The following is a 57,671-nucleotide window of genomic DNA, read 5'->3' as shown; positions in this document are numbered from 1 at the left end:
GGCTGAATGCATTCTCATAATTATGGGGCTTGCCGATTGGTTTTTCTTTAAAAACGGCACTTTGATCTGAGGCAATAATGATGGCATTTTGCACTGTGCTTGCTACTTCATTCGCTTTTGCCAAAGAAAGGCGGTTGACCATTTCTTCAACCGACTCCTGTGCGAGTGGGGTTTCATCAATGTCCGGTTTTGCCGTTGTAAAAGGCAAGCCGAGTTTCTCAAGTAATTGTTTGCGAAAAATCGAAGTGGACGCAAGGATGATGGATGGTAGTTCGGATAGTGGTTGCATGCTCATGGTGTTATGGCTGTTTAGTTGTTGTTTTAATTGAAATTTAACGCAAATTCGCAATTAAAAAAATATGTGATATTAATTTTGACTTTGCGATTCAATAAGAGTATGATTCGCGCCATGTTTGACAAGCTTCCAGATTTGATTGATCCGATTTACTCTGCACAACATCATAAACGATTTGTTGCTAGAGTCAATCAGGGGAAACTTCCCCGCTTGGCAGAGCATTTGGTAGAGGCCAATCATGATGTTGTTGTGGATGTTCAGTTTTATAAGCATCCGGAGCATAAGATGATTGCGTTTGATATGCATCTTGAAACGGTTTTGAACTTAAGATGTCAGCGCTCATTAGAGGCGTTTGACTATCCTGTTAAATCCGATGTTACGGGTGTTTTTGTAGAGTCACTGTCGCTTGCCGATGACCTGCCAAATGATATTGAAGTGTATGAGCTTCCTGAAGACAAGTTATCGTTGATCGAATTGATTGAAGATGAAGTGATATTAAATGTGCCATTGTCACCTATTGATGAGACAAGGGAAATGGCATATGAGAACCCTCCGGAAATCCAAGATGAGATTTCCGAAGAAACGGAACCCAAAGAGAATCCGTTTGCAGTTTTGAAAAGTTTGCAGAAAGATTCGGATTAGATTGATTTTAGGAGAACTATAATGGCTGTTCAGCAAAATCGTAAAACCCCTTCAAGACGTGGAATGCGTCGTTCTCATGATTCTTTGAGCGCGCCAACGTTGACTGTTGATCAAACAACAGGTGAAATTCATCGTCGTCACCATGTGACTGCTGATGGTTACTACAAAGGTAAAAAAGTTATTCAAGACAAATAATTGTCTTTAACGTCTTAAGACCCTGCTTTCAGCAGGGTCTCCTTTCCAATTTCTTCCTGTTTTAAATTGTCTTAACGTGTTTAGGAACCTATCTTGAGTATTTCAATTGCAGTAGATGCGATGGGTGGCGATCATGGTGTATCAGTAACCGTACCCGCTTCTTTAAAAGCCCTATCCAAATTTTCAGATATCTCTATTGTGCTAGTGGGTCAGCAAGCGCTGATTGAAAAAGAACTGGCCAAGCATCAATATGATGCAAGTCGTATCAAAGTCCATCATGCTGAGCAAGTTGTTGAGATGGATGAGTTGCCATCTAAAGCACTAAGAAATAAGCGTCAATCGTCAATGCGTTTGGCTCTAAATCTTGTCAAAGATGACGAGGCAAACGCTTGTGTAAGTGCCGGAAATACTGGTGCTTTGATGGCGGTTTCTAAGTTTGTACTAAAGACTTTGCCGGGGATTGATCGTCCTGCTATTTGTACCTCAATGCCTACCATGAAGGGACATGTTCATGTTTTAGACTTGGGGGCTAACGTTGGTGCGGATGGTGAGAGTTTGGCGCAATTTGCCATTATGGGCTCTGTTTTGGCAAAAGCGGTCGATAACAACGCTAACCCACGAGTTGGTTTGTTGAATATAGGTGAGGAAGAGATTAAAGGCCATCAGCGTATCAAAGATGCGAATGAAATCCTTAAGAATAGTAAAATCAATTATATCGGCTATGTGGAAGGTGATGAAATCTATAAGGGGGATGTTGATATTGTCTCCTGTGATGGTTTTGATGGGAATGTTGCATTGAAAGCCAGTGAAGGGGTTGCCAAAATGATCTCCTTCTACTTGAAAGAAGCATTCAATAAAAATCTGCTCACTAAGTTGGTCGCTCTAATTTCTTACCCTGTACTTAAAGCTTTTAAAGAAAAAGTCGATCCAAGACGTTATAATGGGGCATCATTTTTGGGGTTGCGCAAGATTGTCATTAAAAGTCATGGCGGTGCGGATGCGTTTTCTTTTTATCATGCCATAGCTGAAGCTCGGCTTGAAGTAATTAAGAATGTTCCAGATTTGATTGCCCATGAAGTGAAAGCACTTCTGGATACGCAGTCGGTTGTGGAAAAAGCTTCTCAAGCCAATACGGAGCAACAGGCGTAAATTATAATAATTCAGCGGGCTAAAAAGCCAAAGCAGGTATCAATGAGTCAAAGAATCTATAGTCGTATTATTGGAACGGGGGGCTACCTTCCTGAAAAAGTAATGACGAATGCAGATTTGGAGAAGATCGTTGATACCAGTGATGAGTGGATTAGAGAGCGCACAGGAATTGAACAAAGACGCATTGCTGCCGATGGTCAAACAACTTGCGATTTAGCCTATGAAGCTTCTATTCAGGCATTGGAAATGGCAGGTGTTCAAGCTTCTGATCTTGACTTGATCATTGTCGCAACCACAACCCCAGATAAAATCTTTCCTAGCACCGCAACGCTACTTCAGCAACGTTTAAACAATCATGGTGCGCCGGCATTTGATATCCAGGCAGTTTGTACTGGGTTCGTTTATGCATTAAGCGTTGCAGATCAGTTCATGCAAACCGGCATGTCTAAAAAAGCATTGGTAGTCGGTGCTGAAACCTTATCTCGTATCACTAACTGGGAAGACCGTAATACCTGTGTGTTGTTTGGAGATGGCGCTGGTGCAGTTGTGCTTGAAGCCTCCAGTGAGCCAGGCATTCTTTCTACTCATATTTATGCTGACGGTCAATATGAAGAGTTGCTTCATGTCCCATCTGGGCCTTCTAAGAAGCCTGTTACGGACGATATTTCCGAGCGCACGATGCATATGAAGGGTAATGAAGTCTTTAAGATTGCAGTCAATACTTTAAGTAGCATTGCTAAAGAGACTTTAGAAGCCAATAATATTTCAAAAGCCGATTTGGATTGGTTGGTTCCGCATCAAGCGAACCTACGCATCATTAAAGCAACAGCGAAAAAGCTAAATCTGAGTGATGACCAAACGGTGATTACAGTCAACAAACATGCAAATACCTCAGGTGCTTCCATTCCGCTTGCATTAAACGAAGCGGTCAGAGATGGAAGGATTCAACGTGGGCAAACACTTTTGTTAGAAGCGTTTGGCGGTGGGTTTACCTGGGGCTCTGCACTAATCAAGTATTAATATCCCAAATATAATTCGCGCGAAACTAATTTAACGTTTAAAGGTTCAATTCATTATGTCATATGCATTTGTGTTTCCTGGACAAGGATCCCAATCGATTGGAATGATGGCTGATATGGCTGCTCACTACCCAATTGTTAAGTCAACATTTGAGGAAGCGTCAGATGCGCTTGGTTATGACTTGTGGCAAGTAACGCAAGATGGTCCGGAAGAAAAGTTGAATCAGACGGATGTTACTCAGCCAGCTATGTTGACGGCAGGGATTGCGACTTATCGTGTATTAGAAGCAGTCAAAAACGTTGCACCGGCTTATATGGCGGGGCACTCTTTGGGTGAATATACGGCTTTGGTAGCCGCGGGAGTGTTAGATATTGCTCAGGGCGTAAAGCTGGTTGAAACTCGTGGTCGCCTGATGCAGGCTGCAGTGCCTGCCGGTGAAGGTGCGATGGCAGCTATATTGGGCTTGGAAGACCAGCAGATTATTGATATCTGCGCCAAAGTTGATGGAGTGGTTGAAGCAGTTAACTTTAATTCTCCAGGTCAAGTGGTGATTGCAGGTGCTAAGGCCGCTGTTGATACTGCTTTGCCTCTTTTTGAAGAAGCTGGGGCAAAGCGTGTTGTTCCATTGGCGGTTAGTGTGCCTTCTCATTGTTCTTTGATGAAGCCCGCCGCAGATGCGTTGAGTGAAACCTTGGCGGCAATGGAATTTAACGCGCCATCGGTTCCTGTTATTCACAATGCTAGTGTCCAGTCTTTTTCAGATGCTGCAGCTATTAAGCAAGCATTGGTTGAGCAGTTGTATCGTCCGGTTCAGTGGGTTAAAACTGTGGAGGTGATGAAAGCCAATGGTGTTGAAAAGCTATTCGAATTAGGGCCAGGCAAAGTTTTGATGGGGTTGAATCGTCGTATTGATAAGGGCATGGGAATCATGGCTGTTTACGATGCGGATTCAGTTGCCAAAGCATTGGAAGCGCTGTAACAAGACGTTTAATTTTTAAGAGAATAGATAAAATTAAAAAATTTGATTCATTTCAATTTCAATACATTAAAATTGCGATATCAAATTTGAACTGAGGAAAGGGTATGTTAACTGGAAAGATTGCTTTTGTAACGGGTGCAAGCAGAGGGATTGGAAAAGCCATTGCATTGGACTTAGCAGCAAATGGTGCAACTGTTATCGGAACAGCAACTTCTGAATCTGGTGCAAACGCTATTTCGGAATATCTGAAAGAGGCGGGTGCAGCGGGTGCAGGTATGTGTTTGAACGTTACTCAACCGGAAATGATTAATTCGGTTTTGACTGAAGTAGCCGAGAAGTTCGGTGTCCCAACCATTTTGGTGAATAATGCGGGGATCACAAGAGACAACTTGTTGATGCGCATGAAAGATGAAGAGTGGGATGATATTATCCAAACAAACCTGAACTCAGTTTATCGTATGTCTAAAGCGTGTCTTCGTGGCATGATGAAGGCAAAAGGTGGTGCTATCATCAACATCGCCTCTGTTGTCGGTGTGATGGGGAATGCAGGACAAACCAACTATGCAGCTGCGAAAGCTGGGATTATCGGCTTCAGCAAATCTCTCGCACGAGAAGTTGGTTCTAAAAATATTACAGTTAATACGATTGCGCCAGGGTTTATCGATACAGATATGACTCGAGCTTTGTCAGAAGAGCAACGTGAATCTTTAACTCAACAAATTCCTTTGAAACGTTTAGGCTCACCAGAAGATATCGCTAAATCAGTAACTTTCCTAGCGTCTGAAGGTGGAAGTTATATTACCGGCCAAACATTAAATGTGAATGGCGGTATGTACATGATTTAATTAGCCTTTGATTTTTCTCGTTTTTTCAAAATAGATGCAATAAAAAGCTTGAAAATTGAGAGGGTTAAGGCGAAAATGACCGCATTTAATTTAACTTAAACAAAAACCGGAGAATATTCCATGAGCAGTATTGAAGAGCGCGTAAAGAAAATCGTTGTTGAACAACTAGGTGTTGAAGAAGATCAAGTTACTCCTGATGCTTCTTTCATCGATGATTTGGGCGCAGACTCTCTAGACACAGTTGAGTTAGTAATGGCTCTTGAAGAAGAGTTTGATTGCGAAATTCCTGACGAAGAAGCAGAGAAAATTGCTACTTTGGCACAAGCTACAGCTTACATCGAAGCTAACCTAGACTAAGTAATAGCTTTTCTATTCAAAAAAGGCCGTTTTTACGGCTTTTTTTGTTTTTATGAAGCTAATTTGAACATAAGGATAATACATTAGATGCGCAGAGTCGTGATTACAGGTGTTGGTTGTGTAACACCAATGGGAAATAATACTGCGGATTCATGGGCTGCTGTTCTAGCAGGAAAAAGCGGAATTGACTATCTAAAATCATTCAATACTGAAGGGTTTGCGGTTACGTTCGGTGGTGAAGTAAAAGACTTTGATGTCACGCAGGTTATTTCAGCCAAAGATGCTAAAAAAATGGATCCTTTTATCCATTACGGCATGGTAGCCGGAACAGAAGCACTAAAAGACTCTGGTTTAGAAGTTACCGAAGAAAATGCTCATAGAATTGGTGTTTCTATCGGTTCTGGTATTGGTGGTATCGGGTCTATTGAAAAACAACATGAGACCCTGTCTGCTTCTGGTCCGCGTCGTGTATCTCCATTCTTTGTACCTAGCGCAATCGTAAACATGGTTTCCGGTAACTTTTCGATCATGCACGGTTTGAAAGGACCAAATATGGCTATCGCGACTGCGTGTGCTACAGGAACGCATTCTATTGGCGATTCTTTCCGTATGATTCAAATGGGGGATGCAGACGTTATGCTAGCAGGTGGTGCCGAGCATGCTGCAACCCCTTTAGGGCTTGCAGGATTTGCAGCGGCTAAAGCGCTTTCAACTCGAAACGATGATCCTAAAACGGCGAGTCGTCCTTGGGATAAAGACCGTGATGGCTTTGTACTGAGCGATGGTGCTGGTGTTGTGGTGCTTGAAGAGTATGAGCATGCCAAAGCTCGTGGTGCAAAAATCTACTGTGAAGTCATTGGTTTCGGTATGAGTGGTGACGCCTATCACATGACAAAACCGGCAGAAGGTGGAGCAGGCGGTGCGCGCGCCATTCAAAACGCTATCAACAACGCTAAGCTAAACCCTGAGCAAGTGGATTACATCAATGCGCATGGTACATCCACACCAGCGGGTGACGTTTGTGAAGTTGGAGCGGTTAAGTCTGTATTTGGGCAACACGCTTATAACCTGGCAATGAGCTCGACTAAATCTGTGACTGGTCATGCGCTAGGGGCGGCAGGTGCGATGGAAGCTGTTTTTGTTGCTAAGGCAATCGAAGAACAAGTCTTGCCTCCTACCATGAACTTAGAGAACCCTGATGAAGGTTGTGATTTGGACTTTGTTGCTGGGGAAGCTAGACAATCCAAGCTTAACTATGCGGTTTCAAATTCTCTAGGTTTTGGTGGAACCAACGCAACGCTGGTCTTTGCCAAAATCTAGGATTGGCTTTGATGGCGGTCGGGTCGGCAAATGAGTCGGCATCAAACACGACAACGGACAGCAACACTCTTGTAGAAAAGCTGTTCGTTGGAGAGTTTGATTTATTAAAACTTCATCAGCTTGATCCGATTGCGTTCCCATTTTTACTTGAAAGCGTCGCACAATCGCAGCATGTGCAAGGCATTGCATCAAACGTTGATGCTTCAAATGATTCCGCACGATTCGATATTCTTTTTGCATTTCCACAAAAAACCACACACTTAAACAGTGAGCACGAAGCAGAGCAATTTGTACAGAGCTTTGAGCGTGATTTTGCATCGCAATCTGTGAGTTTGACGAACCACTTTTTACCTTTTACGGGTGGCTGGTTTGCCTACTTTAGTTACGACTACGCACAAGTTGTTGAACCTACTTTGAAACTACCTGTTCAGCAGACCTCAAGTTTGCCATTGGCGACTGTTGTTAGAGTGCCGTCCGCTTTTGTTTTCGACAAGGCTGACAAAGCACTTTATATGGTTACTGAAGCGGGGTTTGAACAGCACTTTACGGCTATGAAAGAAGCTTTTGAGCAATGCAAAGCTAAAGAGCTATCACTCACGTCATTCCACATAGTTTCTCAGTCTGAAGAACCTGAAAATAAGTATCTGGACGGCATTGCAGATATTAAAGAATACATTCTGTCGGGTGATATCTTTCAGGTCAATTTATCTCGACAATGGGATGTTGAGCTTTCCAACGACGATGCTGTTGCGGTTTACGCTTCACTAAGAAAGAACAATCCGGCGCCTTTTGCGGCATTGGTTGATTTTGGTGATTGGCAAGTAATTAGTTCGTCGCCTGAGCGCCTTGTCCGTTATCGAGCGCCTTGGGTTGAGACGCGCCCGATTGCCGGCACCCGAAAACGCAGTGATGATGTGGAGCAGGACCGTGCTTTGATTGAAGAGCTACGTGAGCACCCCAAAGAAATCGCTGAGCACATTATGCTGATTGACTTGGAACGAAATGACCTGGGTAGAATTTGTCAGCCAGGCACCGTAGAAGTCAATGAGTTGATGGTGATAGAAACTTATGAACATGTGCATCATATCGTTTCCAATGTGCGAGGTCATTTGAAGTCGGGTATTTCTCCTTTGGAGGTGATTCACGCCACCTTCCCAGGGGGGACGATTACGGGCTGTCCAAAAGTTCGTTGTATGGAAATCATCGGTGAGCTTGAGCAAATGCCTCGTTTGGCCTATACCGGTTCTTTGGGCTATATCAACCGAGATGGAAGCTTGGACTTCAATATTTTGATACGTACCATGCTAAAGCAAGGCTCCAACATACAATTTCGCGCTGGAGCGGGGATTGTGGCAGACTCGATTGCCGAGCGGGAGCTGATGGAATCACGGCATAAAGCGAAAGGATTGATTCGTGCATTGGAAGCTGGAGCAAGCCTATGACTATTTGGCACAAGGGCGCTCCACTTCAGGACAATCAACTTTGCTTCGAGCAAGAAATGTTAGATAGAGGTTTGCAATATGGCGATGGCTTTTTCACTACTTTGTTGTTGCAGCAGGGAAGGGTCGTTAATTGGCCAGCACACTTACAGCGTATTAAGCACAGTGCAGAACGGTTAAAGTTTCACAACTTTAGGCTTGAAAGTTTGGTTGAGGATTTTTCCCGTTTCGTGCAAAGCCTTGAGGGCGAATCGGCTGAGAAGATTGCGGTTAAAATTTTGGTAACACGAGGTTTTGGCGGCAAGGGTTATCAGCCACCGCCGAATGAGGAGCAACAGGCTAATTGGTTATTTCAATCCATGCCGTTTCCTCAGGCTGGTGGTGTGGCTTTATCGTATTTTGAAAAAGAGGCTTCCCCCCCAACCTGGCAGATTTTTCCTCAATGTGTAACGACCAGCGATGTTTGTTTTGCGCAACAGTCGTTGTTGGCGGGCTTAAAGCATTTGAACCGTTTGGAGAATGTGCTGGCGCGTCAGGCTCTGATCGGCACATCATTTGACGAAGCGATTATGTGTGATACGACCGGCAATTGTGTCTCAGGAACACAATCCAATTTACTTTGGCTCAAAGGCGACATTGTATTTACGCCAGACTTATCGCAAAGTGGGGTGAGTGGTACAACGTTGCCTGTGGTTTTGGAGTTGGCAGAGCGTTTAGGTTACGAAGTTGAAGTTGGTCGGTTTGACTTGCTTGAAGTGGCACAGGCAGATGAGATTTTTTTCTGCAATGCACTACGCGGTGTGATGCCGGTAACAGCGTGGCAGAATGGCGAGAAATTGCTTCAATTCTCTACTGAAAAAACAGCCAAACTCGCCTATCATTGGTTAAGTTGGATAAACGACAATCAAACGAGCTATTTGGACTTGGCAAACGATTTATAGATTATGAAGAAAAGCGTTTTTTTACTTAAAGTCATTGCGATCTGTTTTTTGGTGATTTGGCTATCTGTCGAGGGTTGGGCGCTAAAGCAATTTTTGACCTCGCCAATCTCTTCACTGTCCCAAGCAAAGGTTATTGATATTCCTAAGGGAGCATCCAGTAAGGCTGTTGCGCAACTTCTGTACAGTGAACGATTGGTTCGTCATCCATCATGGTTGCGCTGGTATTTCAGACTGACAGGCAATGCTCATAAGATTCAAACCGGAGAGTTCGAAATTCATCCAAGTTGGACTGTTCGACAACTGGTTGATGAGCTGACAAAAGGTAAGAATGTCGCTTACCCCATGACGTTTATCGCCGGAGAAACCTTTGCGCAATCCATTGAAAAATTGTCGAGCATGCCGAAAATGCAACATACTGATTTAACGATGGCAACCTTGCAAGCAGCATTAGGCGTTAAAGCTTCATTAGAAGGTATGATCTTGCCGGAAACCTACTTTTATGTCGCTGGTGACACGGATTTGTCGGTTTTAAAACGTGCGCACGAAGATTTGCAGACCATTCTGGATAAAGAATGGCAGCAACGTTCTGCTGGTTTGCCTTTTAAAACGCCTTATCAAGCATTGATTCTGGCATCGATTGTTGAAAAGGAAACAGGCTTTGCACCGGAAAGACCGAAGATTGCAGCGGTGTTTATCAATCGTTTGAAAAAACGTATGCGTTTGCAGTCAGATCCAACCATTATTTATGGGATGGGAGCGCGTTACGATGGTGACATCCGCAAGAAGGATTTGTTAACGAAAACCCCTTATAATACTTATCGCATTAATGGATTGCCGCCTACGCCAATCGCGCTGGCGAGTGCAGATGCCATTCGAGCAGTTTTCCATCCTGCACAAACGAAGGCACTGTATTTTGTGGCGAACGGAGATGGACAGCATCGTTTTTCAAATACTTTGGCGGAACACAACCGTGCCGTGAGAGAATATTTGATAAAAGAAAAAGAAGTCGCTAAGTCGACTGGTTCTAAATAAGTAACCCCCAACCTGGTAGATTTTTAATAAATACCAGGTTGGGGTGATTAAAGGTCATAGTTCACTGAATGAAAAACAAATATCCTGGGAAATTCATCACACTTGAAGGTACGGAAGGTGCAGGCAAGTCTACGAATCTGAAATTCATCGAATCCTGGCTGGCTGAGCAGGGGATTGATGTTGTCGTGACGCGTGAGCCGGGTGGGACGCCAATTAGTGAAGCGGTTAGGGAAATTCTACTCGATAAACGTTATGGTGAAATGACGCCCGAAACTGAGTTGTTGTTGATGTTTGCCGCTCGAAACCAGCACCTTCAGGAAAAAATTATTCCCGCGTTGGAAGCCGGTAAGTGGGTGGTTTCGGATCGTTTTACGGATGCATCTTACGCTTATCAAGGTGCGGCGAGAGGGTTGCCTTATGGGCGAATTCTTGAGATTGAGCAATGGGTTCAGCAGGGCTTTTTCCCTAACCTGACCTTTGTCTTTGATTTGTCGATAGAAGAAGGTATGAAGCGTGTTAAAGCGCGCGGTGAAGCAGACCGTTTCGAAGAAGAACAACAAGACTTTTTTGAGAAGGTTCGATCAGCCTATTTGAATCGAGCCAAGCAAGCGCCACAGCGCTATGAAGTGATTGATGCGGGTCAACCTTTGGTTCGAGTGCAAGAACAGGTTGAACAAAAATTAAAGCAGTTATGTTTGGCAGCGGGTAAAAAGGTCGTTGCATAATTGACCATCGTTAATGATCGTCATATAAATTGTCATATAAGCAACTGTATGGCGGGATAGGAGTTTACGTGTACCCTTGGTTACAACCGGTTTGGCAAGAGTGGCTGGCGCAAACAACGCAATCGCAGTCGGATAGTCAGGATTATGGCATTGGACACGCTTACCTTCTAGCCGGAACGCAAGGTATCGGTATTAGCGATTTTGCTCGCCATTTGTCGCAAGGACTACTGTGCCAACAGCCAAATCGACCATCCATGTTGGAACCCTGTGGCCAATGTACGCAGTGCCATCAATTCTCTCAGCAAACTCATCCTGATTTTTTTCGGGTCAGCGTCCCTGAAGATAAGAAAGAAATTTCCGTCGACCAGATTCGTCAACTGACGGATAAGATTTTCAGCACCTCACATCAAGGCGGCTATAAAGTGGCTTTGATTGAATCGGTGGAGCACTTGAATCGTTCCGCATTTAATGCACTATTGAAAACATTGGAAGAGCCGCCGGCCAGAACCGTTTTGCTGCTGACAACCTATCATGTGGGGCGTTTGCCAGCGACTATCGTTAGCCGTTGTCGTCAGATACGTTTTTCAACACCGAGTTTCGAGCAAGCTTATGAATGGTTGGCGCAAAGTCTGCCACAAGCGGATGATGCTTTGCTGAAAAAGGCACTTAAAATCAATTGGGGCACGCCTCTTAATGCGAAGCAATGGGTTGAGAGTAAGGGCTTTGAACTGGAAGCGGAATGGCAGTCAGACATGAAAGCCATCAGAAATGGCAAGCTTGCTGTTTCTCAAGTGGTTGAGAAGTGGCTGAAATTCGAGCAACCTGAACAGGTCTTTGACTGGTTCTATCTATGGACGGTGAATGCAATCCGTTCGGCAAGTTATAATAATGCTTTGCCTTTTAATCCCAATTGGGTCGTATTTCAGAAATGGGTATTGCAAGCCAAGCAAACATGGCATCACAATGCTAATAAAGAGCTGTTGTTGGAAAGTCTTTGTTTGGCTTGGTTGTCGCATCAGCAACCCGATTTCAATGCAAGTCAGCCACTGTTTTCAGTGATGAAAGGCGATTTGATTCGTGGTGACTGGGTTTAATCTCATTTAAACCGAGTTTGCCATTACCTTAGACTGAAGTACTCAAGCACTTCAGTTAAAATAGTACCAAGCTAATTTCCCTAAAACTGTCGATACTTTTTTGACAAGTAACTTTATAGAAAACACCATTTTATTATGATTATTGATTCTCATTGCCACCTGAATATTTTGCCGGAAGACAAGGTTGGCAACCTTGACCAAGTTATCAAAACCGCCCATGAACTGGGCGTTGATAAAATGCTTTGCATAGCGATCCATCCCGATCAGTGGCAAGACTTGTTGAATATAGCTGACCGATATGAAGAAGTTTATGTTGCGATTGGCATTCACCCGTGTGAAGAGAAGGACGTAATAGTCAGCGATGAAGCGTTGGTGGCTGCGGCCAGTCACCCGAAGGTGATTGCGATTGGTGAGGTTGGATTAGATTATTATCATTTTGATGCCGAGCAGGAAGATATGTCTTGGCAGCAAGATCGCTTTAGACAGATGATTCGACTTGCCAAGAAACTGTCCAAACCACTCATTATCCACACGCGTAATTCCACGCCGGATTGTTTGCGAATTCTTGAAGAAGAAGGCGCGAATGAAGTGGGCGGTATCATGCATTGTTTTGTTGAAGATATAGAAACGGCAAAACAAGCGATGGCGCTTGGATTCTATATTTCCTTTTCCGGGATTGTGACTTTCAAGAATGCTGTAGAACTGAAAGAGGTTGCCAAAGTGGTTCCGGCAGACCGAATTCTTGCCGAGACAGATTCGCCATATCTTGCACCAGTACCTTATAGAGGCAAAGCCAATCAGCCTGGGTACACGCGCTATGTCGTCGAAGAGCTGGCGAAATTGCGTGGTGTGACCTTTGAAGAGATGGCACAACAAACCACCGATAACTTTAATCGGCTATTCAAGCTATGATGCAAGATTCTCAACAAGCACCATCAAACCAAGCGATTTCTGGTGAATACAGCTGGAAGCGTATTTTCGAGCTAGTGGTTGCGCACAAGCCTAACCTGATTAAAGCTCATATTATTGCGTTGCTTGCCATGCTGGTGACGGTCCCTTTGCCATTACTGCTACCACTTTTGGTTGATGAAGTGTTACTGCATAAACCTGGCTTTATCGTTAATACGCTAAACACAATGATTCCTGAGGCCTGGCAGACGGCAATAGGCTATATTGCGATTGTTTCTGTAGTCACTATTCTGCTGCGTTTTTTTGGCGTGGTTTTCGGGGTTTGGCAAATGCAGCAATTTACGGTGATTGCCAAGGACGTGACCTACAAAATCCGTCGTGATCTGTTGGCAAGGGTGCAAGGTGTTGCCATGACGCAATATGAAACCATGGGGAGTGGTAGTGTCACTGCAACCATGGTGAATGACGTTAATACCATTGATACTTTTTTAGGGACAACTGTTGGCAAGCTGATTATCGCGATTTTTTCGTTGGTAGGTGTAACGCTGGTACTGCTTTGGTTAAATTGGCAGTTGGCCTTGTTCATCCTATTCTTGAACCCGTTGGTGGTGTACTTCACCATGAGAATGGGGCGCCATGTTAAGCGACTGAAGAAAAGCGAGAACAATGCGGTCGATGCCTTTCAGCAAGCATTATCTGAAACTTTGGATGCTTTGCAGCAAGTTAGGGCGGCCAATCAGGATCGTCCGTTTTTTGATCGGATTCGTGGCAAAGCTTTAGAGCTGAAAACCTATTCCGAAGCCTTTACTTGGCGTTCTGATGCGGCGAGCCGAGTGTCGTTTTTGATTTTCTTGGTCGGCTTTGATGTCTTCCGAGGTGTCAGCATGTTGATGGTATTGTTTTCCGGTTTGACCATCGGTGAGATGATGGCGGTGTTCGGTTATCTATGGTTTATGATGGGGCCAGTTCAGGAGATTTTAGCCATTCAATACAGCTACAGCGCTGGTAGTGGTGCATTGCAGCGCATCAATAACGTGTTGGATCTAAAGCAAGAACCTGTCTACACGCTATCGGGCAAAAATCCGTTTGATGCCGAGCAAGTATCGGTTGAAGTTAAGAATGTGTTCTTTACTTATCCAGGGAAACAGAACCCGGTATTGCATAACCTGTCATTCAAAATTATGCCGGGTGAGAAATTGGCATTTGTTGGTGCCAGCGGTGGCGGTAAAACAACTCTGGTGCAATTACTGTTAGGATTCTATCAACAGGATTCTGGGCAAATTTGTTATAACGGCATTCCATTGGAAGAGATAGGACAAGATTTGGTCAGAGAGCAGGTGGCGACGGTGTTGCAACATCCGGTGCTGTTCCATCATACCGTGCGTTTCAACTTGTCTCTGGGAAGAGACTTGTCGGATGAGCAATTATGGAAGGCATTAGAACAAGCGCAATTGAAAGAAACGATTGCAACGCTGGAAGACCAGCTAGATTCTGTTGTGGGACGTAACGGCATTAAACTGTCTGGAGGACAAAGGCAGCGTCTGGCGATTGCGCGCATGATTTTGCAAGATCCTAAAGTAGTGATTATGGACGAAGCCACATCTGCCCTTGATATGGAAACGGAAAGAAAACTGTATGAAGATTTAGCGCCTTTCTTACAAGGGCGCACCACGTTGATTGTTGCCCATCGATTAAGTTCTATCAAGCAGGCAGATCGAATCCTGGTATTTGAAGATGGTCACATCATCGAATCGGGAAGTCATGAAGATTTGGTGGTGGCCGGAGGCACCTACCAGAGGCTTTATCGATAAAAAATCCGGCCTTAATCATTTCAATTTGAATGATTAGGGCCGACTCTAAGTGCTTGGGAGGTTAACTTTTTATGGGTTATTTCAAGTGATCGGACAACTGCGATGTTTCCGAAATGTAGGATGCAAAGGCATTCAGTGTTTTTTTGGAACGCCGTTGGTTGTAATGCTTAAGCCCTTGGGTTAGAAAACCGAGAGCGATTGCGACCAGTGCGACCGTTACAAAAGTGAGCATAAATGACATAATGTTCACCTCTTTCATTTGTGAGCTGGAGATTTCATTCTAGCGAAAAATTTCTCGAACAAAATGAAAGTTAAATCAAACTTTCTTATAGAAAATATTCAGACTTTCCTTTAGAAGATGAACGAAGTTTTTACAAGACTTGAGGTTTATCGGTTGCGTCAAGAGATGCTATGATTTTTCGCGACAAGATATAAGTAGAATTAAGAATAAATAGTTTGAATGGAATAAAAAAAGCGATTCAATTTGAACCGCTTTTTTGGAAAAATCTGCCAGGTTGGGGTAACCCCCAACGATTGCTACAGATTATTTTTCGTTGTACTGCTTAACGCCGCTTAGGATTTCTTGACGTGCTTCTTCAACATCTCCCCAACCATCGACTTTTACCCATTTTCCTGGCTCTAAGTCTTTGTAATGGCTAAAGAAGTGCTCAACTTGTTCTTTCAGTAATGGAATGTCTTCCACTTTTTGAATGTTTGAATAAATCGGGCTTAGTTTATCAACTGGTACGGCAATAACTTTCGCGTCTTGACCGCCGTCATCTGTCATTTTGAAGATGCCGATAGGGCGACAACGAATGACTGAACCTACCAACAATGGATGTGGTGTTACAACCAATACGTCAACCGGATCACCGTCATCAGACAAAGTATTGTTGATGTAACCGTAGTTTGCAGGATATTGCATGGTTGCACCCTGTAAACGGTCTACCCAAACCAAATCTGTGTCTTTGTCGACTTCATATTTGATTGGCGGTGCAAATGCAGGAATTTCGATAATGACGTTAACGTCATTTGGCACATCTTTACCAACTGGTACTTGAGCGTAACCCATTTTGTTTTCCTTCTTAAATAAATGCCTTTTTAAAACTAAAGCACCCGCCTTGGCGGGTGCATAACATAACGAAATGTTGAAAGTTAAGCCTAAGCTTACTTGTGGTATTCCATCACTTTCAATACTTCGTTCTTAGAACCTAGAACAACCGGAACACGTTGGTGGATGCCTTCAGGTTGAACGTCCATGATGTTCTCACGAGCAGTCGTTGATAGGCCACCAGCTTGCTCAACCAGCATAGACATTGGGTTACCTTCGTACATCAAACGTAGTTTACCTGGTTTACCTGGCTCACGGTTATCCCATGGGTACATGAAGATACCACCACGAACCAAGATACGGTGAACTTCTGCCACCATAGACGCAACCCAACGCATGTTGTAACGCTTACCAAGAGGACCTTCTTCACCTTGTAGGCAGTCTGCAATGTATTGTTGCATGCCTGGTTCCCAGAAACGTTGGTTAGACATGTTGATTGCAAATTCTTTAGTGTCTTCAGGAATCTTAACTTGTTCTTTGGTTAGAACGAATTCACCGATGTGACGATCAAGTGTAAAGAAGTTAACACCTTTACCAGTGGTTAGTACCAACAATGCAGATGGTCCGTAAAGAACATAACCAGCAGCAACTTGCTTGCGACCATCTTGTAGGAAGATAGATTGGTCATCACCAGAACCGTTAGCAGGTGCTTCAAGGATTGAGAAGATCGTACCAACAGATAGGTTAACATCGATGTTAGAAGAACCGTCTAGAGGGTCGAAAGTCACTAGGAACTTACCATCTTTATGACCTGCAACAGTGTAGTCTTCTTCTTCAGAACCGATACCACGAACATACTCGTCGTTGATAAGGATGTTTTTCAAAACATCGTTTGAAATAACGTCCAACATTTTTTGTGTTTCGCCTTGAACGTTTTCAGCTTCGGTTGATCCTAGGATGCCCGCTAGCTCACCTTGACCCAGTTTGTGGGCAATCTCTTTACAGGCGATCATTACGTGACCTAAAACTTGACGTAGTTCACGCTCAACACCGTCTCTAACTAGAATTTCATGAAGTCTTTGCATGGAAGTTCTCTCTTAAGGTTTAAAAATTCGCGTAAGCATAACAGTGACAGGGTAAAAATTCAAGTTTTCCTAGGCGGCGTAGCAGGGATGTATTTAATTTTTAAATCGTCTAAAAGTTAAACAATTTCAATGGGTTATTTTATTTTTGGATTATTTGGAGCTATTTTTATTTAGTCGGTTGTCGATTAACTGAAAAAAAATGAATAGGGATGAAAAAAGTTTAAGTGATTAAATTTTTAGCCTTAACCCCTGTTTACAGTAGAATATACGGCAAATGACATTAAATGTATGGCGCAGTTAGTAAGGATAAAAAAACAAAAATGGCTTTAAAAGAGCAACTTGAAACCGCCACAAAGCAGATGCAAGGGTTTGAAATTCCCGCGATGCCTGCCGAAGTCATGCAGTTGCAGGCATTATTCCAAAAAACCGAGTTTCCAGATACCGCCGATATTGCCGATATTATCGCTCGCAATACGGTGCTTTCCGGTGAACTGATTCGTTTGGCAAACCAAGCACAATTCAAACGTAAAGATTCGGATGAAATTACTACCATCAGAGGCGCGATTGAGTCTTTAGGTCTATTGCGACTAAAAACAGTCATTACAGGTCTGGCCTTTAAAACATTGGTATCTGATAAAGTCTTTGATGAGGTGTTGGAACACACCATGGATGTGTCGAATGTTTCTGCCGAACTTAGCCGTTGGGTTGATGGCGTTGTGCCGGAAGAAGCCTATATGGCAGGCCTGTTTCATAACGCGGGTGCTATTATCATGTCGATGAAGTTTGATGGCTATTCCCAGATATTCTTTAACACTTTGACAAACTGCTATACCGGTATTCTAAAAGAGATAGAGTTATTTGGTGCTCATCATGGTGTGTATGGCTTGTTAGTCGCTAAAAAATGGCAGCTGGCTTCTATGTATGCTCAGGTGATGTTAATGCACCATCAAAAAGATTTTAGTATCATCAAAGAACCTAGAGCAAAGTCTTTGGTTGCGATTGTGCAATTGGCTAATGCGATTGTGGGCGAATCCAGCTTTGACCAGTATAATGGCGATGAAATCAAGTTGATGCGAAAGAATGCACAGACCGAATTAATGATTGAAGATGAGATTGTTGATGAAATCCGAATTTCGTTGATGAGTAATAGCTTAGTCTAATCCCAAACAAATACCCCCTTCCAAAACATATGAAATTTATTATTAAACTCTTCCCCGAAATTATGGTGAAAGGCACTTCCGTCAAGAAAAAGATGGTGAGTCAACTTCATGATAATTTGCGAACGCAACTTTTAAGACTTGATGACAGCATTGAGTTAAAACGCTTTTGGGACAAAATTGAAGTTTTTGCCCCAGAAGACAAAAGAATCCCTGTGTTGAAAGTGTTGACACAAACGCCCGGTGTTGAGCAGGTGTTAGAAGTCTCTCAATCCGAGGCGGATACCTTGGATGAAGTTGCAAAACGTGTCGCAGACTTCGCATTGTCGAAAATTGAAGGCAAAACCTTTGTGGTACGCGTTAAACGCAGTGGCACACATGATTTTTCATCCTTTGATATGGAGCGTTACATTGGGGGATATCTGCTGGAGCATGGTGACGCAAAAGGGGTAGATCTCCATCAACCGGACTATAAGGTTGAGTTGGAATACCAGCAAAACCAAGTCAATGTCATTGCCGCACGCCATAGGGGGTTGGGTGGTTTTCCACTTGGAACCCAAGGTGAAATTCTGTCGTTGATGTCAGGCGGTTTTGATTCCACAGTAGCCAGTTACCTCACCATTAAGCGAGGCATTAAGACACATTTCATTTTCTTCAATCTAGGCGGCGCTGCCCATGAGATTGGCGTTAAGCAGGTTGCGCTCTACTTGTGGGGACAATACGGTTCTTCTCATCGTGTTCAGTTTGTTTCTATTCCGTTTGAAGGTGTGGTTGAAGAAATCTTCCGCTCTTCCCATGAGGGTTATATGGGCGTTATGTTGAAACGTTTGATGCTGCAGGCGTCAGAAAAAATTGCGGATCAAATGGGAATCGATGCGTTGGTGACAGGCGAAAGTGTTGCCCAGGTTTCAAGTCAGACGTTGAGAAACCTTGCATTGATTGATAAAGCAACGGACAAACTGGTGCTTAGACCTCTAGCCGTGATGGACAAGCCTAACATTATGCGTATAGCAGATGAAATCGGAACACGTCATTTCGCTGAAAGCATGCCGGAGTACTGCGGCGTGATTTCAAAAAATCCTGTTATTCATGGTTCATTCAAGCGCATGGAAAAAGAGCAGGTTAGGTTCGACTATGCTGTGCTCGACCAAGCGGTTTCTGAGGCGGTATTTTTACCGGTGCATGAAATCATTGCTGATGTAAATGCACAGGCGAATGTTGAAATCGTCAATCAGGTAGGTGATGAAACGGTCATAGATATCCGTCGCCCTGAAGAAATTGCGGCCCGCCCATTATCTCTGGAAGGCGTGGTCAATATTCCATTTTTTGAATTAAAGCAAAAATTTAAAGGTCTGGATCAATCGAAAAGCTATCTGCTTTATTGCGAAAAAGGCGTGATGAGTCAACTTCACGCGCAATATCTTAAAGATAACGGGTTCGACAAAGTTAAGGTTTATCGTCCGGCTTCTTCTTAATCACTTTCTTTTTTGTCAAGGTTTTTACATCAATGTTACTTTGAGAGGTTTTCTCTAAAAGTAGTCGTTTGTTTTCTTCCAATCGTCTTGATGCCGCCAGGAACAGTTTCATTTTCTGAATACTGGTGACATAGTTCACGGTTTCCCTACCGATCTCGTTTCTAGCTAGTGTCTCAACGTTGTAAAACCACTTATATGGATTCAATCCATGTTTTTGAGCGTCTTCTTGTAGCTGCTGTATTCTTGCCGGTCCGGCATTGTAAGCGGCTAGTGCGAAGTTATCACGGTCTTCAGGTGAGTACTGGGGGTCTGAGAAGTAGCGTTCTCTTAAAAATGCGAGGTATTTCACTCCGGCTTCAATATTGTTTTCGAGCACGTTGATGTGGTGGATGTCTACATTTTTATCTCTGGCAGTGGAGGGCTTGATTTGCATGATTCCGAGAGCCCCCATGTTGCTTTTCTTGCTCTGGTTGAAGCGAGACTCTTGGTAAGCCAGTGCTGCTATGAGCTTCCAATCAAATCCGTAGTATTCGGCATAGAGTTCGAAATAATATTGTAGGCATCTCACCTTTTTCAGCAGGTCGTGGGTTAAGGGTCTTTTAATCCAATAGGTGTCTTCAAAATACTTTTTGTACACGGCATTACCTAGGAAACGACCGGGTTTAGCATAGGCTTGAATAAATCGATCGAGGGAAGCTTTTAATTTGGGGTGGTTTTTCTGAATCGCCCAAGCGATCTGTCCATTGTGGTAAAGCACGAAGTCCGGATGAAGTTGGATGTTACCAAGTACCTTGCTCCAAATTTCGCCAATGTGACTATCTACAACTGTGTAGTCATAAATCCCTTCATTGATCAGCTCCAGCAAATCTTCGGCTTCCAGCAGAGGTGCTGCTCTTACGATTTCAATCGGAGGGAGTCCGAGTACCCCAAGCGTTTGGTTAAGCTTCTCCAAGTGGATGATATAACTGCTGTCTCCCACGACAACTACTTGTTTACCAGCCAAGTCCTGCAATCTTTTGATTGGCGGGGCGTGTTTGTTGGAAATCAGAATTTCTTCAACATTGGTAATGTAGGGTTTGGTGAAGTCCACCAGCCTCTGACGTTCGGGGGTAATGGTAAGACCAGAAGCGGCAATGTCGCCATAGCCTTGTTGAAGTTTGGTCAGGATTTCGCTGAAAGGAAGAGGGATGAATGTCAGGTGGGTTTCGTAGCGTTGCTTTCGTGGGCCGCGGTTCAGGTAGGATTCATATGCGACCAGTAGATCATGTTCTAGCCCTCTGAATCCTTTGGAGGTTAAGAAGAAGTTGGTTTTGGTTCGACTGACCAGTACCCGGATGATTCTCCGCTTTCGTATAGCATCCAAATCACCGGTGAAGGGCTTTTGAATTCTATCAATAATCGAGGATTTCGGGTAAATCGCCTTTGGTTTTGGAACATCGGTGTCGGCTTCCAAAAGGTTGATGTTGCCAAGCAAAAATCCAAACAGTATGCAAATGGATATGACAAGCTTTAGCTTGCTCGAATTTTTGGCGCTGTTAGGCAGCTTTGATGAGGCTTGCTGCGCAGACTTAAGCGTCAATCGCATAGATATCCATTTCCCATATAACACAATAAGCTCCATATTACTAAAAATCACAAAAATGCAATGAACAAAATATCGGCTATTGGTAAGATGAAGCGAGTTTTTAGCCGTTTTTTTATGTTTCAATTTAATAAAACAGATTGAATTGATTCAACTTTCGACAGGGTTGAGAATGGGGAGGTCTGAACGATGAAGCAAGTAAAGTATTTAATTATAGGGGCTGGTTCAGCCGGGTTGACGGCACTTGGCAAGATTCGTAAAGAGACAGATGATTTCTTGATGATTAATGGAGGTGATTACGGAACCACTTGTGCCAGGGTGGGATGTATGCCTTCAAAAGCGATGATTCATTGTGCAGACCATTTTTATGCCAGAAAAAAGTTTGCAGCGTTTGGTATTAACGGTGCAGAGTCGCTTTCCATAGATGATGCGGCGGTGTTGAAACGTGTAAGAGCTTTTAGAGACCGTTTTACTGGCGGCGTGATCGCAGGTAGTACCGATACATTAACTTCTGAACAGTTAATAACAGGTTATGCGAAGTTTATTTCTGATAATCAGGTTGAGGTTAATGGTGAGATGATTCAGGCAGAAAGAATCATTATCGCAACCGGATCAAGGCCCGTTGTGCCTCAACCGTGGTTAGAGCTGGGTGATCGACTTTTGACGAGTGATACCTTATTTGAGTTGGAAGCCCTGCCCAAAAAAATGGCGGTAATCGGATTAGGCATTATCGGATTGGAGTTAGGGCAGGCGTTGTCGCGAATTGGGGTTGAGGTAATTGGAATTGAAATGGCACCATCATTGACCAGTGTGAAGTCACCCCAAGCAGCGGCTAAGTTATATGAATGTATTTCCAAAGAGTTCCCCATTTATCTCGGAAAGGCAGCACAACTGGAGAAAACAGAGTCTGGTGTTAAGGTGACGTTGGGGGACAATATGTTTGAGGTCGATGCGGTGGTAGCTTCATTGGGAAGACGACCAAATATTGACCAAATCGGCATAGAAAATATAGGTGTTGAGTTGAATGAACGAGGGATGCCACCTTTTAATGTCAATTCAATGCAAGTTGGTGATAAACCGATTTTTATTGCTGGAGACGTCAACACTTATCGACCGATTTTGCATGAAGCAGGACATGAAGGGGCGATTGCGGCAGAAAATGCAATGGCTTATCCAAACATAACGGAATACGAAAGAAAAACGTCTTTAGTTGTGGCATTTACCGATCCACAGGTGGGGGTGTTTGGAACTTCTTACTCTGATTTGGAATTGTCAAATTGTGCCATGGCGGCGTTTGATCTGGAAAGAAATAATGGGCGAGCGATTGTCATGGACGAGGACAAAGGTAGCATTGTTCTTTATGCTGACAAATCAAGTAGATGTTTGCTAGGCGGCGAGCTGGTAATGCATAACGCAGAGCATTTGACGCATTTATTGGCTTGGGCAGTAGCGCAGAAATTGACGATAAAAGAACTGTTGGATATGCCGTTCTATCACCCGGTTTTGGAAGAAGCGTTGGAGTCGGCACTTAGGATATTGGCAAAGCAGCTATATAGTGTGGAAGAGATTTCTGCGATGCCAAAAAGAGCTTAAAGAAGGCTTAAGTTTTTTTGTCAAAAATGTTTAAAAATCATCAAGATTACAATTAAAACAAATTGTTATATAATAGGCGCGGCCTAGCACGTTGCTAGGCTTTTTTTTAACTGGAAGCCCCTTTCTTTTTTGGAATAGTAATTAGAGAGCCAAGACAACGATTGGAATGTTTTAGAGTTGTCTTAACAAACTTCCTACGTAAAGATAAAAAGTTGAGTAAGTGTGTCAGAAACAAAACAAAATGCCTTGGAGCTTTCTTCAGAGGAATCTTCAAATATGCAATCAGTAGTGAACGAAGAGACTGCTACAACAGAAACAAACAATTCTACCGTCGACCCTCATGCTGATAGGGAGGCGTCAAAATACGACAACCCAATTCCTAGTCGTGAATTCATTATTGAAATGCTTGAAAAAGAGCAAAAGCCAATGCGCATCAAGCAGATCGCCGACAGCTTGGAAGTTGACGATGAAGAACGATTCGAAGCTTTGTCTCGACGTTTGAAAGCTATGGTCCGAGATGGTCAGCTTTTAAGAAACCGTCGTGGAGCGTTTGGCCTTATCCAGAAAATGGATTTGATCAAAGGGAAAGTTTTGGGGCACCCGAATGGTTTCGGTTTCGTTGAGCCGGAAGATGGTGGTTCAGACTTGTTCCTTTCTGAAAAGGAAATGCATAAAGTATTTCATGGCGATATCGTCATTGCATCGGTTGTCGGTGTCGATCGTAAAGGTCGACGTGAAGGGATGATCGTTGAGGTGGTAAAACACACCAATGAAAAAGTACTGGGTCGTCTTCATTATGAGGACGGGCTAGCTTGGGTTCAGCCTAGTAACAGTAAGATTGCACAAGATATTTTCATTCCCCAAGATGGTTTGATTGATGCGGCGGAAGGCCAAATCGTTATGGTGGAAATTATTCACCAGCCAACCAAGCGCTCAAGTGCCATCGGTAAAATCATTGAAGTTGTCGGTGACTATATGGCGCCGGGAATGGAAATTGATTCAGCGATTTATGCACATGGTATTCCAAATGAGTGGTCACCTGAGTTGTTGGCTGAGTTGGATGATATTCCAAACGAAGTGACAGAAGCGGAAATTGAAGGCAGAAAAGACCTTCGTAGTCTGCCTTTGGTGACGATTGATGGTGAAGATTCTAAAGACTTTGATGATGCCGTTTTTGCCAAGCGTCGCAAAAAAGGGTGGCGTCTGGTGGTAGCAATTGCCGATGTTTCCCATTACGTCAAATCAGGCAGCGTGTTGGATAAAGAAGCCTTTGAACGTGGTAACTCAGTGTACTTCCCGCAAAAGGTTATTCCGATGTTGCCGGAAAAACTGTCTAACGAAATGTGTTCTTTGAACCCGAAAGTAGACCGTTTGTGTATGGTTTGCGATATGTCGATTGACGATGAAGGTAAGCTTGAACGCACACAGTTTTATGATGCGGTGATGCATTCGAAAGCTAGGTTGACCTATAATCAGGTTCACGACATTCTGACCAATGATCAGAGTGAGCATCGTGATACTTTCAAAGACTTGGTACCCAACCTGGTAGATTTGAACGATCTTTATCAAATACTGAAGACAGCGCGTGAAAGCCGCGGCGCTTTAGAGTTTGATACTGTTGAAACAAGAATTGTGTTCGATGATGCTCGTAAGATTAAAGAAATCGTTCCAGTGCATCGTAACGATGCTCATAAATTGATTGAAGAATGTATGTTGATGGCTAACGTGGCGACGGCTCGTTACCTTAAGTGGCATAAGATTCCGATTCTTTATCGTGTACACGAAAAACCTTCTGAAGAAAAACTGAATAACCTAAGAACATTCTTGGGTGACTTCGGGTTGTTCTTGGAAGGGGGCGATGACCCAAGCGCTGAAGACTTTGCGGCAGTTGCTGAGAAAGTTCAGGGCAAACCTTACAGTCACATTGTTGAAACAGTGTTGTTGCGTAGCATGAACCAAGCGGTTTACCAGCCTGACAATCTCGGTCACTTTGGTTTGAACTACGAGAACTATGCGCACTTTACGTCGCCAATTCGTCGTTACCCAGACCTGTTGATTCACCGCGCGATTCGTTTCGCTTGGCAGAAAAAGCCTGTTGAAACTTATGAATATTCCGAAGCGGATATGAAAACCTTTGGTGAGCATTGCTCGGGCACTGAACGTCGAGCTGATGAAGCAACGCGTGATGCAGTTACCTTCTTGAAATGTGAGTTCTTATCTCATCGTTTGGGAGAAGAGTATGATGCAACCATTTCTGCAGCCACCAACTTTGGTTTGTTTGTAGAACTGGATTCCTTGTATGTCGAAGGTTTGGTGCATATCACTGAGTTGGGAGAAGACTATTTCCATTACGATCAGTCTCGTCATTGCCTGAAAGGTGAGCGTACAGGAAAGGTTTATCGTTTAGGGGATCGTATTCGCGTACAGGTCGCCAAAGTAGATTTGGATGAGCGTAAAGTAGATTTACGATTCATTACCAGCCTGACGGAAGGCGAAGATATAGATGCCGCTCCTGAAGATCAGAACGATGAAGAGCAACCTAAAAAGCGCAAGAAGAAACGTTATTACCGTAAAAAAGGCGGTAAGAAGCCGGCTCAGTCTTGATAATGCTTGAGCCTGATTTAAGATGAAGCAAGAACAGCTATTTGGTATTCATGCAATTGAAAAGTTGCTGAAGCAATCGCCGCATCTTATTTATGCGTTGTCGGTGCAAAAGGGGCCTCTAAACAAGCGCGTGCAAGCATTGGTGGATCAAGCCAAGCGTTTGGACGTAACGGTTAACACAGAGGCCAAGTCTTTTTTCAATCAGGTTGAAGGCGTTCATCAGGGGGTCATCGCTTTGGTTGCCAAGCAAGCAGACCTAACCGAATCTGACCTTGTCAAAATGGTTGAAGAAATCAACAATCCGGTATTTCTATTTTTGGATGAGGTACAAGATCCGCATAACTTAGGAGCTATTCTGCGCACAGCAGACGCTACCGGTGTGGATGCAGTGGTGATTCCAAAGCATAATTCTGTTGGGTTGAATGCAACCGTTCGTAAAGTTGCTTGTGGCGCCGCAGAGACAGTCAAGTTGGTTGTTGTCTCAAACCTTGCAAGAACCTTGAAAGACTTGCAGCAAAAAGGCATGTGGATGACAGGGCTGGCAGGCGAAACGGATCAAACCATTTACGATATGGACTTTAAGGGTTCTGTTGGTTTGGTGATGGGAGCTGAAGGCACCGGCTTGAGAAAGCTGACTCGTGAAAGCTGTGACCATCTTGCTGCCATTCCGATGGTAGGAAGTGTGGAAAGTTTGAATGTTTCTGTTGCAACAGGTGTAACTTTGTACGAAGTCTATCGACAACGTCATTTAGCAAAATAATTAAAATCCTTCAGATAAGAAATCTGCCAGGTTGGGAGGTATGAACCACCCCAATTTTAATCTGTTTTAGGCGAGATAAATATCGCCTTTATCATCTATCTCAATAGCGACGATCTCTAGTTCGTCATTGATACACGGACCTTCAATGCACACACCATCTTCAATTGAGAAGAAGGCATCGTGTACAGAGCACTTCATCGTTTTTTCAAATGGATTAACGTCTACCTTATAAGCTTCGTTTAGCGGTACATCTTGATGAGGGCAGTTGTTCTGGTATGCCTTAACCTGATCTTCATGCTTAATCAAAATAACCGAGTGAGGCAAATCTGCACAAGGCACAATCAGTACTTTCGAGTTGTTGACTTGGTTAACATTTGCTAGCGGCTGTTTTTCTTTGATTTCTGTCAATAGGTTATCGAACCCGAATTGCTGGCATTTTCTTGCAGCAAGTTTGGATGCGGTATCCACAGCAGTTGCTAAATCTTGTTTTTGAATCAATGCGTCAATTAATGCAGCATTGAAGGTGTCTCCGGCACCGAGGGTATCAATCGTTTGTGGAATTTCATGGATTGACTGGTGCGAGATATTGCCCCCTGCCGGACAGAACCATGCACCGTCCTTGCCCCAAGCACATACTAAGTGACTGTTTGGCGCTTGAGTTTTGATGTCTTTCAGTAGGCTTGTCGCATCCTTATATCCCTTTTGGCCAGCATAGTGGTGAGAAAAGATTAACAGGTTTGCTTGAGGGAAGAGTTGCTCAATGCCGTCTCGCGCCTTTTCAACTTCCAGTGAAATAGGCTGATGGGTTAAAAAGGTCTTGGCGATGTTCATCATTCCTGGAAGATGTTCCAGGTTACGCCCTTCAAAATGTAACCAGTCATATTCTTCTATTTCGATTTTGGCAAAGAAATCAAAACTTAGCTCCGGCAGATCACGAAAGTGGGTGATGGTTCTACTGCCGTTCTCTTGATTGAGAATGACATAGGAAGTGGGGGTTTGTCCTTGAATGAATCTCTGAGTGTGTTCAGTTTGTATTTGTCGAGCTTTTAAGCCATTTAACAACTGTTTTGAAGCATCGTCACTGGCAATGGTGGTTGCGATAGTTGTGTCGTGTCCAAGCTGGCTCAAAACATAAAGAGAATTACAGACATTACCGCCCACCTGAAACTGACGCTCAGAGGCTCTAAGTTCCTCATCTTCCCTTGGGTAATGCGCTGTGGTTAGGATGACGTCTAGGATTGCATTTCCTATACCTAAAATTTTTGCCATAAATACCTCGAGAAAATTCAAATTTGGCACGAATTTTAACACAACCCAATTTTCTTGGAACGAGAATACGCACCAAAACGAAGCGGTGAATAAATTTAAGAAAATGCTTGACAGTGTTTTTTGAAAATTAGTTTTTTTATTGGCGTTGTATTCTAGAAAAATACTATAACCTATTGATATATAATTTCTTTTGTATTTTTTTTAATGTTTTGTGTGTTGAAAGTACTTATGTTTTTTCATCCACAAAACCTGTGGATAACTTTGTGGTTAAAATTACCCCGTTGATTGGTAAGTGCCTAAAATTCGTTAATCTTTTTTAAAGTGATTAAAAATTAATCAGCCTGCTAGGTCGTCTCAGATGATTTGTTGTAACAACACTTTTTACAATTAAATTTCTTAATCGAAAAAGAGAGTTTTTCTATCAACATATAATGGTGCATATCGTTTTTTGAAAACTTTGGTGAGGCGTTTTTCATATTTTTGTGAACTAAGTAATCTGTACAATTTTGATTTTGCTAAAATAGCGCGAGTATTTGGAGAAAATTGATTTAGGTTAAGAATTCGCTTATGGGAAATATTGCCATTCATTATACTGCTAATTGCGCAAATTGCGGGTTACAGCGCATTTGTTTTGCTAACGGACTTCATGATACGGATTTATCTCAGTTAGATGAGTTAGTGAATCGCAAGCCATCTCTTTCAAAGGGGGAATATCTATTCAAAGAAGGTGAAAAGTTTACTTCTTTGTTTGCAGTCAGAGCGGGAGCGGTGAAGCTCTTTTCCTACGATCATAATAATTTGGAAGTCATTCACGGTTTCTATTTACCTGGCGATATTGTTGGGATGGACTCAATTGCTTATCAGGAGTATCAGTTTTACGCGGTAGCCTTGGATGTCACCACGGTGTGTGAAATCCCTTATGGTCAACTTTCCGATTTGGCAACGCAGGTTCCTAACCTATATAGTCAGATATTTAGTTTGATGAGTCAGGAAATTGTCGGTAGTCGCATGTACACTTCATTGCTGACGCAAAAAACTGCTGAACAGCGATTGGCTTATTTTATATGGTCGATGTCTCTGAAATATAAGTCTCGAGGCTATCTTCACACGAAATTCCGTTTAAATATTCTGCATAGAGATGTGGCAAGCTATTTGAATCTGACGCCGGAGACCGTGTCTCGCATTCTGGCGAAGTTCAACAAACTAAATGTTCTGAACTGGAAAAAGAAAGAAATCACAATCTTGAATGAAGAGCATTTAAAAGAGTTTGCTGGAGAAGATGCATTAATCTGCTCTGAGTAGTCTCTCGGTCCGTTCGCAGAATTCCTTAAGGTTTTATTGAAGCTATCTCCAATCTTGTTGTAAGGCACAGCGTTAATATTACAGTTGTCTTTTTTACAATACGACAATAAGGAGATTGTTTATGTTACGTTCGTTTCTTAAAGTGAGTTTGGCATCTTTGTTTTTGACAGCATCTTTAGTGGGGTGTTCAAATGCAGAAACTAAACCAGCTTCCAATAATGCACAGCAACAGCATGTGATTTATGGACCATCTTCAAATGATGTTTCCAATGCCGACATCTCTAGCACTAACCCAAGTTATGAGAACTACGGAAGCAAAAAATAGCAGTCTTTTCGGTGTTTAGTAAGAAAGTCTTAAATTTGTAAGGATTTTCTTGTTAAACACATTTGTTTTTGGGTAAGATAACAACTACTTATGTTTTTGCATATTTTATTCAAATTCTAGAGAGGAAGGACAATGTCTGCATCATCACTTAAACAACTGTTTTTGGTCGCGTTCTTAGGGTTAACTTTAGTTGGGTGTTCTTCAACGCCATCTAAAGACGACGATTCAACAGCTTCAACTGCAGCAGCAGCTTCTGGCGATGGTGCAGCTTCAACTGCAACTTCTGATCAAGCAACAGCAAGTGCAGCAACTGACGAAAAAGCTTCTGAGCCAACTAATGCAGATGGCAAAACAGCTTCTCAGTTGTTTGCAGCGTTACAAGGTCAAGTGGTTCACTTCGACTTCGACCGTTCTGAAATCAAGCCTGATTTCTATAACATCATCAAAATGAATGCTGATTACATGTCTTTGAATACCGAAGCTAAGGTAACAATCAAAGGTTATTGTGATGAGCGTGGAACGCCAGAGTATAACTTGGCTCTAGGTGAAAGACGTGCTAATGCTGTTAAGAATGCTTTGATCGCTGAAGGTGTAAGCCCAAGCCGAATCAATGTTATCAGCTATGGTGAAGAAAACCCTGTTGACCCAGCACATACAGAAGCTGCATGGGCTAAAAACCGTAGAGCTGCGTTTTCATATTAATTGAAAATTCGCTAAAACAAGCTGAAAAGCCTTTCTACTGCAGCAGTGGTAGGAAGGCTTTTTTTTTAACAATATTTACTTAAGTCTCATCTGAACATGTCTATACAACAACCAAAAGAAATTTTCCTAAAAGATTATCGTCCACTTGATTTTGAAATCGAATCCGTTGATTTAACGTTTGAACTGGATCCTTCGGAAACCTTGGTGACCAATAGAATGAAGTTTGTCCGTAAGACGGATCAATCCCAATTAAAGCTGGATGGTGAACATCTAGTACTGGTGTCGATTGAAAAAGATGGCAAGATATTGGATCAGGAAGACTTTTATTTGACAGAAACCGACTTGACGCTGAACTGCCCGGAACAGCAGTTTGAACTGGTGGTGAAAACCAGAATCAATCCTGAAGCGAATACGCGTTTGGAAGGATTGTATCGTTCAAGTGGTAACTACTGTACTCAGTGCGAAGCAGAAGGCTTTAGAACCATTACCTATTATTTGGATAGGCCCGATTGTTTGAGTTACTTTACAACTAAGATTATTGGTGATGAATGTGAAAACAAGGTTTTGCTGTCGAATGGGAACTTGATTGAATTTGGTGAGCTAGAAGGTGGTAAACACTTTGCTGTATGGGAAGACCCTCATAAAAAGCCATGTTATTTATTTGCGCTAGTTGCGGGTAACCTTGAAGTGGTTGAAGGTCATTTCGAAACCAAGGACTCAAGACGCGTTGATTTAAGGCTTTATGTGCAAGAAAACAATTTAGATAAATGTGATCATGCCATGGCTTCATTGAAGAAATCAATGAAATGGGATGAAGAGCGTTTTGGATTAATTTATGACCTTGATGTTTACATGGTTGTTGCTGTTGATGATTTCAACATGGGGGCGATGGAGAACAAGGGGTTGAATGTCTTCAATTCCAAGTTTGTGCTTGCTAAGCCAGAAACAGCGACAGACGTTGATTTTGAAGGCATTGAGTCGGTTATTGCTCATGAATATTTTCATAACTGGACAGGAAATCGTGTTACTTGCCGGGATTGGTTTCAGCTAACACTAAAAGAAGGTTTGACTATTTTCAGAGACCAGGAGTTTACTTCTGATATGTTGTCTCCCGCAGTGAAGCGAATAGAAGATGTTAAGCGTTTGCGCAGCTTCCAGTTTCCGGAAGATGCGGGTCCTATGTCGCATCCAATCCAACCGCAATCCTATATTGAAATGAACAACTTTTACACCATGACGGTTTATGAAAAAGGTGCTGAAGTGGTCCGCCTTTATCAAACCTTGCTGGGGCGAGATGGCTTTAGAAAAGGGATGGATTTGTATTTTGACCGCTTTGATGGACAAGCGGTTACGGTGGAAGATTTTCGTAATGCGATGGCGGATGCCAATCAACGTGACTTGTCGCAAATGCATCATTGGTACATTCAGCCTGGCACGCCAAAGGTAACGGTGACTAAGCAATATGATGCTGGCAATAAAACCTTGTCGTTGTCATTCAAACAAACCTTGAACGGAAAGCAAGAGCACTTGCCTTTATTGATTCCTGTGGTGTTTGACGTATTGTCGCCAAGCAATGAAGCCGCGTTGTCGTTTTCGCTTTCTGAAGTAGATCAGTCGCGTTGCTCACGCGCGGACAATGGTTGGTTATTCGAGTTGACCAAACATGATGAATCATTGGTTCTGCAAGGTGTCGAAGAAGAAGGATATCTTTCGTTGTTCCGTGGTTTCTCCGCGCCAATTTTGTTGGATTATGCCTGTACACAGGATGAGTTGGTTGCGTTGGCGTCCTATGATTCTGACAGTTTTGTGCGCTGGGAGTCTATTCAAACCTTGGCGTTGATGAATTTGATTGAAAATGTGCAGGCGGTCGAAGATAACCGAGAAATGGTATTGTCCGAATACTACGCCAAAGCCTTGGAAAGTAATCTTGCGGATACATCACTTGATTTGGCTTTAAAGTCTCTTGCCATTACGTTGCCGGATGAAAGCTATTTACAGGAAGCCTTGTCAGATAAAGGTATGTTGATCAATACCGATAGTATTTTGGCAGTTTATGGCTATATGAAACAAACGATTGCTGAAAAATTTGAATCTTCATTGCTGGCGATATACCAACAAATGCAAAGCTCTGAAGCTTATCGTTATGATAAAGATGCTATTGCACACAGAATGTTGAAAAACCGTTGTTTGAACTATTTGTCAAAATTACCAGCCCAACAAGATTGGATGCAGACTCAGTTTGATCAACAATCAAATATGACAGATGTATTTGCTGCTCTTGAGGCAATGAAGCCTTATGATTCTGTGTGGAAAAAGGCCAACCTGGCAGATTTTTACCACAAATGGAATCACGATGATTTGGTGTTGGATAAGTGGTTTGCTCTGCAAGCATCTGACCAATCTGACAGTGCACTGGATTTGGTGAAATCTCTCGTTGAGCATGCGGATTTTCACTATACCAATCCGAATCGAGCAAGAAGTGTGTTAGGTGTTTTCGGGCGCATGAATATGAAAGGGTTTCACCATGCTTCGGGCGAGGGTTATGCTTTTTTGGCATCAGAAGTGCTGAAACTCGATAAAATAAACCCACAAGTCGCTGCGCGTATAGTCAGTCCGTTTACCCAGTGGAAGCGTTATGATGTTGCTAGGCAAGAAAAAATGAAAAGCCAGCTCACCAAATTGATTGAGAGTGGGAGCTTGTCTAAAGATGTTTATGAAATCGTTTCCAAGTCTTTAAAGTAGGGGTACGGAAATCATAAAAGGTTGGCACCATTGAAGGGATTCTTCAAAACATACAGATTGTTTGTGACGAAATGGCTGAGTCTGCTGTTGATAGCGTTGTTTTCAGCGGCAATTTTTGCCAATCCACAGGTGCGAATCTATAACGACCCTATCCATCTTTCACCGACGGAGTCTTCAGATAAACAGTCTAGTGAAGGTGTTCACGTTGGTGAAAAAAAAGCAGAAGGTATTTCAGAGGCGCTATCTGGCGATATACAAAAGCAAAACACTCCTGATAGTACAAAACTTCCATTAGATCAACAAATCAAGCGTATAGACGCCGAAATACTTTTGCTTAAAGCTGAGTTGGCGAGAAAGAATGGCATTCCTTCACATGTAAGAGCTTACTTGGATTCTCTCGGGGCCGTCGATAAGGCACTGATTTCGCCGGAAATGCAGTTGCGCATTGAAAGCTTGCAGCAATATCTTCAACAGTCACCATTGGTTTCTCCTCAAGAAGCCAATGATGCATTGCCTTTTAAATTCGGTGCGCAAAATATCGCTGTGTTATTGCCCTTGACTGGTGACTACAGTGAAATAGGTTTGGCTATTCAGAAAGGTATCCAGGAAGGTTTTCCAAACACTAAGCTGAAGTTCTACGATACAGAAGTTTTCGATTCTATGTTGGAACTGTGGAATCTTATGAAGTTGACTCAACCTACTTTTATTATCGGTCCCTTAAGGCCAGGTAAAGCACAGGTGCTCAATGACCTAGATACTCAAGTGCCGACATTGTTGCTGAATCAAATAGATAACCCAAAGAGTTATGTTCGCTGCCTGAGTTTAAGTAGAGAAGGTTATGTGCCTGTTTTGGTGAAGCAATTGGTGGAACATCAATTTAAAGGAGTTTCTGTGATAGTTGATTCCTCGCAGGCTTCTCAAGATTTGTTAAAGTCTTTTGAAACTTTTTGGTCGGACTATGTTGAGAAACATCCTGATACGACCAGAAGTTTTAGAATCCATATTCAGCAAGTCGATAAAAGTATGGATCAGGCAGTAGGGCATTTGGTAAATGCCAGTCAGTCTAATATTCGAAAAAGCTGGTTGCAAAAAGTCATCAAGCACAAGTTGCATTTCGATGAGCGTTCAAGGCAAGACTTGGATGTAGTTGTTTCTTTCGTCTCCGCGCGTCAAGGAGTTCAGGTTTCTCCTTTGCTTAACTTTTATCACCTTGGTACCGTTCAACACTATTGGTTGCCAAGCAAGTTACCCACTGTGAAGGACTTTAACAAAAGTATGTCGTATTGGCGTAACACCTATGCTTTGTTACCTAGATATTTTGCCGATCAAGTTCGGGCTTATGCAAAGGGGAGTTTGGAAAGTGAACAGCAAGTTGGCATTTTTCATGCTTTTGGAAGCTTAGCGGCAAAAGTTGCTCAGTCGATAAACGACTCAAGCGTGAGAAGTTTACCTTCAATACTTGGTGAAGTGATGTTAGATGAACATCGATCTGCCACCATTTTGCCAGAAGAATTTTGGTTGAACAAAGGTAGTTTCTCTGTTGTTCAACTCCCGTAATTAGATAAATAACTATTTTTTGGAATGCTAGAGGTTAGCAAGTGGCACAAGTAAACAATACCGTTGATCCTAACGACTTGGACAGTATTGATGCTTTGCTTGACGAAGCAGAGTTGGAATCAGTTGCAGAAGAACCCAAGCCTGAACAGGAGGCATCAGCGACCCCTGCAGTCGAGGGGGGAGAATTACCTGATGCAGAAGATGTTCCAGAAGATTGGGCGGTAGAAGAAACAGCGGAAGAAGATCCAACAGCTGGATTACTTGATGAGCTTGATGGAGATCTGGACGTATCAGGTATTCAGGCAGAAGAGACAGTAGCGCCGGCACCAGAGCCAGTGCTGGAACCAGAAGCGCCTGTAGAACCACCGGAACCAGCTCCTGTCTCAGAACCGCCACAGGTCGACACATTGAGTGCAATTCAAGGAAAGGATGCTCCCAATGCAATGGAGCATAAGGCAGAAGACATTCTAGAGAAGCGTGCGCAAGCAGCACAGGCACAAAAGGCAAATAACGCAATTAAAGGCCCTGACATGGACGCGATAAAGAAATTAATTATTACCTTCAGCTCAATCATAATCTTTTTAGTGGTTGTGACGATAGGGGTTGGCATTTGGGCAGCATTATCGTCTGGAAACGACTTAAGTAAAGAGACAATGGACAAGATCAATGGCATTGAAGCGAACTCAATGCAATCGTTAATGCATACCAATGCATCGGAAAAAACATTGAAGACACTTGATAAGAAGCTGGATGCTATTAGTTTCCAATTAGAGCAACTTAATGGTGATATCGCTAAGATTGAAACCGGCACCGGCAGTCTTCAAAAAACTGCGGATACAAAAGATAGTCATGAAAAAGCGCAAGCTGCCGTTAAACCTGCTGAGCCTGCTGCTACAGCTCAAGAACCGAAGGTTGCACCTGAGTTGGCGGCTAAGTTGGATCGCGTTGGCGCTCAGATGACAAGTGCGCAGAGACGCATCTACGAAATCAATCAGCGTGTGAAAAAATTACAATCCGACTATAAGTTGTTGTTGAAGAGTATTAAGTCGGTTGAGAAACAATTGGTTTCCGAGAAAGTTGAAAAGGCACCAGCTGTTACTGGCAAAAAAGGCGCGACGACAGGTTCGCACAGTACGCACAACCTTAATATCCCGGGAACGACTAAGCCTCATCAGCCTTCTCCTGCACCGCATGCTCCGGCTCAAAACAGTCCTTATCAATATCCACCAAGTGGTGGCTACAAAAATAATGATGCCTATACATATTAGGTAGGGAGTGAAGCATGAAACGGTTGTTCGGCATGGTTTTAGCTTTAATGGTTCTGTTAGGCAGCGGGTGCAGCACAACAGCAACTTATCAAGTGCCGGATTACTATGAAACCAAGCTGGTTCCTTATCATTATCAGCCTGGCGATGTAAGGTCTATTGATGAGCTAAAAGCTAGTATGCGACTTAAAGACAAGACAGCACAAGAGTTGTCCCAAGGTTGGATTACTCATAGAACATATAAAAAACAAACAATTTTTGAATAAAACGGAGAAAATGTCATGAAAAAACAAACTCTAATTATGTTTATTGGTTTGCTTGGTGCGGCATTACTTGCCGGCTGTTCAAGCCAGCCAACGGTTGAACCATCGCAGCCTGCGATGGCGCCAGTAACGCCAGTCGTGGCGCAGGATTCAATGTCTGCAAAAACGGATGTGACCTCCTCTGATGATGCGGCTAAGGCTGGTGATGCTTCTAAAGCAGACGATAAAGCTCAAAGCGATCAAATGAAGCAAGCGCAGTCTAATCAACAATCTCAGCCACCACGTCAGCCTCAGTTGATTAAAATCACAGGCACAGGATTTGGTTCTGAAAGTTCTTATGAAGGTTATACACCTGGGCAAAGACGTTTGATGGCGATTCGTGCTTCTAAGTTGGATGCCTACCGTTCACTTGCTGAACAGTTGTATGGTGTGAAAATTGACAGTAACACGCAAATGTCTACGTTGACGGCAAGAAATGATAACTTCCGTGCTAGAGTGAATGCGATTGTTAAAGGTGCGCGAGTTGTTAGCGTGACACCAATGCCTGATAATAACTATGAAACCATTTTGGAAGTGTATGTGGATCGCGGATTCTTCAATAACCACTTTGTCTACACGAATTGTCCAAATGGAAGCTGTAACCAAGAGCCAGTAGAAGCAAGTAACTTGTGTGGAAATGGTTATAACTGCCAAACTGTTGACGGTCGATAATAGCAAATAACACAACAAACTCAGGGAGATGGGTTACATGAAAAAACCAACCCTTATAGTCTTGTTGCTTGCGGGTCTGATGATTGTGCAGGGTGTTGCGGAAGCTGCGAGTATCAGTACTCGAGTCCGCATCCTTGAGAGCAAAACCTACAAACTAGGTAAGGAGATTCAGCAGCAAAAAAGCGAGAATGCTGCGCAATCAGAAAGGCTAGATCAAGGATTGCAGGAGATTCATCGACTCAAGAAAAAAGTTGAGCAGTTTATGGCCGACGAATCAAAGCGTCAGCATAAGCCCGATAACCCTCAAAATAGCTATTCTTTTCCGTAGCAATGTAACAAACTGTTTTATTCAAAAAGCTACCGACTTAAGCGCATGTTTAAGTCGGTTTTTTTGTGTCTGAAGATTGTGAATGAGAGATTTGGACAGAAGTGTGTAGTTGTGTCTGGTTAGGCTGAGATTTTTTCTTTAACCAGTTAGATGCCGCATGGTCATTACTTCTTTCAATGGCGGAACGTTTGCCCGTTTGTGCTGTACCACCGGAGTGAGAAATACCTTGTTTTTCTTTGCTGTTACTGACCCAGAATCGCCAGTATGACGTAAGATCCGTATTCCAAAATCGATCAGGATTGGCTGAAACATAGTGTAAGAACTTGTCAAAAGACATGGCGGCAATTTCTTGGGATAGACCTTCGGAAATGGCGTAGTCCAATAACTCTTGAGTGTTTTGTTGCAGCAATTGAGTTAGTTTCTTGTTCAAAAGCGTGTCAGTCGACTGAAATCTGAGTAGGTGTTTTTTTAAGTTATTATCCAGTACTACACCTGTCGATGGCGCGTTGATATGCTTGATTTCTATGTCGAATTTCGCTTGTAGTTGAGGGTGGTTGATAGCAAAAATGCAGTCCCCTTGGGGGGTTCGCTGAACCACGATCAGTTTTCTGGATTCTAAGCCTGCAAGACACTGGTATAGGATTTCTTCCGACCAGAACTTAAAGGTTTCAAGTAGCTTTTCAGTGCGTGTCGGTGCTTCATCGTACTCTTCAAGCAACCAACCGATGAAAATGGCTTCGTTCAAACCAATCTTTTCGGCAATGTTGGCGTCAAAATGCAATTTCATCAAAATTAAGCCGATTGGTCTTGGTTAGCGTTTAGCTTAGCACCAAGACTTTTTGCTGCCTTAACGGCGGCATGGCTGATAGTGACCAGATTTTCCGGTGCTTGGAGTTGGCTTAAAACTTCTTTTGCTCTTTCAGGGTCACCAATTAAAACGGGTGGTTGTTTTTTAGCGCCTTTGATTTTTGCATTTTGGGCGTTGATAATGCCGGTCAATTCAACGGGTGGTTGCAATTGTTGTGGGGTTGCATAAAGGGCTCGATAAGCATTCTTGAATTCATTGGCTTTGAACACCAGAGATTTTTCATCCGGTATGTCGCATAGCGCAATCCATCCGCCCATTTTATGAATGATCTGATGTATTAAAGGATCGTGGAAAACCACGTCTTGATAGCCACCTACACGACGAATTGCCGTTTCAACTTCATTCCAAGCTCTAAGGGCATTGTCTTGCGTGCCGCCTTTACAGTTTTTGATGATATCGGAAACTTTTGGCCACCATTTCCCGTCTTCGGGGTGTTGCAGGTGAGCGTTGAAAGCTGCTTGAACTTCATCAATAGAATAGTCTTTTAAACCATTCCAGTACATTTCAAACGTCAGGTCGGTTAATTCTTTTTCATAATATGCAAATACCCATTTCAGGATTTGAGAGAACTTTTCCATGTCTTGAACTTGCATAATGACCCAACCTGGCAGATTTTGTGTATTTTGAATGTTGAATTTGTAAAGGGTGTGTTTTTTTATTTTAGCAAAAAAAGACCTGGCGTTTGAAATGAGTGGCGCTTAGTCAATGTTTAATATTTTGTGTGTCTGTAGACTTAGCTTCCACTGGGGGTGATGTAAGCAATAGTCTACTGCGGCGCGCCTGTTCTTTTCTGTGACAGCTGGATCTGTATCCGCCATTGGTTGTAGGTAGAAGAACTTGAAGTCGAGGTTTTCGACATCTTCAGGTGACCTTTCTTTCTGCGGGTACACAAGCTTCATTTCATGGCCAATGTCTTGAATGATTGGTGCATTGGCCTTTGGGCTGACACATATCCAATCTAATCCTGCTGGCGCTTTTAGTGTGCCGTTGGTCTCAACTGCAATTTCAACCTGTTGCGTATGGAAGGTGTCAATAAGGGCTTTATCGACCTGTAGTAACGGCTCACCACCAGTTAATACAATGAATGGGTGTACATCAGTATTTGTCGGCCAGAGTTTCAGTAAGTGCTTTAAGAGCGCATCGGCATCTTTAAAGCGACCGCCGTTTTGGCCGTTTTCACCAATGAAATCGGTGTCACAGAATTGGCATACGGCAGTTTCACGGTCAGCTTCTTTTCCAGTCCACAAGTTACAATGACTGAATCGGCAAAAAATAGCAGGCCTTCCAGTGTGAAAACCTTCACCTTGTAAAGAGTAAAATGCTTCTTTGATTCTGTAGCTCATAAGGTCTCAAACTCTTGTGTTTTGCGCGGTGATTTTTGTTCTTGGCCTAGGTGTAAAGTGCTATAATTTGACACTATTTTTTAAATTATTTCGTAGGGCGAGATTATAACAATGTCTGGTGAGCCGATGGGAAAGACTTTATACGATAAATTATGGGATGGTCATGTTGTCCGTCAAGAAGAGGACGGCACAGCGTTAATTTACATTGATCGACAACTTCTGCATGAAGTGACGTCGCCGCAAGCCTTTGAAGGGCTGAAGATGTCGGGGCGTAAGCCTTGGCGTGTTGATGCTAATGTGGCAACGCCTGATCATAACGTTCCAACAACGGCTTACACCTCTGCAGAAGACATTAAAGACCCGATTTCTCGTATTCAGGTTCAAACTCTGGATGCCAACACGAAATATTTTGGTATCACAGAATTTGGTATCGGTGATGTTCGCCAGGGAATTGTCCATGTTGTCGGACCTGAAGAAGGGGTGACTTTGCCAGGTATGACCTTGGTGTGTGGAGACTCTCACACTGCAACACACGGTGCGCTAGGTGCATTGGCGCATGGTGTTGGTACCTCTGAGGTTGAGCATGTTTTGGCAACGCAGTGTTTGTTGCAGAAAAAAATGAAAAACATGTTGGTGAAAGTGGATGGTCAGCTTCGCCCAGGTGTTACGCCGAAAGATGTTATTTTGGCGATTATCGGCAAAATCGGCACGGCAGGTGGTAACGGGCACGCAATTGAGTTCGGTGGTCAGGTCTTTAAAGATATGTCTGTCGAAGGTCGAATGACTGTCTGTAATATGGCGATTGAAGCTGGTGCCCGCGTTGGATTGGTTGCAGTCGACGATAAAACGATAGAGTATGTTAAGGGTCGTCCCTACGCACCGAAGGCAGAAGATTGGGATAAGGCTGTTGCCGCCTGGTCAAACTTGCATTCTGATGCCAATGCCGTATTTGATACGGTTGTGGAGATGAATGGTGTCGAAATCGAACCTCAAGTTTCTTGGGGGACCTCTCCTGAGATGGTGACAGACGTAAATGGCAAAGTGCCTAATCCTGATGCAGAAGCTGATCCAGTGAAAGCAGGTGGTATTCGTCGCGCACTTGAGTATATGGGGTTGGATGCGGGTATGAGTATTACTGACATTCCGGTGGATTATGTATTCATTGGTTCTTGTACCAACTCTCGTATAGAAGACATTCGCGCTGCGGCCAAGGTGTTGAAAGGACGCAAAGTTGCCGCTAGTGTTGAGCAGGCATTGATGGTTCCTGGTTCTGGTCTGGTGAAAAAACAAGCTGAGGAAGAAGGGCTGGATAAAATCTTCATTGAAGCTGGTTTTGAGTGGAGAAACCCAGGCTGTTCAATGTGCTTGGCGATGAATGCGGATAGATTGCCTTCTGGTAAGCATTGTGCCTCTACTTCAAACAGAAACTTTGAAGGTAGACAGGGTGCGGGCGGACGTACACATTTGGTTAGTCCAGAGATGGCCGCCGCCGCCGCGGTAGCAGGGCATTTTGTCGATGTGAGAACCATGTTGGAATCGGGAGTTTAATGATGGATAAATTTACTGAACTAACTGCAATTGTTGCCCCGATGGATCGTGCAAACGTTGATACGGATGCGATTATTCCAAAACAGTTTCTGAAGTCGATTAAGCGTACTGGGTTTGGTCCGAACCTATTTGATGAGTGGCGCTATGAAGATGTGGGTGAGCCGGGTATGGATAATACCAATCGACCATTGAGAAAAGATTTTGTTTTGAATCAACCAAGATACCAAGGTGCGAAAATATTACTAGCACGTGAAAACTTTGGCTGTGGTTCAAGTCGTGAACATGCCCCTTGGGCGCTGAAAGATTATGGTTTTGATGTTGTTATTGCGCCAAGTTTTGCGGATATCTTCTTTAATAACTGTTTCAAAAATGGTATTTTGCCGATAGTCTTGGATGAAGCAATTGTTGATAAACTGTTTCAGGAAACCTATGCAGCAGAAGGGTATCAGTTGACGGTGGACTTGGTTACCAAAAAAATCATTCGTCCAAACGGCGAGCAAATTGCATTTGATGTTGATGAATTCCGTCGCCACTGCTTGCTCAACGGTTTGGATGATATCGGTTTGACTTTGCAGCATCAAAATGAAATTGAAGCATTTGAGCAAAGTTATAAAGCAAAGAACCCATGGTTATTTAACTAGTTAAAATAAAATCATTAAGAGAAGAAAATGACTAAAGAAGTATTGATTTTGCCAGGTGATGGTATTGGCCCTGAGATTACTGCGGAAGCTGTTAAGGTATTGGAAGCACTAAAAGAATCTGATGGTTTGGATATTTCCATGACGGAAGATTTGGTTGGTGGCGCCGCGTATGACGTGCATGGTGTCCCTTTAGCAGATGCCACAATGGCAAAGGCAAAATCTGCGGATGCAGTGCTTCTTGGAGCCGTTGGTGGTTATAAGTGGGAGTCGTTGGATATCTCTGTTCGTCCGGAGAAAGGCTTGCTTCGTCTGCGTTCTGAGATGGCGTTGTTCGCGAACTTACGCCCTGCTTACCTATTCAAGCAGTTGGCTGATGCATCAACATTAAAGCCAGAAGTGGTTGCTGGATTGGATATTTTGATTGTTCGTGAATTGACGGGCGGTATCTATTTCGGTCAGCCTCGCGGTGTTAGAACGCTTGAAAATGGTGAAAGACAAGGGTTCAATACTTATGTTTACTCTGAGTCAGAGATTAAACGAATTGCTCATGTGGCTTTCCAAGCTGCAATGAAACGCAACAAAAAGCTGACTTCAGTTGATAAGGCAAATGTATTGGAAGTAACCGAGTTGTGGCGTGAAGTCATTGATGAAGTTGCTAAAGAGTACCCTGAGGTCGCGGTTAACCATATGTACGTTGATAACGCGGCAATGCAGTTGGTACTTAACCCGAAGCAGTTTGATGTTATGGTAACGGGTAATATGTTTGGTGACATCTTATCGGATGAAGCATCAATGTTAACAGGTTCAATTGGTATGTTGGCATCAGCATCACTGGATGCGAACAATAAAGGCATGTATGAGCCTAGCCATGGTTCTGCGCCGGATATTGCAGGGCAAAATATTGCGAATCCATTGGCTACAATTTTGTCAGCAGCTATGATGTTGCGTTATAGTTTAGGTCGCGAAGACTTGGCAGTAAAAATTGAAAATGCTGTGAGCGCAGTATTGGATCAAGGACTGCGAACTGGTGACATTTGGTCAGAAGGGATGACTAAAGTCTCTACATCTCAAATGGGAGATGCAGTTGTAGCAGTGCTGTAAGGTTTTGAGTTTTCAGCCAATTTAGGCCCACTCAGGAGGACTTTGATGTTCGGATTTAAGAAAAAGTTGAGGAACGTTCAGGGATGAAGGATCAGTTTACAATAACGATAAGTGATGTTCATGGTTCCCGTAATTTTTCTTTTAATCAATTAGTCAGAAAATTTGCACTGTTTTTTATTCTGTTCATTATTTTGCTATTGGCTGGTGGTGCCGGCGTTATTTGGTGGCTAAACAAAGAGACCGTCAAAATCGAACATAGAAGGATTCAAGCACAAGACAAATACTTGTCGATGCTGGAAAAAAACAAGCAGGATTATGCTTTGTTAAAGTCCGAAAAGCATCGTCTACAAGGGGATTTAGATAACAAGTCCAAACAAATTCAGTTTTTAGACCAAACCCTGCAGGGTTTGGAAGATTTGATTGGCGTTAAGCCTGATGAAGAGTTGCCTGTACAGGATCGCGTTAAAATTGTTCAGTTAACGACCCTGGAAAAGCAAATTATGCTGGAAGATATTCCGAATGGACGTCCTGTAGGCAAGTTTCAAGGCGTTTCTAGTTCATTCGGATGGCGAATTCATCCAGTGACCGGGCAAAGAGAATTTCACCGAGGAATCGATTACAGAGGACAAATTGGAGACCCTGTAGTTGCAACAGCAAATGGGACGGTTGAATATGCCGGTTACCATAAGAAAAGTGGTTATGGCAACTTAATCATATTGGATCATAAAGATGGTTTTAGAACGCTTTATGGGCATATGAGTAAGTTGTTGGTGAAAACTGGCGAGTATGTTCACAAAGGTGAGCGCATTGGAGAAATCGGTTCAACGGGATTGTCTTCCGGGCCGCATCTTCATTACGAAGTTTCATTTGTGCAAAGAAAGCTTAATCCGGCGCCTTTTGTTGATTGGAGGCTACAAAACTATGATCTTATATTTACACGTGTGAAGGGAGTACCATGGGGATCTTTAAGTCAGGCGGTGCAAAAACGCGTACAGGAAGTGGAAAAACAATTATCGCTACGGGATGTAAAATAAGCGGCGAGATCAAAGATCTTGATGGACCTTTACATATAGATGGTCGTGTTGATGGTATTGTTGAAACCGAATACGATGTTTCTATTGGTGATAAAGGTATTCTCAAAGGCCTAATCAAAGCAAAAAACGTTGTAGTCAGCGGTGTTTTGGAAGGCAAAGTGGCTTGTGAATCCATAGATATTCTGTCGACAGGCAAACTTCTTGGAGAAGTGATTTGTGGTGAATTGATGATTGAAGCTGGTGGGAAATTCATCGGTGAAAGTCGTGAATTAACAGAAGGCGGATTAATTGTGAGCTTTCCTGAAGCTGAAAGAATGCGTTTGGCGAACCAACTTGCCAGTCAGTTTGCAAGCAGTGGTGAGAAGTTGACAGGAAATGCTCAAACTGAAGTAAAAATTGAAGAAAAAGTCAGCAAAGCAAATGCTGAAAAAGATAACGTTTAGTTTTAATCTCTAACAACAAAAGTTAAAGGCTTACTAAGAGAACTTACATGACAAAAAAATATGACATTGCTGTCGTTGGCGCTACTGGCGCAGTAGGAGAAACCATTTTAAAGGTGCTGGAAGAAAGAGATTTTCCAGTAGGTAAACTATACCCACTAGCAAGTAGCCGTTCGGCAGGTAAGAAACTTGAGTTTCGCGGTGGCTGGGTAGAAATTGAAGATTTGGCTACGTTTGACTTTTCTAAGGTTCAAATCGGTCTGTTTTCCCCTGGTGCATCTATTTCGAGAGAATATGCTCCAAAAGCTGCGGCAGCGGGTTGTGTTGTTGTCGACAACACTTCTGAATTCCGTTATGTCGATGATATTCCACTGGTTGTACCGGAGGTGAACCCTCAAGCGGTTGCCGGTTATAAAACACGCGGAATCATTGCAAACCCAAACTGCTCAACCATTCAAATGTTGGTGGCACTCAAGCCGATTTATGACGCGGTGGGTATTGAACGTATTAACGTGGCAACCTATCAAGCGGTTTCAGGGTCAGGTAAAGAGGCGATTGAAGAGTTAGCGACGCAAACGGCAAACTTGTTGAACTTGAAGCCGGTTGAAGTGAATGTTTACCCGAAACAGATTGCCTTTAACTGCATTCCTCAAATTGATGTGTTTCAAGAGAATGGCTACACCAAAGAAGAAATGAAAATGGTGTGGGAAACCAAAAAAATCATGGGTGATGACTCGATTTTGGTTAACCCGACAGCGGTTCGTGTGCCAGTGTTTTATGGTCACAGCGAAGCGGTTCATATTGAAACCAAAGAAAAGATTACAGCAGAAAAAGCAAAAGAAATTCTTGGCAAAGCAGACGGTATTGTCTTGATTGATGAGCATGTTGACGGTGGTTACCCAACCGCGGTTACAGATGCAGCGGATACAAACCCTGTTTATGTTGGGCGTGTTCGCGAAGATATCTCTTGCGAAAAAGGTTTGAACCTATGGGTGGTTGCGGACAATGTTCGTAAAGGTGCTGCTACAAATACAGTTCAAATCGCAGAGTTGCTGATTAAAGATTACCTATAAATTGAATGCGAATCGCTTTAGGGGTTGAATATCAAGGTGGTGCCTATTGCGGTTGGCAGTATCAAGACCATTGCGACTCGGTACAAAAATATTTGCAGTCCGCATTAAGCTTTATTGCTGACGAACCTATTGAAGTTCATTGCGCAGGCAGAACGGATACAGGTGTTCATGCGATAGGGCAGGTAGTGCATTTCGAGACAAAATCTACCAGGTTGGGGCGTGCATGGGTTCAAGGCACCAATACCAAGCTGCCTTACGACATTCGCGTTGCTTGGGCTCGTACGGTTTCAGATGACTTTCATGCCCGCTTTAGCGCAGTGGCAAGGCAATATCGCTATGTAATCTTTAATCGTCCTGTCCATTCGGCAGTTTTATCCGGTCGAGTGACCTGGGAGAGACTACCATTGGATGAGATGGCTATGCATAAAGCGGCTCAAACATTAGTTGGTGAACATGACTTTTCTTCGTTTCGAGCCGCGGGCTGTCAGGCAAATCATGCCATTCGAGAGGTACAGTCTGTTCAAGTAAGTCGACATGATGACTTTGTTTTTGTCGACATTCAAGCAAACGCGTTTTTACATCATATGGTACGGAATATTGTAGGAACCTTGCTGGAAGTGGGCAGAGGTGAAAAGCAGGGTGAATGGTTGCAAACCCTGCTTGATAAACAGGATCGGACACAAGCTGGCGTTACCGCACCCGCTGAAGGGTTGTACTTCGTCAATGCAATTTATCCAGATAAGTTTGATATGCCAAAGACAGAACTCGATGCAGTGCTCTGGCAAGGATAAGGTTTTATGAAAGAGCTAATGCGTACAAGGGTCAAAATATGCGGTATCACGAATAGTGAAGATGCTAAGTCCTCAGTGGCAAAGGGCGCCGATGCGATAGGCCTGGTGTTCTATCGTAAAAGCCCCCGATACGTGACACTTGAACAAGCAAAACATATTGTCGAAGTTGTGCCTGCGTTTGTCACTGTTACGGCATTGTTTGTTGATCCGACAATTGATGAAGTAAAAGAGGTCATCTCGGAAACCAAGGTTGATTTGCTCCAGTTTCACGGAGAAGAATCAGAAGCATTTTGCAGTGGTTTTTCTCGCCCTTATATCAAAGCGGTGAGAATGAAGTATGACTCTAATTTATCTGCTTTGGTGAAAGAATATGCGTCTGCAAAAGGGATTCTTTTGGACACTTATGTAAAAGGTGTTCCGGGGGGAACAGGCGAAGCTTTCAATTGGGACTGGGTGTCCAAAGAAAAGCAAAACGGTTTGAATATGCCTGTTATTTTGGCAGGCGGATTACATGCCGAGAATGTGGAGCGCGCCATTGATGTTGTGGCACCTTGGGCAGTAGATGTTAGTGGCGGTGTCGAGTTGATGCCCGGTAAGAAATCAGAAACAAAAATTGAGCAGTTTATGAAAGCTGTAAATGAAAAAGTCAGGAGATAAGATGGCAATTGATTTTTCTCAGTTTCCAGATAAGCATGGGCATTTTGGTGTTTATGGTGGTATTTTTGCCCCTGAAACGCTAATGGCGGCTTTGGAAGAACTGAATCAGCAATATGAGTCGGTCAAAAACGATCCAGTTTTTTTGGGTGAATTGACAAAGGATTTCCAAGATTATGTGGGACGTCCAAGTTCACTTTATTTTGCTGAGCGCTGGTCGGAAGCACTGGGCGGCGCCAAAATCTATCTCAAACGCGAAGACTTGAATCACACCGGTGCGCATAAGATCAATAACACGATTGGTCAGGCCTTATTGGCGAAGCGCCTAGGGAAAACTCGTATTATCGCTGAAACAGGTGCAGGTCAGCATGGTGTGGCGAGTGCAACTGTTGCGGCTCGATTGGGTCTTGAATGTGTTGTGTACATGGGGGCAGATGATGTGGTTCGTCAGGCGCCAAATGTTACTCGTATGAAAATGCTGGGTGCGCAAGTGGTTGCAGTTGAGTCAGGTACACGTACCTTGAAAGATGCATTGAATGAAGCCATGCGTGACTGGGTAACCAATGTTGACAACACCTTTTACATTATCGGAACGGTGGCAGGTCCACACCCTTATCCTGCGATGGTTAGAGATTTCCAAGCGATCATCGGTCGTGAAGCAAAGCAGCAAATTTTGCAAAAAGAAGGTCGCCTTCCGGATGCTTTGGTTGCCTGTGTGGGGGGCGGCTCAAATGCCATTGGTTTGTTCCACGAGTTTCTAGGTGATGAGTCAGTCAAAATTTTTGGTGTTGAGCCAGCAGGTGATGGCTTGGAGACAGGCCGTCATGCAGCATCTTTGTGTAAAGGTAAACCGGGTGTATTACACGGGAACCGTACCTATTTGCTAGAAGATGAGAATGGTCAAATTATGGGCACGCATTCCATCTCTGCAGGACTTGATTACCCCGGTGTTGGGCCTGAGCATGCATGGTTGAAGGACATTGGTCGTGTAGACTATGTTGCGGTTGATGATCAAGAGGCGTTGCAAGGCTTTAGGGATTTAACGCGTTATGAAGGTATTCTGCCTGCGTTGGAGTCCAGTCATGCGTTAGCCTATGCGACAAAGTTGGCGCCGACCATGTCAAAAGATCAGATTATTATTGTGAACTTATCCGGTCGTGGTGATAAAGACATGGATACCATTGCAAAAATCGAAGGGTTTGAGTTTTAAGTTATGAGCAGAATTAAAAGTCTATTATCGAACCTGAAATCTCAGGGTAAAACCGCTTTGATTCCTTATATCACCGCAGGTGATCCTAATCCTGGTATGACCGTGGAATTGATGCATGCATTGGTTGAAGAGGGCGCGGATATTTTAGAGCTAGGTGTTCCTTTTTCCGATCCGATGGCGGATGGTCCTGTTATCCAAAAAGCTGTTGAGCGTGCATTAGAATATAACGTCAGCTTAAGAGATGTGCTGCAAATGGTGGCACAGTTCAGACAAAAGAATGATAAAACGCCGATTATTTTGATGGGGTATTTGAATCCTATCGAAGCGATGGGTTATCAAACATTTGCAGATAAAGCGAAGTCAGTTGGTGTTGATGCTGTATTGACAGTGGATATGCCACCAGAGGAAAGCTCCGGTTATTTGGAAGTAATGCAGTCTGCTGGTTTGGATCGAATCTTTTTGGTATCTCCAACAACGCCGGATTCTCGCTTACAAGCTGTCAACGAACAAGGTAGTGGATTTGTTTACTATGTTTCCTTGAAGGGTGTGACGGGATCAAGTGCATTAAACACGGATGAAGTGACTCATCAGGTAAATCATCTGAAAACCATTATGAACTTGCCTGTCGGGATAGGTTTCGGTATTCGCAATGGCGATACAGCATATGAGATGGCAAAAGTGGGTGACGCAATTATTGTAGGCTCTGCTTTGGTGTCGTTGATTGAACAAAATGCTTCAGCGGACCAAGCGGTCATAATGGATGCCATTTCAGAGAAAATGTGCGAGTTTAGACGCGGCATTGATCAAGCAGATGCCGAAAAGGCTTGATAATCTGGTGTGAAGTTCGAGGTGTATTCTCGAAGTCAATGTCTGTATAATGCGCGCATAAAATAATGCATCCCCCTAAGCTTTCTTTAAAGCATTTGGAGTAAAGAATGAGTTGGTTTGAAAAAATTTTGCCAAGTATTAAACAAGTGGCAGAGCGTAAGAAGAACGTTCCGGAAGGCTTGTGGACGAAGTGTCCTAAGTGTGAAAGCACACTATACCGCGCTGAAGTGAAGCGTAACCAAGAGGTTTGCCCTAAGTGTGATCATCACATGCGTTTAGGTGGGCGTGAGCGCTTGGAAACTTTCCTCGATGAAGGTACTGGTGTTGAGATTTCGGCGAATGTTTCTCCGGTTGATGCTTTGAAATTCAAAGACCTGAAAACCTACAAGGCTCGCTTGGCTCAGGCACAAAAGATAACGGGAGAAAAAGATACTTTCGTTACCATGACTGGCAAGATTGATGGGCTTGATGTAGTTTCTGGTGCATTTGATTTTCGCTTTATAGGAGGGTCGATGGGCTCAGTTATGGGCGAAAAGTTTGTAAGAGCTGTCGATTTTGCTATCGAGCATAAAATGCCATTGATTGTGTTCTCTGCATCCGGCGGGGCGCGTATGCAAGAAGCAATGTTTTCTTTGATGCAAATGGCAAAAACCAGTGCTGCACTGGGGCATTTGCGTGCAAAGGGCATTCCTTTTATTTCGGTGTTGACTGATCCGACATTGGGTGGGGTGTCAGCAAGTTTTGCTATGTTGGGTGATTTGAATGTTGCAGAACCAAAAGCTTTGATTGGTTTTGCTGGCCCCCGTGTTATTGAGCAAACAGTTCGTGAGAAATTACCTGAAGGTTTCCAACGTTCGGAGTTTCTATTGGAGCACGGCGCAATCGACCGAATCATTCATAGACACCAGCTCTCTAAAGAGCTAGCTAGTGTTTGTCGTATGCTTTTGAAAAAGCCTGCGTGATCAAGAAACATAATCAAGAACGTAGGTAATGGACTCAGCTGACAACCCCGGTATTTCAGGTTCTTTAGCAGAATGGTTAGACTGGTTGTTGGCGCTTCATGCCCAAGAAATTGATCTTGGGTTAGAGCGTATCTCGCAAGTTGCCCATAAATTGGGAGTATTGCAAGGTGTGCCTTATGTTATTTCTGTCGCTGGAACAAATGGCAAAGGTTCGAGTGTTGCCATGTTAAGCGCGATTTATAAGGCCGAAGGCTATCGTGTCGGAACTTATACTTCCCCCCATATTTTAACGTTCAATGAACGTATTCAAATTGATCTTAACCCTGTCTCTGATGAAGACATTGTTTCTGCTTTCGTTGAGATAGAAGAAGCTCGAGGGAATGTCAAGCTTACATATTTCGAATTTGCCACACTTGCTGCTTGGATAATTTTCAAAAATGCTGAATTAGATGTTTGGATTTTAGAAGTTGGTTTGGGTGGCAGACTAGATGCGGTCAATGCTTTGGATGCCGATATCGCATTAGTCACGGCGATTGATGTCGACCACTCTGACTGGCTTGGTAATGATCGTAATCTGATTGCGCTAGAAAAAGCAGGGATAATGAGAAACGGGCATTTTGCGGTTTGTTCGGATAACAATATTCCGCAGACGCTATTTGATTATGTAAAAGAGCATAATGTCGAGTTGCTGTGTTTGAATCGAGATTTTAATTATGTGATGAAGGCATGTAGCCGTGACTCATCAGACTATGGTTGCCCCCCAACCTGGCAGTTTTTAGCTAAATCAGAACATAAATTAGAAAGTCTGGATAATCTGCCATTCCCTGCATTGCAAGGTGAGTTTCAATTGCAAAATGCTGCTGGCGTGATTTCGGTTATTCAGTTAAGTCAGTCGAAACTGCCTGTGCATGGTGCTGCTGTTCGTCAAGGATTGGCACATGTGACGCATCCTGGACGATTACAGTCTTTGGCAGTTGGTAATCAGAACTGGTTGTTGGATGTTGCGCACAACCCTCAATCGGCAAAAGTATTGGCGAATTTTTTGGCTCAATCTGACTTTAAGGGAGATGCTGTCTTTTCAGTTTTGAAGGATAAGGATTATTCCGAGATGATTCGCCAAATGATACCCTTTACGAATCGTTGGTATATTGCGGATTTGAATGTACCCAGAGCGACTCCTGTTTCACAATTAAAACAGACTCTAACAGATGTTGGTGTTGAGCCATCATTAATTGTTGTTACAGATGATATACTCTCCGCTACTCGCAAAGCCTATGAATGTAATCAAGCTAACGAAGGCGTGGATATTTTGTGCTGGGGTTCTTTTTATACTGTTTCTCAATGTCTGACGGCATTGAAAACCTTGTAAAATGATGAGAGAGCCCATAGGAAAGTTTATGGAAACGGATTCGGAAAATTTATCTCTTAAATTTCGTATGACGGGCGCGCTTGTTTGGTTGTTGTTGCTCATTATTATTGTGCCGAGCTGGTACAGCCATCCGACCGGGTTTTCACCAAACATGGAGTTGGCAGACAATCATCACAAAAGCGATCAAATTGTCGTTGATAAACCTTTCGTGTTGCCCGGCGTTAAAAGCGAACAACCTGTTCCAGAGGAAAATGGCTCAGCGAAAGTTGTGTCAAGCGAGCCATTGCATAAGACTGCTGAAAAAGTTCCCGGCACAGGTAAATCAAATAATACAACAAATATTACTAAGCAGAATATTGAACAACAATCGCCGGTAAAAACATCTGAAAAGCCGGCTGATAAACCGAAAGCGTCAGTTTCTAAAGAAAAATGGATTATCCGAGTTGCGGCTTATCGTTCAAAAGAAAAAGCAAATTTACTCTATGAACATTTAAAATATGACTATGACGTTTTTGTTAAATATTTTCCACAGAGTGAATACTATTCAGTTCGTATTGGACCTTATACCGATAAGAGCTTGGCTTTAAGAGATCAACAGCAGTTAAACCGAGTGTTACGAGTACGCTCGGAATTAGCAAAAACAAAGTAAAACGTCAGTTTAATGAAGTTAAATCCGGAGAAAACACCATGTGTGGCATAGTTGGAATTGTTTCTAATTCACCTGTCAACCAAGAAATCTACGATGCGCTTACAGTGTTGCAGCATCGTGGTCAGGATGCTGCGGGCATCATGACCTGTCAGGATGGAAGAATTTTTCAGCGCAAAGATAATGGCATGGTGAAGGATGTTTTCAGAACCCGTCATATGCGCGATTTGCATGGTAATATCGGGATTGGGCATGTGCGATACCCAACAGCAGGCTCTTCTTCCAGTGCTGAAGCGCAGCCTTTCTATGTAAACTCGCCATACGGTATTGCCATGGCTCACAACGGCAACTTGACCAATGCAGAGCAGTTGGGCAAAGAATTATATGAGCAGGATTTACGTCACTTGAACACCAATTCGGACTCTGAAGTTCTGTTGAATGTATTTGCACATGAGCTTATGCAACAGAAGAAGCTTTTCATCGATGCGCAAGATGTCTTTAAGGCGATTGAGCGTGTGCACAAGCGTGCTCGTGGCGGTTATGCCGCCGTAGGTGTGATTCCAAGTGTTGGGCTGATTGGGTTCCGTGATCCGTTCGCATTAAGACCAATTGTTGTCGGTAAGCGCACTAATGATGATGGCGATTCATATATGATTGCCTCTGAGAGCGTGGCACTTGATACTGCAGGTTTCCAGTTGATAAAGGATTTGGCTCCGGGTGAAGCCGTTGTAATTACTGAAAGTGGTGATATTGAGTTTAAGCAGTGTGCGGAAAACCCGCAATATAGTCCATGTATTTTTGAGTTTGTTTACTTTGCCCGTCCAGACTCTATGGTTGATGATATCTCTGTTTACAAGTCTCGTTTAAGGATGGGTGAAAAGCTAGCGGAGCAGATTTTGAAGGTTTGGCCTGATAATGACATTGATGTAGTTATGCCAATTCCAGATACCAGTAGAACATCTGCATTGCAATTGGCAGAGGTGTTAGGCAAGCCATACCGTGAAGGGTTCATTAAGAACCGATATATTGGCCGTACATTCATTATGCCGGGCCAAAAGCTTCGTAAAAAATCTGTTCGCCAAAAATTGAATGCCATTCCGCTGGAGTTTGAAGGTAAGAATGTTTTGTTGGTTGATGATTCAATCGTTCGTGGAACGACTTCCGGTGAAATCGTGCAGATGGCACGTGATGCTGGAGCGAAGAAAGTTTACTTCGCTTCAGCGGCACCTGCGGTGCGTTACCCATATGTTTATGGTATTGATATGCCGACAACTGATGAGTTGGTTGCGAGTAATCGCACAACCGAAGAAGTGGCGGAATACATTGGTGCTGACCGTTTGTTCTACCAAGATTTGGATGATTTGATTGAAGCGGTTTGGCAAGGTAACAAGAATATTAAAGAATTCGATACTTCTTGTTTTAGTGGTTGTTATGTCACTGGGGATATCACTCAGGAGTATTTGCAGTCACTTGGTTTGGCGAGAAATGATTCTGCGCAGTCTAAGCGCAAAGAAGTAGGGCAAGAGCCTGTAGGTCTTCATAATGGACAGGGCGAGTGATGGAAAAAGAATTTGATCTGGAAACGCTGGCGGTTCGCGCTGGCTACAATCAAACCGAAGAGCAAGAGAACAGTGAGGCCATTTTCCCAACCTCCAGTTTTCGCTACAATTCGGCACAGCAAGCTGCTGACCGTTTTAGTGGTGCGGAGAAAGGGAATGTTTATTCGCGCTTTTCTAATCCCACGGTCAGAGCTTTTGAAAACCGCCTAGCGGCGCTAGAAGGCGGTGACGAATGTGTTGCTACGGCTTCTGGAATGTCGGCTATTTTGTCGACATTTATGTCACTATGTGAGTCGGGAGACCATGTTATTTCTTCAAGCAGTATTTTTGGAACAACAAAGGTTTTGTTCAACAAATACCTAAAAAAATTCGGCTTGGAAGTAACCTTTGTTTCGCAAACAGATATTGGCGAATGGGAAAAAGCGGTTAAGCCGAATACGAAAGCATTTTTCCTGGAAAGCCCTTCTAACCCGCTAACTCAAATTGCTGACATTGCTGCCTTGAGTACGTTGGCAAAGCGTAGTGGTGCAATTTTAATTGTCGATAATTGCTTCTGTACCCCGATTTTGCAGCAACCCTTAGCTTTGGGTGCAGATATAATAATTCATTCTGCGACCAAATTTTTGGATGGGCAAGGCCGCGGTATTGGTGGTGCTGTTGTTGGTTCCAAGGCACTTGTCGGAGAAGAAGTTCGTGGGTTTTTGCGCACAGCAGGTCCTTCAATGAGTCCGTTTAATGCGTGGATATTTTTAAAAGGACTTGAAACGCTTTCTGTGAGAATGGAAGCGCATTGTCAAAGAGCAATGACTTTGGCTGTTTGGTTGGATGAACATCCTGCTGTGGAAAAAGTCTTTTATCCTGGCCTAAAATCTCATCCACAGTATGACCTAGCTCAAAAGCAGCAAAAGGCGGCTGGTGGGCTTGTGACTTTTAGAGTCAAGGGTGGCCGAGCGGAAGCTTGGTCTGTGATTGATAATACGAAAATGATATCAATTACCGCCAACTTGGGCGATGTTAAAACCAGCATTACGCACCCAGCGACAACAACACACTGTCGTGTTCCTGAAGATGAAAGGTTAGCAACAGGGATTACCGATAATCTATTAAGGATTTCAGTTGGGCTGGAGTCTATTGAAGATTTGAAAGCGGATTTGGCACGGGGCTTAGATAAGCTTGTCTAACTATGGTGTAACCGTGAGCACAGCACACGGTTATGCGTTACCGGCGTTACTTCGGTAGAACGATTTCACTTTTCTCTTTGGGACGGAAGATAACGAATACCTTTCCAATGGATTGAACCAATTGTGAACCTGTTTGCTGCACAACATGATCAATAATTGCTTTGCGATCATCTCTCTCCGCGGCGGCCAGTTTGATTTTCAATAATTCATGATGAGCTAAAGAACTTTCAACTTCTTCCATTAGGGAATCAGTGACGCCATTTATGCCGATAGTCACTACAGGGTTTAGACCGTGAGCGATTCCTCTTAAGAACTTGATTTGTTGAATTGAAAGTTTTTGGTTTTTTGACATTGAATTTCCGATTTTAATTATTATTAATGACTAAGCGATTAATTTGCATATTTTATAAGAAAAACCTAGATGGCAAGAAGTAAATCAAGCAATGAATGGCTAAAAGAGCATTTTGACGATTATTATGTCAATAAAGCTAAGCAAGAAGGTTGGCGTTCACGCGCTATTTACAAGCTTCAAGAGATAGACGAAAAGGACCTGCTTTTTAAAAAAGGGATGACTGTCGTCGACTTAGGAGCCGCTCCTGGTGGATGGTCTCAATGGACATCAATGCAGATTGGTGAAGATGGGCGCGTGTTCGCGCTGGACATTTTGCCGGTTGAACCCTTTGCAGGTGTGACTTTTATCCAAGGTGACTTTCGTGAGGATGAAGTCTATCAAAATTTACTGGATGCACTAGACGGGCGCGACGTCGATTTGGTGATGTCTGATATGGCACCAAACATGACCGGAAACAAAGGGGTGGATATTCCGAAATCCATGTATTTGGTTGAGTTATGTATCGAGCTAGCAGAACAAGTTTTGAAGCCCGGCGGAGACTTGTTGATGAAGGTGTTTCAGGGTGAGGGGTATGACCAGTTGTTAACGACTCTGAAAGGAAATTATCAAAAAGTTTTAACGCGTAAACCTAAGGCTTCCAGAGCCAGAAGCAAAGAAATCTATCTTTTGGCAAGAGGTAAAAAACATTAGATTTTATAGGCTTTTTGGGATAAGAATTAAGCGTACTTTTACATAAATAATATAAATAATATTTATGAGAAAATGTGGTAGAGTTATCACTATAAAGTTATGAAATTGTAAGTACATGGTACGGTTCACAGGTGAATTATGAAGAATGACATGTTAAAAAACATCTTGATATGGACAGTGGTGGCAACCATCATGTTGTCGATATTCAACCACTTCAGTGGGCAGCAGATGATGGGAAAAAGCTCTCAGCTAGCCTACTCTGATTTCATTCAGAAAGTGCATAACGGGCAAGTTAGTCAAGTCTCTATTGATGGTCAAACCATTCATGGTGTTTACACCAATGGTCAGGCATTTACAACGATTAACCCTGGTGATGTAGGGTTGATGGGGGACTTGCTAGACTATCACGTCAAAGTCATTGCGCATTTACCTGAAAAACAAAGCGTTTTGATGCAAATCTTTATTTCTTGGTTCCCAATGTTGCTATTGATTGCCATCTGGATTTTCTTTATGCGCTCAATGGGTGGTGGAATCGGCGGGAAAGGCGGGCCTATGTCTTTTGGTAAGTCGAAAGCCCGTATGATGACAGAAGATCAAGTTAAAGTAACTTTAGAAGATGTTGCTGGTGCAGATGAAGCCAAAGAAGAAGTTGGTGAAATCGTTGATTTCTTAAGAGACCCAGAAAAGTATCAAAATCTTGGTGGAAATATTCCACGTGGTGTTTTGATGGTGGGTCCTCCAGGAACCGGTAAAACATTGTTGGCCAAAGCGATTGCTGGCGAAGCAAAAGTGCCTTTTTTTAGTATTTCTGGTTCTGACTTCGTAGAGATGTTTGTGGGTGTTGGTGCTTCACGTGTTCGTGATATGTTTGAGCAAGCAAAAGCACATGCGCCATGTATTATCTTTATTGATGAGATCGATGCTGTAGGTCGTAGCCGTGGTGCCGGAATGGGTGGTGGAAACGATGAGCGCGAACAAACATTGAACCAAATGCTGGTTGAAATGGACGGTTTTGAAGGGAATGAAGGGGTGATTGTTATTGCCGCGACTAACCGTGCTGATGTTCTTGACCCTGCGTTATTGAGACCAGGAAGATTTGACCGTCAGGTGACGGTAGGGTTACCAGATGTTAGAGGTCGTGAACAAATTCTTAAGGTTCACATGCGTAAAGTTCCTTTATCGGATGATGTTAAGCCTGCTTTGATTGCTCGCGGTACACCTGGGTTTTCAGGTGCAGATTTAGCAAACTTGGTTAATGAGGCCGCATTGTTTGCTGCGCGAGGCAATGAGCGTTTAGTGACTCAAGCTCATTTCGAAAAGGCTAAAGATAAAATCCTTATGGGGGTTGAGCGTAAGAGTATGGTGATGAGTGAAGAAGAGAAAAAACTCACTGCTTATCACGAAGCTGGGCATGCAATTGTCGGGTATCTTGTGCCAGAACATGATCCTGTTTATAAGGTCAGTATTATGCCGCGAGGTAGAGCATTGGGGGTAACCATGTATCTGCCTGAAGAAGATTCTTACAGTTACTCTAAACGGAAGTTAGAAAGTCAGTTGTCTAGTTTGTATGGCGGACGTATTGCTGAAGAGATGATTTTTGGTGCAGAAGCGGTGACTACCGGCGCGAGTAATGACATTATGAGAGCAACGCAAATTGCCCGTAATATGGTTACGAAATGGGGGTTGTCAGATAGGCTTGGACCTCTTATGTATGAAGAGGAAGATAATGGCTCTCTGATGGGAAGTTCTCGTAATGCGAATGTTTCTGGTGAGATTTCGAAGGAAATCGATATGGAGATTCGTAAGTTGATCGATCGTAACTATGAGCGCGCTGAAAAGCTTCTAACGGATAATATTTCTATTTTGCACGCAATGGCTGATGCTTTGATGAAGTATGAGACGATTGATGCGGATCAGGTGAAAAACTTGATGGAAGGTAAGGAGTCCGGTGAGCCAAAAGACTGGAAGGAAAGTGATGATGGAAAGGACGATGGTTCTTCGAAGTTATCAAGCTCACAATCTCAGGAAACAACTAAGACCGATCTTTCAGATAATCACGATGATTCAGTTAATGACGCAGAGCCAAAATTACATTGAATAACGTGACTGGTTAATCACGAAAACCCCTTTTTAGGGGTTTTTTTATGGAGTGCTGAATGACTTTTTTTGAAAAAATTCATGCGAGTAGTTTGGATGCCCCTCTGGTCATGGGGATTTTAAATGTGACCCCAGATTCTTTTTCTGACGGTGGTGCGCATAATTCTGAAGATCAGATTAAGAGTATGCTTGAGTGTATGCAGTCCGCTGGTGTTGATGTTGTCGATATAGGTGGGGAGTCTACCCGTCCTGGAGCAGCTATAGTTAGTCTGGATGAAGAGTTAGAAAGAGTATTGCCTGTCATAGAGTGGGTTAAGCAAATGACCGATATGTCTATTTCAATTGATACCTACAAAACAGAAGTTATGAAAGAGTCCATTAATTTAGGGGTGGATTTGATCAATGATATAAATGCCCTTCAGTCAGAAGGGGCAGAAGAGGTTGTTGCCGCCTCAGGTGTGATGGCCTGTTTGATGCATAAGAAGGGGGAGCCTGGAAATATGCAAGACAATCCTGTTTATGAAAATGTATTTCAAGAAGTGTCTGACTTTTTATCGTTAAGGACAAAAGAGTGCATTTCTAATGGAATAAAGTCCGAAAATATACTGATTGATCCGGGCTTTGGATTTGGTAAAAGTCTTGAGCATAATGTAAAATTATTCGAACAACTAGAGCAATTTTCCAGTTTAGGTCACCCGATATTAGTAGGTGTGTCGCGCAAGAGAATGATTGGCGACATATTGGGTGGTTTACCTGTCGA

The 57,671-nt window shown here is 43.2% G+C and carries 57 protein-coding genes (2 of these 57 only partly in view); 47 read left to right on the top strand and 10 right to left on the bottom strand.

What is annotated here, in order from left to right:
* Positions 1-295: the 5' end (the start) of a Maf family protein gene (locus tag HVMH_RS08290; protein WP_332102807.1), read on the bottom strand. 320 nt of this gene lie to the left of the window's left edge; the window shows 295 of its 615 coding nt (coding positions 1-295); it begins with the start codon at positions 293-295; its stop codon lies beyond the left edge, outside the window.
* A gap of 114 nt (positions 296-409) precedes the next feature.
* Between HVMH_RS08290 and HVMH_RS08285 the strand changes: the two genes are divergently transcribed.
* The 15 genes from HVMH_RS08285 to HVMH_RS08215 all read left to right on the top strand — a co-directional run bounded on the left by HVMH_RS08285 (position 410) and on the right by HVMH_RS08215 (position 14,753).
* Positions 410-937, top strand: a complete 528-nt coding sequence (locus tag HVMH_RS08285; protein ID WP_029909886.1) for a YceD family protein — start codon at positions 410-412, stop codon at positions 935-937.
* 21 nt (positions 938-958) lie between these two features.
* Complete coding sequence (gene rpmF, locus HVMH_RS08280) at positions 959-1,132, top strand: 50S ribosomal protein L32 (protein WP_029909883.1); 174 nt, start codon at positions 959-961, stop codon at positions 1,130-1,132.
* 93 nt (positions 1,133-1,225) lie between these two features.
* Positions 1,226-2,281, top strand: coding sequence for a phosphate acyltransferase PlsX (gene plsX / locus HVMH_RS08275; protein ID WP_029909881.1), 1,056 nt, complete (start codon positions 1,226-1,228; stop codon positions 2,279-2,281).
* 42 nt (positions 2,282-2,323) lie between these two features.
* Positions 2,324-3,301 (top strand): beta-ketoacyl-ACP synthase III, encoded by a 978-nt coding sequence (locus HVMH_RS08270; protein WP_029909878.1) that lies wholly within the window; start codon positions 2,324-2,326, stop codon positions 3,299-3,301.
* Positions 3,302-3,356: 55 nt separating this feature from the next.
* Complete coding sequence (gene fabD, locus HVMH_RS08265) at positions 3,357-4,280, top strand: ACP S-malonyltransferase (protein ID WP_081822705.1); 924 nt, start codon at positions 3,357-3,359, stop codon at positions 4,278-4,280.
* A 104-nt stretch (positions 4,281-4,384) separates the two neighbouring features.
* Entirely contained in the window at positions 4,385-5,125 is a 741-nt protein-coding gene (gene fabG, locus HVMH_RS08260) for a 3-oxoacyl-ACP reductase FabG (protein WP_029909874.1), read from the top strand.
* 120 nt (positions 5,126-5,245) lie between these two features.
* The gene (gene acpP, locus HVMH_RS08255; RefSeq protein ID WP_029909872.1) at positions 5,246-5,482 is read left to right on the top strand and encodes an acyl carrier protein; all 237 of its coding nucleotides are present in this window, start codon (positions 5,246-5,248) and stop codon (positions 5,480-5,482) included.
* 87 nt (positions 5,483-5,569) lie between these two features.
* The gene (gene fabF, locus HVMH_RS08250; RefSeq protein ID WP_029909868.1) at positions 5,570-6,802 is read left to right on the top strand and encodes a beta-ketoacyl-ACP synthase II; all 1,233 of its coding nucleotides are present in this window, start codon (positions 5,570-5,572) and stop codon (positions 6,800-6,802) included.
* Positions 6,803-6,813: 11 nt separating this feature from the next.
* Positions 6,814-8,244: an aminodeoxychorismate synthase component I gene (locus HVMH_RS08245; RefSeq protein ID WP_081822704.1), complete on the top strand. Its 1,431-nt coding sequence runs from the start codon at positions 6,814-6,816 to the stop codon at positions 8,242-8,244.
* Positions 8,241-9,182: an aminodeoxychorismate lyase gene (gene pabC / locus HVMH_RS08240; protein ID WP_051623005.1), complete on the top strand. Its 942-nt coding sequence runs from the start codon at positions 8,241-8,243 to the stop codon at positions 9,180-9,182. Before HVMH_RS08245 ends, pabC begins: the two co-directional genes overlap by 4 nt.
* Before the next feature lie 3 nt (positions 9,183-9,185).
* Positions 9,186-10,214 (top strand): endolytic transglycosylase MltG, encoded by a 1,029-nt coding sequence (gene mltG / locus HVMH_RS08235; RefSeq protein ID WP_035628862.1) that lies wholly within the window; start codon positions 9,186-9,188, stop codon positions 10,212-10,214.
* A 68-nt stretch (positions 10,215-10,282) separates the two neighbouring features.
* Positions 10,283-10,939, top strand: a complete 657-nt coding sequence (gene tmk, locus HVMH_RS08230) for a dTMP kinase (RefSeq protein ID WP_029909856.1) — start codon at positions 10,283-10,285, stop codon at positions 10,937-10,939.
* Positions 10,940-11,007: 68 nt separating this feature from the next.
* Positions 11,008-12,033, top strand: coding sequence for a DNA polymerase III subunit delta' (gene holB, locus HVMH_RS08225; protein WP_232087750.1), 1,026 nt, complete (start codon positions 11,008-11,010; stop codon positions 12,031-12,033).
* A gap of 135 nt (positions 12,034-12,168) precedes the next feature.
* A complete protein-coding gene (locus HVMH_RS08220; RefSeq protein ID WP_029909849.1) occupies positions 12,169-12,945 on the top strand; it encodes a TatD family hydrolase in 777 nt (258 codons plus the stop codon).
* Complete coding sequence (locus HVMH_RS08215; protein ID WP_155837663.1) at positions 12,942-14,753, top strand: ABC transporter ATP-binding protein; 1,812 nt, start codon at positions 12,942-12,944, stop codon at positions 14,751-14,753. The genes HVMH_RS08220 and HVMH_RS08215 overlap by 4 nt, the downstream gene beginning before the upstream one ends.
* 76 nt (positions 14,754-14,829) lie before the next feature.
* Here the strand turns inward: HVMH_RS08215 and HVMH_RS08210 are convergent, their stop codons facing one another.
* From HVMH_RS08210 to HVMH_RS08200, 3 genes are all read right to left on the bottom strand, one after another.
* Positions 14,830-14,994, bottom strand: coding sequence for a hypothetical protein (locus tag HVMH_RS08210; protein WP_155837662.1), 165 nt, complete (start codon positions 14,992-14,994; stop codon positions 14,830-14,832).
* Between the two features lie 303 nt (positions 14,995-15,297).
* Entirely contained in the window at positions 15,298-15,825 is a 528-nt protein-coding gene (ppa, locus tag HVMH_RS08205) for an inorganic diphosphatase (protein WP_029909843.1), read from the bottom strand.
* Positions 15,826-15,920: 95 nt separating this feature from the next.
* Positions 15,921-16,889, bottom strand: coding sequence for a class 1 fructose-bisphosphatase (locus tag HVMH_RS08200; RefSeq protein ID WP_029909841.1), 969 nt, complete (start codon positions 16,887-16,889; stop codon positions 15,921-15,923).
* A 320-nt stretch (positions 16,890-17,209) separates the two neighbouring features.
* Between HVMH_RS08200 and HVMH_RS08195 the strand changes: the two genes are divergently transcribed.
* Together HVMH_RS08195 and thiI are read left to right on the top strand one after the other, a co-directional pair.
* Positions 17,210-18,049, top strand: coding sequence for an HDOD domain-containing protein (locus tag HVMH_RS08195; protein WP_162174179.1), 840 nt, complete (start codon positions 17,210-17,212; stop codon positions 18,047-18,049).
* A gap of 29 nt (positions 18,050-18,078) precedes the next feature.
* Positions 18,079-19,521, top strand: a complete 1,443-nt coding sequence (gene thiI, locus HVMH_RS08190; protein ID WP_029909837.1) for a tRNA uracil 4-sulfurtransferase ThiI — start codon at positions 18,079-18,081, stop codon at positions 19,519-19,521.
* Here thiI and HVMH_RS08185 read toward each other — a convergent pair.
* Entirely contained in the window at positions 19,493-21,106 is a 1,614-nt protein-coding gene (locus HVMH_RS08185; protein ID WP_081822703.1) for an MltF family protein, read from the bottom strand. The two genes, thiI and HVMH_RS08185, sit on opposite strands and share 29 nt — an antisense overlap.
* 186 nt (positions 21,107-21,292) lie before the next feature.
* Between HVMH_RS08185 and HVMH_RS08180 the strand changes: the two genes are divergently transcribed.
* The 3 genes from HVMH_RS08180 (at position 21,293) to rlmB (ending at position 26,060) form a co-directional block, all read left to right on the top strand.
* Positions 21,293-22,696, top strand: coding sequence for a dihydrolipoyl dehydrogenase (locus HVMH_RS08180; protein ID WP_029909832.1), 1,404 nt, complete (start codon positions 21,293-21,295; stop codon positions 22,694-22,696).
* A gap of 276 nt (positions 22,697-22,972) precedes the next feature.
* Positions 22,973-25,300 carry a ribonuclease R gene (rnr, locus tag HVMH_RS08175; protein ID WP_051623211.1) on the top strand — a complete coding sequence of 776 codons (2,328 nt, stop codon included), beginning with the start codon at positions 22,973-22,975 and terminating at the stop codon, positions 25,298-25,300.
* Positions 25,301-25,322: 22 nt separating this feature from the next.
* Positions 25,323-26,060 (top strand): 23S rRNA (guanosine(2251)-2'-O)-methyltransferase RlmB, encoded by a 738-nt coding sequence (rlmB, locus tag HVMH_RS08170; RefSeq protein ID WP_029909827.1) that lies wholly within the window; start codon positions 25,323-25,325, stop codon positions 26,058-26,060.
* Positions 26,061-26,126: 66 nt separating this feature from the next.
* Here the strand turns inward: rlmB and HVMH_RS08165 are convergent, their stop codons facing one another.
* Positions 26,127-27,329: a PfkB family carbohydrate kinase gene (locus tag HVMH_RS08165; RefSeq protein ID WP_029909824.1), complete on the bottom strand. Its 1,203-nt coding sequence runs from the start codon at positions 27,327-27,329 to the stop codon at positions 26,127-26,129.
* Between the two features lie 567 nt (positions 27,330-27,896).
* On the opposite strand from HVMH_RS08165, the gene HVMH_RS08160 reads away from it, so the two are divergent.
* The 9 genes from HVMH_RS08160 (at position 27,897) to HVMH_RS08120 (ending at position 36,524) form a co-directional block, all read left to right on the top strand.
* Positions 27,897-28,631 carry a cyclic nucleotide-binding domain-containing protein gene (locus tag HVMH_RS08160; protein ID WP_029909821.1) on the top strand — a complete coding sequence of 245 codons (735 nt, stop codon included), beginning with the start codon at positions 27,897-27,899 and terminating at the stop codon, positions 28,629-28,631.
* Between the two features lie 121 nt (positions 28,632-28,752).
* On the top strand, positions 28,753-28,956 hold the full coding sequence (locus HVMH_RS08155; protein WP_029909818.1) for a hypothetical protein: 204 nt from the start codon (positions 28,753-28,755) through the stop codon (positions 28,954-28,956).
* A 132-nt stretch (positions 28,957-29,088) separates the two neighbouring features.
* A complete protein-coding gene (pal, locus tag HVMH_RS08150) occupies positions 29,089-29,658 on the top strand; it encodes a peptidoglycan-associated lipoprotein Pal (RefSeq protein ID WP_029909815.1) in 570 nt (189 codons plus the stop codon).
* A gap of 96 nt (positions 29,659-29,754) precedes the next feature.
* On the top strand, positions 29,755-32,400 hold the full coding sequence (pepN, locus tag HVMH_RS08145; RefSeq protein WP_029909813.1) for an aminopeptidase N: 2,646 nt from the start codon (positions 29,755-29,757) through the stop codon (positions 32,398-32,400).
* Positions 32,401-32,463: 63 nt separating this feature from the next.
* Entirely contained in the window at positions 32,464-33,957 is a 1,494-nt protein-coding gene (locus HVMH_RS08140) for a penicillin-binding protein activator (RefSeq protein WP_155837661.1), read from the top strand.
* 41 nt (positions 33,958-33,998) lie between these two features.
* Positions 33,999-35,225 (top strand): hypothetical protein, encoded by a 1,227-nt coding sequence (locus tag HVMH_RS08135; protein ID WP_029909808.1) that lies wholly within the window; start codon positions 33,999-34,001, stop codon positions 35,223-35,225.
* Positions 35,226-35,239: 14 nt separating this feature from the next.
* Entirely contained in the window at positions 35,240-35,488 is a 249-nt protein-coding gene (locus HVMH_RS08130; RefSeq protein WP_029909805.1) for a hypothetical protein, read from the top strand.
* A 15-nt stretch (positions 35,489-35,503) separates the two neighbouring features.
* Entirely contained in the window at positions 35,504-36,196 is a 693-nt protein-coding gene (locus HVMH_RS08125; RefSeq protein ID WP_029909802.1) for an LPP20 family lipoprotein, read from the top strand.
* Positions 36,197-36,233: 37 nt separating this feature from the next.
* Positions 36,234-36,524, top strand: coding sequence for a hypothetical protein (locus tag HVMH_RS08120; protein WP_035628853.1), 291 nt, complete (start codon positions 36,234-36,236; stop codon positions 36,522-36,524).
* A gap of 49 nt (positions 36,525-36,573) precedes the next feature.
* Here the strand turns inward: HVMH_RS08120 and HVMH_RS08115 are convergent, their stop codons facing one another.
* The 3 genes from HVMH_RS08115 to queE form a co-directional block, all read right to left on the bottom strand.
* Complete coding sequence (locus HVMH_RS08115; protein ID WP_029909796.1) at positions 36,574-37,311, bottom strand: hypothetical protein; 738 nt, start codon at positions 37,309-37,311, stop codon at positions 36,574-36,576.
* A gap of 5 nt (positions 37,312-37,316) precedes the next feature.
* The gene (locus HVMH_RS08110; protein WP_029909793.1) at positions 37,317-37,985 is read right to left on the bottom strand and encodes a DUF6475 domain-containing protein; all 669 of its coding nucleotides are present in this window, start codon (positions 37,983-37,985) and stop codon (positions 37,317-37,319) included.
* A gap of 105 nt (positions 37,986-38,090) precedes the next feature.
* Positions 38,091-38,735 carry a 7-carboxy-7-deazaguanine synthase gene (queE, locus tag HVMH_RS08105; protein WP_029909791.1) on the bottom strand — a complete coding sequence of 215 codons (645 nt, stop codon included), beginning with the start codon at positions 38,733-38,735 and terminating at the stop codon, positions 38,091-38,093.
* A gap of 126 nt (positions 38,736-38,861) precedes the next feature.
* Between queE and leuC the strand changes: the two genes are divergently transcribed.
* The 15 genes from leuC (at position 38,862) to HVMH_RS08030 (ending at position 53,772) form a co-directional block, all read left to right on the top strand.
* Positions 38,862-40,283, top strand: a complete 1,422-nt coding sequence (gene leuC, locus HVMH_RS08100) for a 3-isopropylmalate dehydratase large subunit (protein WP_197942621.1) — start codon at positions 38,862-38,864, stop codon at positions 40,281-40,283.
* Between the two features lie 2 nt (positions 40,284-40,285).
* A complete protein-coding gene (gene leuD / locus HVMH_RS08095) occupies positions 40,286-40,924 on the top strand; it encodes a 3-isopropylmalate dehydratase small subunit (RefSeq protein WP_029909787.1) in 639 nt (212 codons plus the stop codon).
* A gap of 27 nt (positions 40,925-40,951) precedes the next feature.
* Positions 40,952-42,025, top strand: coding sequence for a 3-isopropylmalate dehydrogenase (gene leuB, locus HVMH_RS08090; RefSeq protein WP_029909785.1), 1,074 nt, complete (start codon positions 40,952-40,954; stop codon positions 42,023-42,025).
* A gap of 83 nt (positions 42,026-42,108) precedes the next feature.
* Positions 42,109-43,059 (top strand): M23 family metallopeptidase, encoded by a 951-nt coding sequence (locus tag HVMH_RS08085; protein WP_029909782.1) that lies wholly within the window; start codon positions 42,109-42,111, stop codon positions 43,057-43,059.
* A complete protein-coding gene (locus HVMH_RS08080) occupies positions 42,981-43,502 on the top strand; it encodes a bactofilin family protein (RefSeq protein WP_029909779.1) in 522 nt (173 codons plus the stop codon). Before HVMH_RS08085 ends, HVMH_RS08080 begins: the two co-directional genes overlap by 79 nt.
* A gap of 47 nt (positions 43,503-43,549) precedes the next feature.
* Entirely contained in the window at positions 43,550-44,572 is a 1,023-nt protein-coding gene (locus HVMH_RS08075) for an aspartate-semialdehyde dehydrogenase (protein ID WP_029909777.1), read from the top strand.
* Between the two features lie 5 nt (positions 44,573-44,577).
* Positions 44,578-45,363: a tRNA pseudouridine(38-40) synthase TruA gene (gene truA / locus HVMH_RS08070; protein ID WP_029909774.1), complete on the top strand. Its 786-nt coding sequence runs from the start codon at positions 44,578-44,580 to the stop codon at positions 45,361-45,363.
* 6 nt (positions 45,364-45,369) lie between these two features.
* Positions 45,370-46,020 (top strand): phosphoribosylanthranilate isomerase, encoded by a 651-nt coding sequence (locus tag HVMH_RS08065; RefSeq protein ID WP_232087749.1) that lies wholly within the window; start codon positions 45,370-45,372, stop codon positions 46,018-46,020.
* Position 46,021: 1 nt separating this feature from the next.
* Positions 46,022-47,227 carry a tryptophan synthase subunit beta gene (trpB, locus tag HVMH_RS08060; protein WP_197942620.1) on the top strand — a complete coding sequence of 402 codons (1,206 nt, stop codon included), beginning with the start codon at positions 46,022-46,024 and terminating at the stop codon, positions 47,225-47,227.
* A 3-nt stretch (positions 47,228-47,230) separates the two neighbouring features.
* Entirely contained in the window at positions 47,231-48,055 is an 825-nt protein-coding gene (trpA, locus tag HVMH_RS08055) for a tryptophan synthase subunit alpha (RefSeq protein WP_029909765.1), read from the top strand.
* 107 nt (positions 48,056-48,162) lie between these two features.
* Complete coding sequence (gene accD / locus HVMH_RS08050; protein ID WP_029909763.1) at positions 48,163-49,017, top strand: acetyl-CoA carboxylase, carboxyltransferase subunit beta; 855 nt, start codon at positions 48,163-48,165, stop codon at positions 49,015-49,017.
* A 28-nt stretch (positions 49,018-49,045) separates the two neighbouring features.
* On the top strand, positions 49,046-50,386 hold the full coding sequence (gene folC, locus HVMH_RS08045) for a bifunctional tetrahydrofolate synthase/dihydrofolate synthase (RefSeq protein ID WP_029909762.1): 1,341 nt from the start codon (positions 49,046-49,048) through the stop codon (positions 50,384-50,386).
* A gap of 28 nt (positions 50,387-50,414) precedes the next feature.
* Complete coding sequence (locus HVMH_RS08040) at positions 50,415-51,035, top strand: SPOR domain-containing protein (protein WP_029909760.1); 621 nt, start codon at positions 50,415-50,417, stop codon at positions 51,033-51,035.
* A 38-nt stretch (positions 51,036-51,073) separates the two neighbouring features.
* Positions 51,074-52,591, top strand: coding sequence for an amidophosphoribosyltransferase (purF, locus tag HVMH_RS08035; RefSeq protein ID WP_029909758.1), 1,518 nt, complete (start codon positions 51,074-51,076; stop codon positions 52,589-52,591).
* Positions 52,591-53,772 carry an O-succinylhomoserine sulfhydrylase gene (locus tag HVMH_RS08030; RefSeq protein WP_029909757.1) on the top strand — a complete coding sequence of 394 codons (1,182 nt, stop codon included), beginning with the start codon at positions 52,591-52,593 and terminating at the stop codon, positions 53,770-53,772. The genes purF and HVMH_RS08030 overlap by 1 nt, the downstream gene beginning before the upstream one ends.
* A 46-nt stretch (positions 53,773-53,818) precedes the next feature.
* Here HVMH_RS08030 and yhbY read toward each other — a convergent pair whose 3' ends face one another.
* Entirely contained in the window at positions 53,819-54,124 is a 306-nt protein-coding gene (gene yhbY / locus HVMH_RS08025) for a ribosome assembly RNA-binding protein YhbY (RefSeq protein ID WP_029909755.1), read from the bottom strand.
* A gap of 69 nt (positions 54,125-54,193) precedes the next feature.
* Between yhbY and rlmE the strand changes: the two genes are divergently transcribed.
* The 3 genes from rlmE to folP form a co-directional block, all read left to right on the top strand.
* Complete coding sequence (gene rlmE, locus HVMH_RS08020) at positions 54,194-54,814, top strand: 23S rRNA (uridine(2552)-2'-O)-methyltransferase RlmE (protein ID WP_029909752.1); 621 nt, start codon at positions 54,194-54,196, stop codon at positions 54,812-54,814.
* A gap of 150 nt (positions 54,815-54,964) precedes the next feature.
* On the top strand, positions 54,965-56,911 hold the full coding sequence (gene ftsH / locus HVMH_RS08015) for an ATP-dependent zinc metalloprotease FtsH (protein WP_232087748.1): 1,947 nt from the start codon (positions 54,965-54,967) through the stop codon (positions 56,909-56,911).
* Positions 56,912-56,970: 59 nt separating this feature from the next.
* On the top strand, positions 56,971-57,671 hold the 5' portion of the coding sequence (gene folP / locus HVMH_RS08010) for a dihydropteroate synthase (RefSeq protein ID WP_029909745.1). Its footprint extends 124 nt past the window's final position; 701 of the gene's 825 nt are visible here — the first part of the coding sequence; its start codon is at positions 56,971-56,973; its stop codon lies beyond the right edge, outside the window.

The sequence above is a fragment of the Hydrogenovibrio marinus genome (genome assembly GCF_013340845.1).
GTDB classification, from domain to species: Bacteria; Pseudomonadota; Gammaproteobacteria; order Thiomicrospirales; family Thiomicrospiraceae; genus Hydrogenovibrio; species Hydrogenovibrio marinus.
This window is presented reverse-complemented; position numbering and strand designations above follow the sequence as displayed.

Excerpts from the sequence above, each read along its gene's own strand:
- trpA (WP_029909765.1), top strand. The coding sequence starts at position 47,231 with ATGAGCAGAATTAAAAGTCTATTATCGAACCTGAAATCTCAGGGTAAA.
- HVMH_RS08085 (WP_029909782.1), top strand. The coding sequence starts at position 42,109 with ATGAAGGATCAGTTTACAATAACGATAAGTGATGTTCATGGTTCCCGT.
- HVMH_RS08245 (WP_081822704.1), top strand. The coding sequence starts at position 6,814 with ATGGCGGTCGGGTCGGCAAATGAGTCGGCATCAAACACGACAACGGAC.
- rlmE (WP_029909752.1), top strand. The coding sequence starts at position 54,194 with ATGGCAAGAAGTAAATCAAGCAATGAATGGCTAAAAGAGCATTTTGAC.
- leuD (WP_029909787.1), top strand. The coding sequence starts at position 40,286 with ATGGATAAATTTACTGAACTAACTGCAATTGTTGCCCCGATGGATCGT.
- thiI (WP_029909837.1), top strand. The coding sequence starts at position 18,079 with ATGAAATTTATTATTAAACTCTTCCCCGAAATTATGGTGAAAGGCACT.
- HVMH_RS08215 (WP_155837663.1), top strand. The coding sequence starts at position 12,942 with ATGATGCAAGATTCTCAACAAGCACCATCAAACCAAGCGATTTCTGGT.
- leuC (WP_197942621.1), top strand. The coding sequence starts at position 38,862 with ATGGGAAAGACTTTATACGATAAATTATGGGATGGTCATGTTGTCCGT.
- HVMH_RS08185 (WP_081822703.1), bottom strand. The coding sequence starts at position 21,106 with ATGCGATTGACGCTTAAGTCTGCGCAGCAAGCCTCATCAAAGCTGCCT.
- HVMH_RS08270 (WP_029909878.1), top strand. The coding sequence starts at position 2,324 with ATGAGTCAAAGAATCTATAGTCGTATTATTGGAACGGGGGGCTACCTT.
- rlmB (WP_029909827.1), top strand. The coding sequence starts at position 25,323 with ATGAAGCAAGAACAGCTATTTGGTATTCATGCAATTGAAAAGTTGCTG.
- fabD (WP_081822705.1), top strand. The coding sequence starts at position 3,357 with ATGTCATATGCATTTGTGTTTCCTGGACAAGGATCCCAATCGATTGGA.
- tmk (WP_029909856.1), top strand. The coding sequence starts at position 10,283 with ATGAAAAACAAATATCCTGGGAAATTCATCACACTTGAAGGTACGGAA.
- HVMH_RS08080 (WP_029909779.1), top strand. The coding sequence starts at position 42,981 with ATGGGGATCTTTAAGTCAGGCGGTGCAAAAACGCGTACAGGAAGTGGA.
- HVMH_RS08155 (WP_029909818.1), top strand. The coding sequence starts at position 28,753 with ATGTTACGTTCGTTTCTTAAAGTGAGTTTGGCATCTTTGTTTTTGACA.
- HVMH_RS08220 (WP_029909849.1), top strand. The coding sequence starts at position 12,169 with ATGATTATTGATTCTCATTGCCACCTGAATATTTTGCCGGAAGACAAG.
- truA (WP_029909774.1), top strand. The coding sequence starts at position 44,578 with ATGCGAATCGCTTTAGGGGTTGAATATCAAGGTGGTGCCTATTGCGGT.
- HVMH_RS08195 (WP_162174179.1), top strand. The coding sequence starts at position 17,210 with ATGGCTTTAAAAGAGCAACTTGAAACCGCCACAAAGCAGATGCAAGGG.
- folC (WP_029909762.1), top strand. The coding sequence starts at position 49,046 with ATGGACTCAGCTGACAACCCCGGTATTTCAGGTTCTTTAGCAGAATGG.
- queE (WP_029909791.1), bottom strand. The coding sequence starts at position 38,735 with ATGAGCTACAGAATCAAAGAAGCATTTTACTCTTTACAAGGTGAAGGT.
- HVMH_RS08110 (WP_029909793.1), bottom strand. The coding sequence starts at position 37,985 with ATGCAAGTTCAAGACATGGAAAAGTTCTCTCAAATCCTGAAATGGGTA.
- rpmF (WP_029909883.1), top strand. The coding sequence starts at position 959 with ATGGCTGTTCAGCAAAATCGTAAAACCCCTTCAAGACGTGGAATGCGT.
- pal (WP_029909815.1), top strand. The coding sequence starts at position 29,089 with ATGTCTGCATCATCACTTAAACAACTGTTTTTGGTCGCGTTCTTAGGG.
- leuB (WP_029909785.1), top strand. The coding sequence starts at position 40,952 with ATGACTAAAGAAGTATTGATTTTGCCAGGTGATGGTATTGGCCCTGAG.
- ftsH (WP_232087748.1), top strand. The coding sequence starts at position 54,965 with ATGTTAAAAAACATCTTGATATGGACAGTGGTGGCAACCATCATGTTG.
- HVMH_RS08160 (WP_029909821.1), top strand. The coding sequence starts at position 27,897 with ATGGGAAATATTGCCATTCATTATACTGCTAATTGCGCAAATTGCGGG.
- HVMH_RS08065 (WP_232087749.1), top strand. The coding sequence starts at position 45,370 with ATGAAAGAGCTAATGCGTACAAGGGTCAAAATATGCGGTATCACGAAT.
- fabG (WP_029909874.1), top strand. The coding sequence starts at position 4,385 with ATGTTAACTGGAAAGATTGCTTTTGTAACGGGTGCAAGCAGAGGGATT.
- HVMH_RS08040 (WP_029909760.1), top strand. The coding sequence starts at position 50,415 with ATGGAAACGGATTCGGAAAATTTATCTCTTAAATTTCGTATGACGGGC.
- HVMH_RS08165 (WP_029909824.1), bottom strand. The coding sequence starts at position 27,329 with ATGGCAAAAATTTTAGGTATAGGAAATGCAATCCTAGACGTCATCCTA.
- HVMH_RS08285 (WP_029909886.1), top strand. The coding sequence starts at position 410 with ATGTTTGACAAGCTTCCAGATTTGATTGATCCGATTTACTCTGCACAA.
- HVMH_RS08210 (WP_155837662.1), bottom strand. The coding sequence starts at position 14,994 with ATGTCATTTATGCTCACTTTTGTAACGGTCGCACTGGTCGCAATCGCT.
- acpP (WP_029909872.1), top strand. The coding sequence starts at position 5,246 with ATGAGCAGTATTGAAGAGCGCGTAAAGAAAATCGTTGTTGAACAACTA.
- pabC (WP_051623005.1), top strand. The coding sequence starts at position 8,241 with ATGACTATTTGGCACAAGGGCGCTCCACTTCAGGACAATCAACTTTGC.
- HVMH_RS08120 (WP_035628853.1), top strand. The coding sequence starts at position 36,234 with ATGAAAAAACCAACCCTTATAGTCTTGTTGCTTGCGGGTCTGATGATT.
- HVMH_RS08130 (WP_029909805.1), top strand. The coding sequence starts at position 35,240 with ATGAAACGGTTGTTCGGCATGGTTTTAGCTTTAATGGTTCTGTTAGGC.
- ppa (WP_029909843.1), bottom strand. The coding sequence starts at position 15,825 with ATGGGTTACGCTCAAGTACCAGTTGGTAAAGATGTGCCAAATGACGTT.
- HVMH_RS08200 (WP_029909841.1), bottom strand. The coding sequence starts at position 16,889 with ATGCAAAGACTTCATGAAATTCTAGTTAGAGACGGTGTTGAGCGTGAA.
- yhbY (WP_029909755.1), bottom strand. The coding sequence starts at position 54,124 with ATGTCAAAAAACCAAAAACTTTCAATTCAACAAATCAAGTTCTTAAGA.
- HVMH_RS08030 (WP_029909757.1), top strand. The coding sequence starts at position 52,591 with ATGGAAAAAGAATTTGATCTGGAAACGCTGGCGGTTCGCGCTGGCTAC.
- fabF (WP_029909868.1), top strand. The coding sequence starts at position 5,570 with ATGCGCAGAGTCGTGATTACAGGTGTTGGTTGTGTAACACCAATGGGA.
- HVMH_RS08180 (WP_029909832.1), top strand. The coding sequence starts at position 21,293 with ATGAAGCAAGTAAAGTATTTAATTATAGGGGCTGGTTCAGCCGGGTTG.
- purF (WP_029909758.1), top strand. The coding sequence starts at position 51,074 with ATGTGTGGCATAGTTGGAATTGTTTCTAATTCACCTGTCAACCAAGAA.
- pepN (WP_029909813.1), top strand. The coding sequence starts at position 29,755 with ATGTCTATACAACAACCAAAAGAAATTTTCCTAAAAGATTATCGTCCA.
- HVMH_RS08075 (WP_029909777.1), top strand. The coding sequence starts at position 43,550 with ATGACAAAAAAATATGACATTGCTGTCGTTGGCGCTACTGGCGCAGTA.
- mltG (WP_035628862.1), top strand. The coding sequence starts at position 9,186 with ATGAAGAAAAGCGTTTTTTTACTTAAAGTCATTGCGATCTGTTTTTTG.
- accD (WP_029909763.1), top strand. The coding sequence starts at position 48,163 with ATGAGTTGGTTTGAAAAAATTTTGCCAAGTATTAAACAAGTGGCAGAG.
- rnr (WP_051623211.1), top strand. The coding sequence starts at position 22,973 with ATGCAATCAGTAGTGAACGAAGAGACTGCTACAACAGAAACAAACAAT.
- HVMH_RS08125 (WP_029909802.1), top strand. The coding sequence starts at position 35,504 with ATGAAAAAACAAACTCTAATTATGTTTATTGGTTTGCTTGGTGCGGCA.
- HVMH_RS08115 (WP_029909796.1), bottom strand. The coding sequence starts at position 37,311 with ATGAAATTGCATTTTGACGCCAACATTGCCGAAAAGATTGGTTTGAAC.
- trpB (WP_197942620.1), top strand. The coding sequence starts at position 46,022 with ATGGCAATTGATTTTTCTCAGTTTCCAGATAAGCATGGGCATTTTGGT.